At 51.3% G+C, this 57,671-nt stretch carries 35 protein-coding genes and 1 pseudogene; 34 read left to right on the top strand and 2 right to left on the bottom strand.

From position 1 onward, the window contains the following. The first annotated feature begins 805 nt into the window (after window positions 1–805). Window positions 806–2,809 (top strand): ATP-binding protein, encoded by a 2,004-nt coding sequence (locus ACCI49_RS07265; RefSeq protein WP_371838292.1) that lies wholly within the window; start codon window positions 806–808, stop codon window positions 2,807–2,809. A 73-nt stretch (window positions 2,810–2,882) separates the two neighbouring features. Here ACCI49_RS07265 and ACCI49_RS07260 read toward each other — a convergent pair whose 3' ends face one another. After that, on the bottom strand, window positions 2,883–3,686 hold the full coding sequence (locus tag ACCI49_RS07260; protein ID WP_371838291.1) for an inositol monophosphatase family protein: 804 nt from the start codon (window positions 3,684–3,686) through the stop codon (window positions 2,883–2,885). Between the two features lie 135 nt (window positions 3,687–3,821). On the opposite strand from ACCI49_RS07260, the gene trmJ reads away from it, so the two are divergent. The 33 genes from trmJ to ACCI49_RS07095 all read left to right on the top strand — a co-directional run bounded on the left by trmJ (window position 3,822) and on the right by ACCI49_RS07095 (window position 56,807). Further along, the gene (trmJ, locus tag ACCI49_RS07255; protein ID WP_371838290.1) at window positions 3,822–4,613 is read left to right on the top strand and encodes a tRNA (cytosine(32)/uridine(32)-2'-O)-methyltransferase TrmJ; all 792 of its coding nucleotides are present in this window, start codon (window positions 3,822–3,824) and stop codon (window positions 4,611–4,613) included. A gap of 106 nt (window positions 4,614–4,719) precedes the next feature. Next, window positions 4,720–5,196, top strand: coding sequence for a Fe-S cluster assembly transcriptional regulator IscR (iscR, locus tag ACCI49_RS07250; protein WP_371838289.1), 477 nt, complete (start codon window positions 4,720–4,722; stop codon window positions 5,194–5,196). 64 nt (window positions 5,197–5,260) lie between these two features. Continuing rightward, window positions 5,261–6,475 (top strand): IscS subfamily cysteine desulfurase, encoded by a 1,215-nt coding sequence (locus ACCI49_RS07245; RefSeq protein ID WP_371838336.1) that lies wholly within the window; start codon window positions 5,261–5,263, stop codon window positions 6,473–6,475. A 27-nt stretch (window positions 6,476–6,502) separates the two neighbouring features. Next, window positions 6,503–6,925: a Fe-S cluster assembly scaffold IscU gene (gene iscU / locus ACCI49_RS07240; protein WP_371838288.1), complete on the top strand. Its 423-nt coding sequence runs from the start codon at window positions 6,503–6,505 to the stop codon at window positions 6,923–6,925. Between the two features lie 41 nt (window positions 6,926–6,966). Then, window positions 6,967–7,290 carry an iron-sulfur cluster assembly protein IscA gene (gene iscA, locus ACCI49_RS07235; RefSeq protein WP_371838287.1) on the top strand — a complete coding sequence of 108 codons (324 nt, stop codon included), beginning with the start codon at window positions 6,967–6,969 and terminating at the stop codon, window positions 7,288–7,290. A 125-nt stretch (window positions 7,291–7,415) separates the two neighbouring features. After that, window positions 7,416–7,946, top strand: coding sequence for a Fe-S protein assembly co-chaperone HscB (hscB, locus tag ACCI49_RS07230; protein ID WP_371838286.1), 531 nt, complete (start codon window positions 7,416–7,418; stop codon window positions 7,944–7,946). A gap of 78 nt (window positions 7,947–8,024) precedes the next feature. Further along, window positions 8,025–9,896 (top strand): Fe-S protein assembly chaperone HscA, encoded by a 1,872-nt coding sequence (hscA, locus tag ACCI49_RS07225; RefSeq protein ID WP_371838285.1) that lies wholly within the window; start codon window positions 8,025–8,027, stop codon window positions 9,894–9,896. A 50-nt stretch (window positions 9,897–9,946) separates the two neighbouring features. Next, window positions 9,947–10,285, top strand: coding sequence for an ISC system 2Fe-2S type ferredoxin (gene fdx / locus ACCI49_RS07220; protein ID WP_371838284.1), 339 nt, complete (start codon window positions 9,947–9,949; stop codon window positions 10,283–10,285). Between the two features lie 28 nt (window positions 10,286–10,313). After that, window positions 10,314–10,508 carry a Fe-S cluster assembly protein IscX gene (gene iscX / locus ACCI49_RS07215; RefSeq protein ID WP_371838283.1) on the top strand — a complete coding sequence of 65 codons (195 nt, stop codon included), beginning with the start codon at window positions 10,314–10,316 and terminating at the stop codon, window positions 10,506–10,508. 201 nt (window positions 10,509–10,709) lie between these two features. Further along, window positions 10,710–11,138, top strand: a complete 429-nt coding sequence (gene ndk / locus ACCI49_RS07210) for a nucleoside-diphosphate kinase (protein WP_371838282.1) — start codon at window positions 10,710–10,712, stop codon at window positions 11,136–11,138. Window positions 11,139–11,201: 63 nt separating this feature from the next. After that, on the top strand, window positions 11,202–12,320 hold the full coding sequence (rlmN, locus tag ACCI49_RS07205; RefSeq protein WP_371838281.1) for a dual-specificity RNA methyltransferase RlmN: 1,119 nt from the start codon (window positions 11,202–11,204) through the stop codon (window positions 12,318–12,320). Window positions 12,321–12,605: 285 nt separating this feature from the next. Beyond that, the gene (locus ACCI49_RS07200; protein WP_371838280.1) at window positions 12,606–14,519 is read left to right on the top strand and encodes a cytochrome-c peroxidase; all 1,914 of its coding nucleotides are present in this window, start codon (window positions 12,606–12,608) and stop codon (window positions 14,517–14,519) included. A 533-nt stretch (window positions 14,520–15,052) separates the two neighbouring features. Then, window positions 15,053–16,963 (top strand): cytochrome-c peroxidase, encoded by a 1,911-nt coding sequence (locus ACCI49_RS07195; protein WP_371838279.1) that lies wholly within the window; start codon window positions 15,053–15,055, stop codon window positions 16,961–16,963. Window positions 16,964–17,324: 361 nt separating this feature from the next. Then, window positions 17,325–18,104, top strand: coding sequence for a type IV pilus biogenesis/stability protein PilW (pilW, locus tag ACCI49_RS07190; protein ID WP_371838278.1), 780 nt, complete (start codon window positions 17,325–17,327; stop codon window positions 18,102–18,104). Next, entirely contained in the window at window positions 18,094–19,059 is a 966-nt protein-coding gene (locus ACCI49_RS07185; protein WP_371838277.1) for a RodZ domain-containing protein, read from the top strand. Before pilW ends, ACCI49_RS07185 begins: the two co-directional genes overlap by 11 nt. A 101-nt stretch (window positions 19,060–19,160) precedes the next feature. Next, window positions 19,161–20,273 (top strand): flavodoxin-dependent (E)-4-hydroxy-3-methylbut-2-enyl-diphosphate synthase, encoded by a 1,113-nt coding sequence (gene ispG, locus ACCI49_RS07180; RefSeq protein WP_371838276.1) that lies wholly within the window; start codon window positions 19,161–19,163, stop codon window positions 20,271–20,273. Between the two features lie 58 nt (window positions 20,274–20,331). Next, window positions 20,332–21,594 (top strand): histidine--tRNA ligase, encoded by a 1,263-nt coding sequence (gene hisS, locus ACCI49_RS07175; protein ID WP_371838275.1) that lies wholly within the window; start codon window positions 20,332–20,334, stop codon window positions 21,592–21,594. 70 nt (window positions 21,595–21,664) lie between these two features. After that, a complete protein-coding gene (locus ACCI49_RS07170) occupies window positions 21,665–22,378 on the top strand; it encodes a YfgM family protein (RefSeq protein ID WP_371838274.1) in 714 nt (237 codons plus the stop codon). After that, complete coding sequence (gene bamB, locus ACCI49_RS07165; RefSeq protein ID WP_371838273.1) at window positions 22,378–23,541, top strand: outer membrane protein assembly factor BamB; 1,164 nt, start codon at window positions 22,378–22,380, stop codon at window positions 23,539–23,541. Before ACCI49_RS07170 ends, bamB begins: the two co-directional genes overlap by 1 nt. A 143-nt stretch (window positions 23,542–23,684) precedes the next feature. Beyond that, window positions 23,685–25,079 (top strand): ribosome biogenesis GTPase Der, encoded by a 1,395-nt coding sequence (der, locus tag ACCI49_RS07160; protein WP_371838272.1) that lies wholly within the window; start codon window positions 23,685–23,687, stop codon window positions 25,077–25,079. A 140-nt stretch (window positions 25,080–25,219) separates the two neighbouring features. After that, window positions 25,220–26,683 (top strand): NAD-dependent succinate-semialdehyde dehydrogenase, encoded by a 1,464-nt coding sequence (locus ACCI49_RS07155; protein WP_371838271.1) that lies wholly within the window; start codon window positions 25,220–25,222, stop codon window positions 26,681–26,683. Window positions 26,684–26,867: 184 nt separating this feature from the next. Further along, a complete protein-coding gene (tsaA, locus tag ACCI49_RS07150) occupies window positions 26,868–27,557 on the top strand; it encodes a tRNA (N6-threonylcarbamoyladenosine(37)-N6)-methyltransferase TrmO (RefSeq protein WP_371838270.1) in 690 nt (229 codons plus the stop codon). Between the two features lie 366 nt (window positions 27,558–27,923). Continuing rightward, a complete protein-coding gene (locus ACCI49_RS07145) occupies window positions 27,924–28,745 on the top strand; it encodes an MBL fold metallo-hydrolase (protein WP_371838269.1) in 822 nt (273 codons plus the stop codon). A 307-nt stretch (window positions 28,746–29,052) separates the two neighbouring features. Then, on the top strand, window positions 29,053–29,907 hold the full coding sequence (locus tag ACCI49_RS07140; protein ID WP_371838268.1) for a hypothetical protein: 855 nt from the start codon (window positions 29,053–29,055) through the stop codon (window positions 29,905–29,907). Then, entirely contained in the window at window positions 29,897–30,769 is an 873-nt protein-coding gene (locus tag ACCI49_RS07135; RefSeq protein WP_371838267.1) for a transglutaminase-like domain-containing protein, read from the top strand. Before ACCI49_RS07140 ends, ACCI49_RS07135 begins: the two co-directional genes overlap by 11 nt. A gap of 439 nt (window positions 30,770–31,208) precedes the next feature. Then, window positions 31,209–31,988, top strand: a complete 780-nt coding sequence (locus tag ACCI49_RS07130; protein WP_371838266.1) for a hypothetical protein — start codon at window positions 31,209–31,211, stop codon at window positions 31,986–31,988. A 13-nt stretch (window positions 31,989–32,001) separates the two neighbouring features. Beyond that, window positions 32,002–32,658 carry a transglutaminase domain-containing protein gene (locus ACCI49_RS07125; protein ID WP_371838265.1) on the top strand — a complete coding sequence of 219 codons (657 nt, stop codon included), beginning with the start codon at window positions 32,002–32,004 and terminating at the stop codon, window positions 32,656–32,658. A gap of 143 nt (window positions 32,659–32,801) precedes the next feature. Next, a complete protein-coding gene (locus tag ACCI49_RS07120) occupies window positions 32,802–42,680 on the top strand; it encodes a fibronectin type III domain-containing protein (RefSeq protein WP_371838264.1) in 9,879 nt (3,292 codons plus the stop codon). Between the two features lie 113 nt (window positions 42,681–42,793). Further along, entirely contained in the window at window positions 42,794–47,209 is a 4,416-nt protein-coding gene (locus ACCI49_RS07115; RefSeq protein WP_371838263.1) for an RHS repeat-associated core domain-containing protein, read from the top strand. A gap of 470 nt (window positions 47,210–47,679) precedes the next feature. Continuing rightward, a complete protein-coding gene (locus tag ACCI49_RS07110) occupies window positions 47,680–47,790 on the top strand; it encodes a DUF2768 family protein (RefSeq protein ID WP_371838262.1) in 111 nt (36 codons plus the stop codon). Window positions 47,791–47,990: 200 nt separating this feature from the next. Beyond that, the gene (locus ACCI49_RS07105; protein ID WP_371838261.1) at window positions 47,991–48,248 is read left to right on the top strand and encodes a hypothetical protein; all 258 of its coding nucleotides are present in this window, start codon (window positions 47,991–47,993) and stop codon (window positions 48,246–48,248) included. Between the two features lie 97 nt (window positions 48,249–48,345). Then, on the top strand, window positions 48,346–55,983 hold the full coding sequence (locus tag ACCI49_RS07100) for a hypothetical protein (RefSeq protein ID WP_371838260.1): 7,638 nt from the start codon (window positions 48,346–48,348) through the stop codon (window positions 55,981–55,983). 341 nt (window positions 55,984–56,324) lie between these two features. Continuing rightward, the gene (locus ACCI49_RS07095) at window positions 56,325–56,807 is read left to right on the top strand and encodes a GFA family protein (protein WP_371838259.1); all 483 of its coding nucleotides are present in this window, start codon (window positions 56,325–56,327) and stop codon (window positions 56,805–56,807) included. Window positions 56,808–57,508: 701 nt separating this feature from the next. Here the strand turns inward: ACCI49_RS07095 and ACCI49_RS07090 are convergent. Next, window positions 57,509–57,671, bottom strand: a pseudogene (locus tag ACCI49_RS07090) (IS5/IS1182 family transposase); the annotation flags it as partial.

Genomic DNA, 57,671 nt, shown 5'->3' with positions numbered 1-57,671 from the left:
AATGGCCTGTGATCGGCATATCCCTGTTACCTAAATTGAACACCGGTTTTTTTTGAATCTGAACCGCTGCAGTTTTTTGTAGGTGGCGTGCAGGACTTATTTATCTCAGTGTTGTTGTTGAGCACTTTCACATTAGGGAACCCTGCTAATACAAGTGGGCCCCAAAATTACGATACCCCCTCGGTTATGTTGCAGCCATCAGGACTGTGCGCATTTAAGATAGGTGGCTTCAAACGTATTACCTAGCCCACTCATATAGTGTTCGTCAGTTAATCTACAGGGGCTTCCCGGGTAGAAGCTACCTACTTAAGAAAGCTGTGGTTAAAAACTGTCCGCCTGAAATAGTCATTCCATGCTTATCGAATTTATTAAGGCTCCACTACTTATGCATTATGTTGGTGCGAAAGTTGAGATTGGGGACACTTGTTGGTTCATGTTTGTCAGGATAGTAATTCAGGGATAGTGTGAGGGGGCAGTGATATCGCTGGAAAAAAAGTTGGCATAACAGTTGCTTTACTGAATAGTGCGGGACGCATGACCCGCGCTTCGGGAAGGATGCATGGGGTTATGGCAAACCGTTTCCACTAAGAACTTCCCGTTTTCTCTCATCATCGCTGATTATGGCCCCGCTTTGCGGGGCCTTTTTTATTCTTCAATTTTGTTTTCCTTGCAGCAATTTTTTATCTGTGTGCGCTCCTGTAGAATTCCGAAGGATATTCATACCTGGTGGATAGATGCCATTTTCACTAGTCGGTATAAATAACCCAGTTCTTCCGCAAGCGAATTCCAATAGATCGAGTGCAGTGTGTCCGAGCCACAAGTTCCAGACCAACCCCTTTCCCCTTTCCAGCTGGCGACTTCTGATGAGTTGCACACCCTGAGTGCGGCCCAGCTGGTGCGACAGGTCGTTCACTTACAGGGCCTGTTACAGGATGTCGATTACGGGCTGTGGGAGTGGCACCTGAAGACTGATATGCAACGTGCCCGTGGAGACATATGGAACCTGTTTGCCAATAGTGCCCTGCAGGCACTGAAATCTCTTTGGACCGGTACTGAACTGAGCCAGGTACACACCGATGAACGCGATCGTATTTTTGCCCTGCGCCAGAGGATGAGTAACGTCGGTGGTTTTTTTGATACCACCTTTCGTGCTTACGATATGGCCGGTCAGTTACGGTGGTTACGAGTGTGGGGACGTACGGTAACAACTGGTGACACTAGAGAAGTGATAGCGATTGGTAGCTGTGCCGATTATAGCGAGGCCATGTCCCAACGTTACCTGTCGAACCTGCCGGGTGAGCGCCCGCTGCAGGCGCTTTCAGGCATTGGCGACGGCCTGTGGGAATGGGATTTACGTGCAGATGAGATGGTTCTCGACGATGCCTGCTGGGGCATCCTGGGTTATGAGGTAAGTCCGATTCGGAGTATCGGCCGTTCAGCCGCAGCCCAATGGAAAGCCCGGATTCTCTCTGAGGATTTTCCTCGGGTGGAACAGGCCATGCTGGATCAAATATGGGATCGCCTGCCCCTGGACGTGGAATTTCGCTTGTGGCGCTCCGATGGTAGCGTGGTCTGGGTGCGCTGCCGGGGTAAATCCCAGCTCAATAGCCGCGGCCAGCCAGTTCGGGTGTTAGGGACTTTGCAGGACGTGAGCGGCAGCCGGGAAAATTTGTCGAGGGTTGAGCGGGAGCTGCAGCAACAGCGTGAGGAAAATGCGCACCGCGCCGATCTTCTCTTCAGCCTTAGCCATGAACTGCGCACTCCCCTCAATGCGATATTGGGTTATAGCCAGATGGTGGAGTTGGATCAAAGCCTCAGCTCCGGCCAGCGTCAGAGACTGGGAGAAATCCGCCGCGCTGGTCAGCACCTGTTACATCTGGTTGGGGATGTACTCGAACTGGCCCGTATTGACAGTCGGCGTCTCGGCCCCTCAATGGAATCGATTCGTCCGGCAGAGCTAGTGGCCGAGTGTAAGCGCTTGCTAGAGCCCCTGGCCGAGACCCGCCGGGTGAGTCTTATCTTCGAGCCTCTCGGCTGGGAATCCGCCTATATCTGCGCGGACCCGGTGAGATACAAGCAAGTGGTGCTGAACCTCGCTGGAAATGCGGTGAAATACAATCGAGAAAATGGTCGGGTCATTATCAATTTTGCGCCTCAAGCTGAAGGCTGGCTGCGGTTGAGTATTCTTGATACCGGCAAGGGAATTCCACCGGGGCGACGTAATGAAGTATTCGAGCCCTTCAACAGGCTGGGAGAAGAGAAAGGACATATTGAGGGTACGGGGGTGGGCCTCGCGATCGCCCGGCGACTAACCGAAGCCATGGGTGGGCGCATCGATTTTGACAGTCATGAGGGGCAGGGGTCGGTCTTCTGGATCGAGTTCCCCATGATCGATGCCCCCGATGCGCTGATGTCCTTTTCGGCCCAGCCAGAGACACCGACAAGGTTGCCGGCAGGTCGTCTGCTACTCGTGGATAACCGTCCTGCAGCTGTGAGCAGATTGAAGGAAATGTTGCGGGATACCAAGCAAATCCAGTGCCTGGTAGCTTCAGATGTGGTAGAGGCAATTTTTATCGCGCGCACCATGAAACCCGATGTTTTGCTGTTTTATAGTGAAGTGCCGGGCATGTCGGCTGAAGATCTGGTGCGAATTTTGGAGGAGGATATTTCCACCAGGGCAACGCGCTTTGTTCTGGTCGGTGAGAACCTCACAGGGGAGAGTCATCCGACGCTGCCGGATCAATTCGACTTTATACAACTGTCGAGAGTACTGGCGGAAAGCCTTGCGCGAACCGGGCGATCTGTTTGAAGGATGTTGTAGTAGTGCAGAGGAAAAAGTTGCGAACTACCCTGCTAATTACCGGGTAATTCGCACTGGGGGATCAGCGAATGTCGCCCATATGTTTGCCCACAATTTGCACCAAAGGCTTGAAGACCTTGGGGGTCGCGCAAACCAAGTGACCTGAATCGAGGTAGTCTTCTCCCCCGCGGAAATCGCTGATCAGGCCGCCGGCTTCTTTCACCAGCAGTGACCCCGCAGCGATATCCCAAGTGTTCAGGTACATCTCCCAGAAGCCGTCGAAGCGGCCGGCTGCGACATAGGCCAAGTCCAGGGCGGCAGCGCCTGGGCGGCGGATGCCGGCTGTTTGCCCGGCAATTTCTTTCAGTGCAGATAGATAAGGGTCGATATTTTCCAGGGCTGGGCCATTAAAGGGCACGCCTGTGCCGATCAGTGCGCCGCGCATGCCCTGGCGAGGTGATACGCGGATGCGTCGCCCGTTCAGGGCCGCACCGCGACCGCGGCTCGCAGTGAATTCCTCGCGTTTGATTGGGTCCAGTACCACCGCGTGTTCAATGCGACCGCGATAGCGGCAAGCGATGGACACTGCGAATTGGGGGACACCGTGAATAAAATTGGTAGTGCCGTCGAGGGGATCAATGATCCATTCGTAGTCGGGCTCGGCGCCTTCCAGCAGGCCGCTCTCTTCGGCGCGGATGCTGTGCTTGGGGTAGGCCTTGCGCAGGTGGTAGATAATTTCCTGCTCACTGGCTTTGTCCACTTCGGTGACGAAATCATTGCGCGCTTTTTCCTCGAATTTCATCAGGTCGCCGCGCTCCCAGGCCCGTTCGATCATTTCTCCGGCCTTGCGCGCCGCGCGCAGGGCAATATTTAGCATGGGTTCCATAACTATTCCGCACTAAGTGGTTAAGGGGGTTAAAAAGCAGCCCGCAGGTTAACTGCGACGGACGCGATTGTAGGGATTCCCATCCATTTTTGCTACACTCGCGCGCCCCCATGACACCGAATTATTACTTTCAGTATGGCCAAGTCCCCATTAGATACGACTCCGCTCAGTGCACTCGATAATGTGCGCGTAGTTTTGGTTAACAGCGCCCACCCCGGCAATATTGGTGGTGCAGCGCGCGCGCTAAAGAATATGGGCTTGAGCCAATTGTACCTGGTGGCGCCACGTGAGTTCCCAGCGGCCAACGCAGTGTGGCGGGCGGCCGGGGCGGCGGAGTTGCTCGATAGCGCAGTTGTGGTGGACACCTTGGAGGAAGCAGTGGCAGATTGCGGCTTGGTGGTGGCCACCAGCGCCCGTGAGCGCCGAATCCCCTGGCCGTTGCTGACTCCGCGTCAGTGTGGTGAGCGTGCCGTTGCCGAAGCTTCGAGCCATCCGGTGGCGTTGGTGTTCGGCCGTGAGGATCGCGGCCTCACCAATGAAGAGCTCCAGGCCTGTAATTTCCATGTGCATATCCCGGCGAACCCGGAATACAGTTCTCTGAATCTGGCAACAGCCGTGCAGGTACTGGCCTATGAAGTGCGTATGGCGGCCCTGGAAGCGGAAAAGGGTGAGCCGCTAAGCTTTGCCGATTGGGATCGCCCACCAGCTAAAGCCAGTGATATGGAGCTGTATTTTGAACATTTACAGCAATCCCTCGGAGAGCTGGGTTTTATTGATCCCGATAACCCCCGCCAGACCATGACCCGACTGCGCCGACTGTTTAGTCGTGTACGCCCGGATGATATGGAGCTGGGTATCCTGCGCGGCATGTTGACTTCCATTCAGAACTATATCCACCGTACCGGTGGCAAGGGGCGGCCGGATTAAGTAAATACCCGAGTTGGACGGGGGGTTATATACTTGACTGTAAAGCTGGGTTATTCCATACTCGCGTCCCGATCGGAAAAGGGCTGTACATCAGTTGGGAGCTGATATGCGTTTGACTACTAAAGGCCGCTATGCGGTCACCGCCATGCTGGATTTGGCGTTGCACGCAGAGCGTGGCCCGATCAGTCTGGCGGATATCTCCAAGCGCCAGGGCATTTCCCTGTCTTATCTGGAACAGTTGTTTTCCCGCCTGCGCCAATCCGGACTAGTTTCCAGTGTGCGCGGCCCGGGCGGCGGCTACCGCTTGGCCCGTAACGGCGAAGAAATTTTTGTAGCGCAGATTATTGATGCGGTAAATGAATCAGTGGATGCCACCAGCTGTGGTGGCAATGCGGACTGCGCCAACGGCGAGCAGTGTCTGACCCACTATCTCTGGTCGGATTTGAGCGACCAGATTCACGGCTTCCTGAGCGGCATCAGCTTAGCCAACCTGGTATCTCGCGCAGAGGTACAGGAAGTGGCGCGTCGTCAGGATATGCGCGATACACCGGAAGAGCGCGTCGCTTTACTCGGCGGACTGTAAGCGCCGGCCCGCTTCGGGTCGAGGCGAGACATTTAGAGATTTATTGAGCGGAAACGGTATGACTATGAAGCTTCCCATCTATCTGGATTATTCGGCTACCTGTCCGGTGGACCCCCGTGTCGCCGCGAAAATGGCGGAGCAGCTGACGATGGAAGGCAATTTCGGGAACCCGGCATCCCGGTCTCACTTGTTCGGCTGGAAGGCGGAAGAAGCAGTGGAAAATGCTCGTCGCCAAGTGGCTGAATTGATAAATGCCGATCCGCGTGAGATTGTCTGGACTAGTGGCGCCACGGAATCGGACAATCTGGCTATCAAAGGCGCGGCCCACTTCTACCAGGGCCGTGGCAAGCACATTATTACCTCCAAGATCGAGCACAAGGCGGTACTGGATACCTGTCGCCAACTGGAGCGCGAAGGCTTTGAAGTGACCTACCTGAACCCCCGTGAAGACGGCATCGTCTACCCGGAGCAGGTGGAGGAAGCGCTGCGCGATGACACTATCCTGGTGAGTTTGATGCACGTCAATAACGAGATCGGTGTGATCAACGATATTGCTGCAATCGGTGAACTGTGCCGTTCGCGCAAAGTGATTTTCCATGTGGACGCAGCGCAGAGCGCCGGTAAGCTGCCGATCGATTTGCAGGAAATGAAAGTTGACCTGATGTCTTTCTCCGCCCACAAAATTTACGGCCCCAAAGGTATCGGTGCCCTGTATGTGCGGCGCAAGCCCCGAGTGCGTCTGGAGGCCCAGATCCATGGCGGTGGTCACGAGCGCGGTATGCGCTCTGGCACCTTGCCTACCCACCAGATTGTGGGTATGGGGGAAGCCTTCCGTATTGCCAAAGAGGAAATGGTGGAAGAGGGCGAACGTCTGCTGGCCCTGCGCAACCGTTTCTGGGATCAGGTCCAGGATATGGAAGAGGTGCATATCAACGGCTCCGCCGAGCAACGCATACCGGGTAATCTGAACGTCAGCTTTGCTTTTGTAGAGGGCGAAAGCCTGATTATGTCCCTGCGCGATCTGGCGATTTCCTCTGGTTCCGCCTGTACTTCCGCCAGCCTGGAGCCCAGCTATGTACTGCGGGCCCTGGGTGTTAATGACGAATTGGCACACAGCTCCCTGCGGTTCAGCTTTGGTCGCTTTACCAGTGAGCAGGATGTGGACACCGCCGCTGCAGAAGTGCGCAAAGCGGTGGAGAAGCTGCGCGAACTGTCGCCCCTTTGGGATATGTACAAAGACGGTGTAGACCTGAACAAGATTGAATGGGCCGCTCACTAAGCGCGCATAAGAGTTAGGAGAATAGTCATGGCCTATAGCGATAAAGTAATTGACCACTATGAGCACCCCCGCAATGTTGGCCGCCTGGATGACAAGGCGGATAACGTAGGCACCGGCATGGTGGGCGCGCCCGCCTGTGGTGACGTGATGCGCTTGCAGATTCAAGTGAGCGACGAGGGTGTTATCGAAGATGCCAAGTTCAAAACCTACGGCTGTGGTTCGGCCATCGCTTCCAGCTCACTTCTCACTGAGTGGGTTAAGGGCAAGACGATCGACGAAGCTGAGCAAATCAAAAATACTGCCATTGCCGAAGAGCTGGCTCTGCCGCCAGTGAAAATTCACTGTTCGGTGCTGGCGGAGGACGCGATCAAGGCCGCTGTGCGCGATATCCGGGAAAAGCGCGGCGAGTCCGATGAGGGCGGCGAAGTAAAAGAGTCCGCCGCCGGTTAATCCTACCGGGCCGCGAGCCCAATAGCAGTGAAGGTATTGTTTTGGCTATTACCATGACAGAGGCCGCCCAGGCTCACATCAGGAGTCAGCTGGCCAAGCGGGGCAAAGGTATCGGCATTCGAGTTGGTGTTAAGACTGCCGGATGCTCGGGCCTGGCCTATGTACTGGAGTTTGTGGATGCGGCAGACGCTGAGGATACAGTGTTCGAACAGGGCGACATCAAACTGATTGTTGACCCAAAGAGCCTGGTGTACCTCGACGGCACCCAGCTGGATTTCGTTAAAGAGGGGCTGAACGAGGGCTTTACCTTCTCCAACCCCAACGTCAAAAACGAGTGTGGCTGCGGCGAGAGTTTCCACGTCTGATTGGGACTCACCCCAGCGAGGCCGGGTGCGTTGCGCACGCCGGCCTTTTTATTGGCCCGACAGTGACTGCCGGGCAGGGCGCTGTCGCCCGGTTTTTAAGGCCCAGTGCCGGCAGGTGAACTGAGATGGCTACCAACCTGACCCATTTCGAAATTTTCGGGCTGGCGCCCGCCTATGAACTCGATCGCGGTGCTCTCGCCGCGCGCTATCGGGAATTGCAACGGGAATTCCACCCGGACAAATACGCCTCCAAATCCGAGCGCGAACAGCTGCTGGCTATACAGATGGCGGCGCAGATTAATGAAGCTCACACCGTTCTGCGCGATCCGGTGCAGCGCGCCGCCTACCTGCTCAAGCTGGCCGGTGTGGAAGTGCCGCCGGAGCAGACTACCGCCGATACAGAATTCCTGATGCAGCAGATGCTGCTGCGCGAACGTCTCGAAGAAGTGCGCGAACAGCCGGACCCGGCCACTGCCCTGGAGGAACTCGCCGCTGAGGTTCAAAGCTTGTTTCGGGGCGAGCAAAAGCAATTTGCCGAGGCTTATAGCGCTGGCAAGTTGGTTGAGGCCGAGGAGTCCCTACGCAAGCAGCAATTCCTGATAAAACTGCAACGGCAGGTGGAAGAGCTGGAAGCTGACCTGTTCGGCGATTACTGAACGGCAACTGAGAATAACTTGGGAGATGGCGCTGGCTGTGCCATGGCAAAGCCACCCTGATGACAAAAGAGAATAGCAATGGCATTACTGCAGATTTCCGAACCGGGACAAAGCCCTGAGCCCCATCAGCGCAAGCACGCCGTGGGGATCGACCTGGGCACCACCAACTCGCTGGTGGCGACCGTGCGCAGTGGTTCGGCAGAGGCCATCGCCGATGAAAAGGGTGAGGTGATACTGCCATCGGCGGTACATTACGACAGTAACGCTATTACCGTTGGCGCCGACGCCCGCGCCCGCGCCGCGCAAGACCCCTACAACACAATGATCTCCATCAAGCGCCTGATGGGTCGTGGGATTGCGGATATCAAAAGCTTCGGGGAGCAGTTGCCCTATCACTTTGCCGATAACGACGGCGGTATGCCCTCTATAGAGACGGTTGCCGGCCCGGTAAACCCGGTGCAGGTTTCCGCGGAAATCCTGAAGAAATTGGCGCAGCGCGGCCGCGAGGCGCTCTATGGCAGGGACGGTGGCGAGCTCGATGGCGCGGTGATTACCGTACCGGCGTATTTTGACGATGCCCAGCGCCAGGCCACCAAGGACGCAGCCAAGCTGGCTGGTCTGAAGGTATTGCGCCTGCTAAACGAGCCTACAGCTGCGGCTGTCGCTTATGGCCTCGACAAGGGCGAGGAAGGAGTGATTGCTGTCTATGACCTTGGCGGCGGCACTTTTGATATCTCTCTTCTGCGCCTGTCCCGTGGTGTCTTTGAGGTGATGTCCACCGGTGGTGATACCGCGCTCGGTGGCGATGATTTCGACCGTACCATCGCCGCATGGATTGCCGAGCAAGCGGGCCTGGGTACAGATCTGGACGCGGGTACCCAGCGCCAACTGCTCGATAGTGCCTGCGCCGCCAAGGAGTCCCTGGCCAGTGCCGAGCGTGTAGAGGTGGGCTATGCGGATTGGCTGGGCGTGCTCGATCGGAAAATCATGGCCTCACTGTTGGACCCTCTTATCGATAAAACCTTGCGCGCCTGTAAGCGCGCCTTGCGTGACGCCGCAATTGGCGTTGAGGAAGTACAGGAGGTGGTGCTGGTCGGTGGTTCTACCCGCACCCTGCGCGTGCGCGAGCGGGTTGAAACCTATTTCGGCCGTGCCCCCCATGCGGACATTGATCCGGATCAAGTGGTCGCCATTGGCGCTGCCCTGCAGGCGGATGTGCTGGTCGGCAACAAATCCGGCGACGACCTGCTGTTGCTGGATGTGATTCCCCTTTCCCTGGGTATTGAGACCATGGGTGGTCTCACTGAAAAACTGATTGCGCGCAATACCACTATCCCAGTGTCCAAAGCCCAGGAGTTCACCACCTTTAAGGACGGCCAGACTGCTATGGCGATCCATGTGGTACAGGGCGAGCGCGAACTGGTGAGTGATTGCCGCTCCCTGGCTCGCTTCGAGCTGCGTGGCATTCCACCGATGGTGGCGGGAGCGGCCCATATCCGCGTGACTTTCCAGGTGGATGCAGACGGCCTGCTGGCAGTCAGCGCCATGGAAAAGAGCAGTGGTGTCAGTGCGGATATTACCGTCAAACCCTCCTACGGCCTGGAGGACAGGGATATCGCACAGATGTTGCAGGACTCCTATGCCCACGCGGCTGAAGATATTGCCCTGCGCGCCCTGCGCGAGGCCCAGGTAGAAGCGGAGCGCACACTGGAAAGCCTGCTTGTGGCTCTGCGCGAAAATGGTGCCCAGCTGCTTGAGGAGGGTGAGCTGAATGAATTGGAGCACGCTATGGAAGCCCTGCGCCTGGCCCACAATGGCGGCGATGCGGAGGAGATCCGCAGGCGTATGGAGGCGCTGAACAAGCTGTCTGAACCCTTTGCAGCACGGCGGATGGATGCCTCGATCAAGCGCGCTATGCAGGGCCATAGCCTGGATGAATTTGATAAATAAGCGGCCGGGGCCCAGCCCCGTCGGATTGAGACCATAGAGAGTCAGTACCCATGCCGAAGATTGTATTTTTACCCCACCCTGAGATCTGCCCTGAGGGCAAGGTCGTGGAAGCGGAGAGTGGCGTCAGCGTAATCGATGCGGCGCTGGCCAACGATATTGAGATTGAGCACGCGTGTGAAAAGGCCTGTGCCTGTACCACCTGTCATGTGGTTGTGCGTGAGGGCTTCGATTCCCTGGAAGAGCCTGACGAGCTGGAAGAGGATTTGCTGGACAAAGCCTGGGGCCTGGAGCCTGAGTCACGCCTGTCCTGTCAGGCGATTGTTGAAGATGAGGACCTGGTGGTGGAGATTCCCAAATACACCATCAATCAAGTGTCGGAAAAACACTGATCGGCGCGGGTATTGAGGGAGCCTAATCATGAAGTGGACTGATATTCACGATATCGCTATTGAACTCTGCGACACGCACGAAGACGTAGACCCACTCACCGTTAACTTTGTTGACCTGCGTAATTGGGTGATGGCGCTGCCAGGGTTTGATGATGACCCCAACCGTTGCGGCGAGAAAATCCTGGAGGCCATTCAGGCCGCCTGGATTGAGGAGCGCGACTAGTCGTTCTTGTGGCTGGAGGGGAGTTGGTAATGGAGTGCAAAAGTCGATCAATACCCCGTATAATCCGCCGGCCGCGAAATGCGGTGATCAAACATTGAATACCCCCTGGCGGGTATGAAAGGAATATCACGGAAGAGCAACTGGGCAGGTTGCTCTTTCTGTATGTAAGTTCAGTGACAAAAAATCAATTTGGAGATAACCATGGCCCTGGAGCGTACCCTTTCCATCATCAAACCGGACGCAGTAGCCAAGAATGTAATCGGCGAAATCGAGAGCCGTTTTGAGAAGGCTGGTTTGAGCATTGTTGCCATGAAAATGCTGCACCTGTCCCGTGAAAAAGCTGAAGGCTTCTACGCTGAGCACAAAGAGCGCCCTTTCTTCAAAGACCTGGTTGATTTCATGACTTCCGGCCCGGTTGTTGTACAGGTTCTGGAAGGCGAGAACGCTATCCTGGCAAACCGCGAGCTGATGGGCGCTACCAACCCGAAAGAAGCTGCTGCTGGCACCATCCGCGCAGACTTCGCAGACAGCATCGATGCCAATGCAGTACACGGTTCCGACTCTGCAGAATCTGCTGTCCGTGAAGTAAGCTACTTTTTCGCCGACGACGAAATCTGCCCGCGCGTTTAATTCGCGTGTCGAAATCGCACCGGTCCGTCCGGACCGGTGCAACTCTTCCCCGAGGTGAAATGAATGACCACTGAGAAAACCAACCTGCTCGGCCTTTCTGTGGAAAAGCTGGCCGCCTTCTTTGAATCATTGGGCGAGAAGCGCTTCCGCGCTGTTCAGGTTTTGAAGTGGATTCACCAAAATGGGGTGGATGACTTTGCTGAGATGACCAATGTCAGCAAAACTCTGCGCCAGAAATTGGCAGAGGTGGCTGAAATCCGTGCGCCGAAAGTGCTGGGCCAGTGGGATTCCGCCGATGGTACGCGCAAGTGGCTGATCGAGGTCTCCGGTGGCAATGCGATTGAAACTGTTTATATTCCCGATGGCGATCGCGGCACCCTGTGTGTGTCCTCCCAGGTGGGTTGCTCTCTGGATTGCAGTTTTTGCGCAACGGGTAAGCAAGGGTTCAATCGCGATTTAACCGCAGCGGAAATCATCGGCCAGGTTTGGATCGCCTGTAAATCCTTTGGCCAGCTTGAACCTAAAGGTCCGCGTAAAGTGACTAATGTAGTGATGATGGGCATGGGGGAGCCGCTGCTCAACTTCGATAATGTTGTCGATGCCATGAATCTGATGATGGAAGACAATGCTTACGGCATTTCCAAGCGCCGGGTCACCCTTTCCACCTCAGGTGTGGTGCCGGCTCTGGACCGTCTTGCGGATGTGACAGATGTAAGTCTGGCAATTTCCCTGCACGCCCCTAACGATGAGCTGCGTAACGAGCTGGTACCGATCAATAAAAAGTACCCTATTGCGGTGCTGCTGGATTCAGCCAAACGCTATATTGATCGCATGCCGGATACTCATCGCAAAATGACTGTCGAATATACGCTGATGCGAGAAGTCAATGATCGCCCCGAGCACGCCGAGCAACTGGCAGAGCTGCTACGGGATGTGCCGGTAAAAATTAATCTGATTCCTTTCAATCCGTTTGAGCTTTCCGATTATCAGCGGGTAAGCAACAACGCTTTGAGACGTTTTCAACAGATTTTGCTCGATAAAGGTTATACAGTAACGGTAAGAACCACTCGCGGTGATGATATTGATGCAGCTTGTGGCCAGTTGGCAGGTAGTGTGAATGACCGCACCCGCCGCTCCGAGCGCTATCGTAATGCCGAGCGCCCGGTCCGTATTGTGAATTGATTTTTTGAAAAAATCAGTGCTGGTCTGCCGTGCGTAAAAGAAAGTAGGGCAGACCGCTTAAGCATTATTTGTGAGTTTAATTATTTTTAACTCTCAGTCCTCTGCAATCCGAACAGTTCCTTTTTTTCCTTCTCTCTAGTTTTTGCCTTATTTAATAGATCACACTGCCATTGTCTTACCTGTCCCAAAAGACAAATTTATCATTTCTTGTCAACCAGATTGCTTGCTTCTGCGTTATGTGTTCGGTACGTTTTCGAAGATTATCGATGGGACTGGTCAGGGTTTATGAAGATTCAGGAACTGAAATTGGGAGTATCTCTCTCCTCTTTATCACGGCTTGTTATTCTGCCGTTTTTTTTATTGGCTGTGGGGTGTGGTTCGGGCTCCTCTGATGGCGATGATGACGCACCTCCGCCGATAATAGATGATGGAAGTGATCCTGGCACTGATCCAGATCCAGATCCAGATCCAGATCCAGATCCAGGTGCAGGAGCAAACGCACCGGCGGAGCTGATTGGTAATGCTTTCTCCGGGACCAGTATCGGACTTTCCTGGGAGCGCTCCGGTGAGACCTACGCGATTTATCGGGGCAATGAAAAAATCGCTGAGACCACTAACGGGTATTATGTGGATCAGGGGCTTTCCGTGAATACTGCGTACACCTACTTCGTCACTACAGGCGACGTGGATAGCTCGGAATACACCTCAAGTGTCACAGCTAAAACATTGGTGAATAGCACGAATGCCGGTCTCGATAACGGTGCGGAGACGGTGATCGTTAATAAACGCCTTTCCGAGTTTAGTGAGTGTAAAAATGTTCGTGATTCGACCGATCTGTTAGAGGAAGACCTGGATACCTGCCTGGAGGCCATGTTGGAATTTAACAGCATGGCTTCACACCTGGAGGATATGCGTGCTTTTGCTGCCCGTGTGCGCAGTGAGCAGGACCCAGTCATGGTGGAGTTGGGTATGCGTCTTTTCCACAGCAAAAGCCTGAGCGCAAACGGTGATGCATCCTGCTCCACCTGCCATCACCCGGCAATTGGTTGCGGAGGTGATGACCTGTCAATGCCTGTTGGAGTAAATCCATTAGATCCGGAACTATTGGGGCCTGGGCGTTCAGATGGCGTCAATGAGGTGCCCATTGTGCCGAGGAATTCCCAGGCAACCTGCAATACAGCGCTTTGGAGCCGGGGGCTCTTTTGGGATAACAGAGTTGCAATTGCTGGACGGGGTTTGAGTACTGACTCTGAAGACGTTAGCGATAATACAGAAGCGGCGGTGGGAACGGGAACTCTGGCTCTGCTGATGGCACAGGCACACTTCCCGGTCACGGCTGCTCCAGAGATGGGAGATATTACCCAGTTCGGCTACGATGATAGCGTGGATAGCCAATTCACCGCCTATCGCGAGGAGATACTGGCGGCCAACCTAAATAAGGATGCCTGGGAAGACTTGTTTCTAGCAGCCTATGGGGATTCTGAAATTAATTACAGTCGTATTGCGCAAGCCATAGCGGCTTATGAAGCAATGCAGATCTTTATCGATAATCCATTTTTTGATTATGTGGATGGCGATAGGAATGCAATAAACAGTAATGAGAAGCGTGGCGCTATCACTTTTATGTCCAGTGATGCAGGCTGTACATTTTGCCATGCGGGTGCATTCTTCACTACCGAGGCCCAGCTCCCGGGTAATTATCCGCAAATTGGTGTGGGTAAAGATGAAAATGGCAGTGGAGCCGATTTGGGTGCTGAGGGGCTTACTGGATTTGGTGCCTTCCGTGCGCCAACACTGTTAAATGTGGCGATCACAGGGCCCTGGGGTCATAACGGTCAGTTTGGCACACTGAAAAGGAATGTCGAGCACTACCGGGATCACGGACAATCCATTGCCCAGTATTTTGCCAATAGCGAAATGTGTGATCTTGAGCAGTTTCGCAGTTTAAGTGAGTGTGCCGTGAAAGTGGCTCCCAATGGCTTGGCCCTGTCAGAGGAGATACTCAATGGTAATCAGGAGTTTTCCAATAATCTCAGTGATGAGGAAGTTGAGTTTGTTGTGGAATTTTTGGGAACTCTCACCGACCCGGATGCTGCCAATAGCAACTCTAATGCGATTCAGGCCCTGATACCTCGGCGTGATGGTGGCCCCGATGGTAAGCAACTGGATGCGAAAGATCAGCATGGAAATGCTTTATAAGCTGATGAGTTGTCACAAAGAGAAGCTCTGAATATATCGTTGGTAGTGGGTTGCGAATACTTGACCGCAGTGGATACCATTTTCCATTGTGGCAGTGGTAGCTCACTCCATGGATACGTCTGAATATTTGTAAATACCGCTTAACCAAAAGCGGTGAATACTTGCGGATATGTGTGGCGGTTGACAGTACCGCTGTGCAGTGGGTCGCGCCACAACCTCGGATAATTCTCACTTCACCATGCCTGCCTAACAACGAGAATGCTTTGCGACACTCTCAACAGAATTTACAGAGTAAAGACACTATTGTCATTAAACGTATGACCGACTGGAGCCTCGAAAAATTGCTCTGTGCCCGCTGATAGGGCAGGACTCCCCGATCTGTAAGATAGCAATTATTTAAAGTAAAGCACTGTTGGCTAAACGCCAGGATGCTCTGGAAGTATTAGCTTTTGGTGCCGCTTGGGGCACTAGCTTGACCTTTAACTGTCCAGAGTTTTTCGCAATGATTTTAATTCGCGGGGTCGGTCAGGTTTATGAATATTCAGAGAATAAATTTGGAAGTTTCTTGCACTACACCGCTACGGCTGCTGATCCTGTCACTCCTTCTGTTGGTGGTGGGCTGCAGCTCGGGCTCTTCCAATGGAGATGATAACTCGCCGCTGGATTCCGCTACAGATAACACTGGTGGCGATGGCAACTCTGATCCTGATACGGATGACAACACCGGTGGTGAAACGGGTAACGCCACGGCCCCTGCGAAGCTAATTGGTAATGCCTTTTCCGGTAGTAGCATAGGCCTCTCCTGGGGGCGCGACGGCGTAACCTATTCTATCTATCGTGGCAGTGAAAAAATTGGTGAAACCAGTAATCACTATTTCGTTGATCAGGGGCTTGCGGTAAATACTGAGTATACCTACTCCGTAACTGCTGGAAACATTGAAAGCGATACTGAGACGGCGCGTGTCAGCGCAAAAACTCTGCTGAATAACACCAATAATGGCCTTAGCAATGGGGCGGATATTGTGGTAGAGAACGACCGTATTTCCAGTTTTGCCGAGTGTAATAATGCGCGGAGTGCGTTGGAACTACTTGAAGGAGATCTGGATTCCTGCCTGCAAGCCATGCTTGCGTTGAATAATATGGCTGCACACCTGGAGGACATACGGGCCTTTGCTGCTCGCGTCCGCAGTGAGCAGCACCCGGCAAAGGTGGAATTAGGTATGCGTCTGTTTCACAGTAAGAGCCTCAGCGGCGATAGCGATACGGCTTGCTCATCCTGTCATCAACCGGCGGTGGGCTGTGGTGGCGATGGTCTCTCCATGCCCGTTGGGGTCAATGCAGTCGACCCAGATTTAGTGGGGCCGGGGCGATCGGATGGCTTAAATGAAGTGCCCATTGTAGCGAGAAATGCCCAGCCAATCTGTAACGTAGCGCTCTGGACCCGAGGTCTTTTCTGGGACAATCGCGTAGCTATGACTGATCGTGGGCTTAGAACAGATTCCCGTGATGTGAGCAATAATACCGAGTCTGCCGTGGGCACCGGGACTCTGGCTCTGATGATGGCCCAGGCACACTTTCCGGTTACCGATGCTGCAGAGATGGGGGATATTACCCAGTTCGGTTACGACAACACTTCCGATAGCGGGTTTACTGCTTACCGTGAGGAGATACTGGCGGAAAAACTTGATAGCGCCAGCTGGGGGTCTCTATTTACCGCTGCATTTGGTGATCCTGCGATTGACTTCAGCCGTATCGCCGAGGCTATAGCGGCCTATGAAGCGGTGCAGCTATTTATCGATAACCCCTTCTTCGACTATGTGGATGGCGACCAGGATGCTCTGAACAGCGATGAGAAGCGCGGTGCCATCACTTTTATGGCAGGTAACTCAGGTTGTACCAACTGTCATGCAGGTGCGTTTTTCACCAATCAGGGATTGAGGGCTGTGAGTTATCCACAGATAGGTGTCGGCAAAGATGGGAGTGGCAATGGGGCGGACCTGGGGGGAAATGGTGTGGGAAGTTTTCGTATACCAACCCTGCTCAATGTAGCCATCACTGGCCCTTGGGGTCACAACGGTCAGTTCGCCACCTTAAAAAGAAATGTCGAGCACTACCGCGATCGCGCCAGTTCAATTGCGCAGTATTTTGCCGGCAGTGAAATGTGCAATCTCGCGCAATTTGCCGGTCTGCAGGACTGTGCTATCAAAGTGGCCCCCAACGGTCTGGCCCTCACGCAAAATATTTTCAACGCAAATGGAGGTGGTGGTGCTAACAACTTAAGCGATGCGGAGATCGAGCTGGTGGTGAAATTTCTGGGAACACTTACCGACCCAGGTGCGGCAAACTCCGATTCCAATGCGACTCAAGCCCTGATCCCGCCACGCGATGGCGGCCCCGATGGCAGGCAGCTAGATGCGAAAGATGTAGCTGGCAATGCACTTTAACGTGAATAGCAGAGCGGCCTTTAATACCGATGATTATTTAGCAGTTTTGTGATGGCTTTCTTTGCCTTTGCCAAGAGGCGAGGACTGAATTCAGATTAAATGGAATTCATTGGGGTTATAGGGCTGCAACTGGCACGGCTTTGGGGCAGTATAGGGCCCGGAGCGCTGGCAGGATGGCCTATCCAGTGGTCGCATCTTGAGGGCTACTGCTCAAGTGACAGCTTCAAGGTCGGTAGCCAGCTTCCCGGGATCAAAGTTAACTAATAGTTCATTCGCGTGTTTGGACTCCGTGCTCATTGATATCCGCGATTACTGTGATTCCACCTTGGGGACAGATAAAGAATAAATAACAGGTGATGTTGTGTCTGCGAAAACTTTTGGCCTGCGGTTGCTGGGGTTGTTTTTCATTGTGCTGCTGGGAGGCTGTGTAACAACGGGGGCACCGGATCGCAAGGAAGTCAATTTCGAGAAAGCGCTGGAGACCCATGTCCAGCTGGGGCTGCGCTATTTACAGAGTGGTAATAACCGCGAACTCGCCCGCCGCCATTTCAATAAGGCCCTGGAGCTGGGCAGGAAGAACCCACTGGCCCACCATGGCTTGGCATTGCTCTACCAGGCGGATGGTGAATTGAAGGTGGCCGAGTCCCACTTCAAGAAAGCTCTGCGTTACGGGGACAATTTCCCTATGGCGCGCACCAACTATGGGGTATTTCTCTTCAAGCAGGAGCGCTATAAGGAAGCGCTGGAGCAGTTCCGTCACGCTTCCACTGACCTAACTTACAACCGCCGTTTTTTTGCATTGGTGAATTACGGCCGTACCGCGGTTCAATTGGGAAGGCTGGAAGATGCTGAGAGAGCCTACACACGAGCCCTCGCCCTGAATGCCAATTTGCCTGTGGCCATGCTGGAGCTGGCTGAGCTGAAATTTAAGGCCGGTGATTATGCCGTGGCCAAGCAATACCTGGACAAGTACAGCGAGAACAATCGTCAGACACCGCAGTCCCTATGGTTGGGTATTCGAATTGAAAAGGTGTTTGGGAATCGTGACAAGGAGCGCAGTTACGCGCTTGCTTTGAAGAATTTGTACCCGTACTCTGCGGAAACACTGAAATATCAGGAGTTGAGTGGTAATGACGGATAGCAGTTCCGCGCACCGCGATAGCGGCGACGCCATATCCAGCACACAGGAGTCCCCCGCTTCTCCGGGCAATATGCTGCGCGCAGCGCGTGAGAAGGCTGGCCTTTCCCGCGGGGAGTTATCTCAGCGTCTGTGCATTATCGATAATACGGTGGAATGGCTGGAAGGCGATATTTATGAGCGCCAGCCTGATATGGTCTATGCACGGGGCTATATCCGCAATATCTGTCGCGAGCTGGGGGTGCCCTCGGAGCCGGTGATTGCCGCTTATGAAGTCGCGCGTCCACAGCCACAAGCGCGTAGCGAAACCCGACGCCTCGAGGTCAAGGCCGATGCCCTGCGCCCGACGCGCAGGCGCGGACATGGGCTGCTGGCAATCGTGCCCCTACTGGCCGCTGGCGGTGTCTTCTGGTGGCTTTATGGTGGCCCGGTGAATATTCCCAGTGTGCAGTTGCCACCGGCACTCAGTGAAGATGCACCCCCCGCACAGGAGGAAACTTCCACTGCGGAAGTGAGCCTCCCAGGACCGGAAAGTGGGACTGGTGAATCGGCTGTCGCGGTAAAATCTAAAGAAGGCGCTCCTGCATCCGATACGCAGCAGACAGCTGAGGAAGTTTCTGCGGACTCCACACAGGCCCTTGCTGAGCAGTCTGAGGAACCCGAAACTGAGCTTGCAACCGAGGTGCCCGCAGAGGTAGAGCAGTTGGATCAGCAGCTTCAGGGTGCGTTGCGCCTCAGCTTTGATCAGGATTCCTGGATTGAGGTCAAGGATGCTGGTGGTGTGGTGCTGCTGGCCGGGGTTCAAGAGGCCGGCACCTCCAAAGCGCTGGAGGGGCGCGCGCCTTTCGAGCTGATGCTTGGCAATGCCCGCGCGACAAAAGTCGTTTACCGAGAGCAAACTATTGACAGCGATCCCATCGGCAATCGCCGCACCCGACGCCTGATTGTTGGCGACTGAGGTGATCTTCGCGGTTTGGTCGTGAACCCTGTAGGTTTGCGTCCAATCTCTCTATAATCTCCCCCTCGATTTTTCAGCAGCAATACCGTCAGGTCAGCCCTATGCAATTTGAATCTCCCATTGTCCGCCGCAGGTCGCGCCAGATCATGGTAGGAGACGTACCTGTTGGAGGCGACGCCCCGATATCGGTACAGAGCATGACCAATACGGAAACTTGCGATGTGACGGCCACTGTGGGCCAGATCCAGCAGTTAGAGAAGGCCGGTGCCGATATCGTGCGGGTATCCGTGCCCAGCATGGAGGCCGCTGAGGCTTTTGGGGAAATCAAGAAACAGGTGAATGTTCCCCTGGTAGCGGATATCCACTTTGACTACCGTATTGCCCTGCGTGTAGCCGATCTGGGGGTAGACTGCTTGCGCATCAACCCTGGCAATATTGGCCGTGAGAAACGTATTCGCGCGGTGGTGGACAAGGCCCGCGACCTGAATATTCCGATTCGTATTGGCGTCAATGCGGGCTCCCTGGAAAAGGACCTGCAGAAAAAGTATGGCGAGCCTACTCCCGACGCCCTGGTTGAGTCCGCCCTGCGTCATGTATCGATCCTCGACAGCCTGGATTTTCAGGACTTTAAGGTCAGCGTGAAGGCCTCGGATATCTTTATGGCCACCGCTGCTTACCGCAAACTGGCCCAGCAGATTGAGCAGCCCCTGCACCTTGGTATTACCGAAGCAGGCGGGTTGCGCGGGGGTACCGTGAAGTCTGCGATCGGTCTTGGTGCCCTGCTACTCGACGGTATCGGCGATACATTGCGCGTATCCCTGGCTGCGGATCCGGTAGAAGAGGTCAAGGTGGGATGGGATCTACTCAAGAGTCTTCGCCTGCGCAGCAAAGGCATAAACTTTATTGCCTGCCCCAGTTGCTCGCGCCAGAACTTCGATGTGGTGAAAACCATGAACGAACTGGAGACGCGCCTGGAGGATGTCACCACACCCCTGGACGTGGCGGTGATCGGTTGTATTGTCAATGGGCCCGGTGAAGCGAAGGAGGCGGATATCGGCCTTACCGGTGGTACCCCGAGCCATGCTATTTATGTAGATGGGCAGCCGGATCGCAAATTCAAGAATGAAAACCTGGTGGATGATTTGGAACGCCTGATCCGCGACAAGGCTGCAGCCAAGGCCGAACGCGAGGCGGATATCATTGCCAAAGCGTAATGGCATCAAACCCTGTACGCATCATCCGAATAGTTGAGTAAAGAATTAAGGAACAGCGTTGAAACAGCTTCGCGCAATTCGCGGCATGAATGACCTGCTGCCGGAACAGTCCCCGGTCTGGCAGTATGTGGAAGCCACCCTGAGTGAACTCTGTGGCCGCTATGGTTACAGTGAAATTCGCACGCCCACCCTGGAGGCGACCCAGTTGTTCAGTCGCGCCGTGGGCGAGGCCACGGATATCGTTGAAAAGGAGATGTATACCTTCGACGATAAAAGCGGCGATAGCGTGACCCTGCGGCCCGAGGGAACTGCCGGTACTGTACGCGCGGCGATCCAGAATAACCTGCTGAATCAGCCCCAGCGCCTCTGGTACTTTGGTCCTATGTTCCGCTATGAGCGCCCGCAGAAGGGCCGTCTGCGACAGTTTCACCAGTTCGGGGTAGAGGTGTTTGGCATTGAAGGGCCAGATATCGATGCGGAAATTCTGATCATGACTGCGCGCCTGTGGCGCCAACTGGGTATCAGTGACCATGTCACTTTACAGCTCAATTCTTTGGGTAACTCTGAGAGCCGTGCGGCATACCGCGATGCTCTGGTTGCCTACCTGAGTGAGCACCGCGATCAGCTTGACGAGGACAGTCAACGCCGCTTGGAGCGGAATCCGTTGCGCATCCTCGATAGTAAAAATGTGCAAACCCAGGAACTGCTCACCGGCGCACCCTGTCTACTGGACTTCCTCGACGAGGAGTCCGCCGCCCACTTCACCAAATTGCGGGAGCTGCTCGACGGAGCGGGTGTGAAGTACGAGATCAATCCGAAGCTGGTGCGCGGACTCGATTATTACGGCAAAACGGTTTTCGAATGGGTGACCGATAGTCTCGGTGCTCAGGGCACTGTCTGTGCCGGTGGCCGCTACGATGGCCTGGTGGAGCTGATGGGCGGCAAGTCCACCCCAGCAGTTGGTTTCGGCCTCGGTGTAGAGCGTTTGGTGCTAATGCTGGAAACTCTGGAAGTATTGCCGGAAATGCTGGCACAGCAGGTGGATGCCTACCTGGTTGCAGTGGGTGATGTACAATCAGCCGCCCTGGCCGCGGCTGAGCAATTGCGCGACGAGCTGCCCTGGCTGCGCCTGCAGGCGCACTGCGGCGGTGGAAGTTTTAAGAGCCAAATGAAGAAAGCGGATAAAAGCGGCGCCGATTATGCGCTGATTATCGGCGAGGATGAGGCTGCAAATGGTCAGATAAGCGTGAAATATCTGCGTTCCGACCAGCAGCAACAGACCCTTGCACTGAAAGAACTGGCAGCCTTGCTACAGGGCTGATTCATATACAGAGGGTGGCGGAGGCCCCCGCCGGGAAACTTAGAAAACCACAGGAAAGGCGATTTACCCAATGTCTGAGCATCTTACAGAACAAGAACAAATAGAAACGCTGAAGCGCTGGTGGGCGGAAAACGGCAAGGGCATAGTTACCGGCGTGGCTCTAGCGCTGATCGGTTACTTTGGCTACCAGTATTGGCAGGGTGATCAGCGTGCCAAGGCGGAGGCAGCCTCAGACCTGTATCAGGGTTTTATCGAAGCGGTTTCGGCTAATAATAACCAGCCGGACAACAAACAACTGACTACTGCGAAAACACTCGCCGAGCAGTTGAAGGATGAATTTGGCAATCGTATCTACGCCAGCCAGGCTTCCCTGCGGTTGGCCGCTATCGCCGCCGACAGCAATGATCTGGAAACCGCGCAACAGCAGCTTCAGTGGGTGCTCGACAACACCAAGGAGAGCGCTCTGGAACTCCTGGCCAAGCGCCGCCTGGCTACGGTAATGGCTGCGCGTGGCAAACCTGATGAGGCCTTGAAGCTGATAGAAGGCACTGTGCCGCCAGCGTTTGCTGCGCTCTACTCCGAGACCCGCGGTGATATCCTCAAGCAGAAAGGGGATAATGCCGGTGCCCATGCGGCCTACGAGCAGGCACTTTCCGAATTGTTGCCAGAACAGTCCGGCAGCACTCAGCTCCTGCGTCTCAAGGCCGATAGCCTCGCTGTCGCTGGTAGTGAGGGTGAGCAGGAACAGGATAAAGGCGAGCCGGCACCAAAGGGGGATGAGTGATGGGACTTCTCAATCGCGCTGCGGGGCGTACAGTTGCTGTGGCCTTGGCAATCGCCCTGGCCGCCTGTGCCTCCAACGATGAAAAGGAAGATATCGAACCCGTAGAGCTGGTGGAAATCACCTCCAGCGTAGAGCTGCGCGAAGTTTGGTCCGCGGATATTGGCGGCATCGACCGGAAGCGCTATGCAATGCTCCAACCGGGCCTGGCCGATGGCAAATTGATTGCCGCCAGCAGTGACGGTGACGTCGCTGCATTTGAGCGCAGTACGGGTCGCTCCCTGTGGGAAACCGACCTTGATATCGAGCTCAGTGGGGGGGTAGGCGTCGGCCTCGGTATTGCCGTCGTGGTGGATTATCGCGGTCGTGCAATAGCGTTGGACTTGAACAGTGGTGACCAGTTGTGGGATTACCAGGTGTCAGGGGAAGTGGTCTCCGCTCCTGCGGTGGGTTCTGGAGTTGTGGTACTGCAAACCGTGGACGGCAAGCTAGTGGGGCTGGATGCGAGCAGTGGCGAAGAATTATGGAGTCATAGTACCACCCTGCCGGTACTGACTCTGCGCGGCACCGCAGCGCCTGTTATCAGTGGTGGCCTGGTGATTGCCGGCCTCGACAACGGCAAATTGATTGCGTTGGATGCCCGTGATGGTACCCCCCGCTGGGAACAGCGGGTAGCGATTCCACAGGGTTCTGCCGAGTTGGAGCGAGTTGTGGATATCGACGGCTCCCCGGTTGTTCGCGGTGATTTAGTCTTTGCTGCGAGTTATCAAGGGCGCGTTGTGGCCCTATCCAAAGATGGCGGGCGGGGCCTATGGGCGCGAGACGCCTCTACTCATCATGCTGTGGCAGTGGGCGGTGGTCATGTCTACCTGAGCGGTGCCTCTGGTACTGTCTATGCCTACAATGTGGGCAATGGCCAGATTGTTTGGACAAACAGTGAGTTGCTGCGCCGCGAGTTGAGCGGCCCCGCCTACTTCCAGGATGTTGTTGTAGTAGGTGATCTGGAAGGCTACCTGCATGTCCTTGACCCCAACTCCGGCCAGTTTATCGGTCGTGAACAGGTCGATGGCGACGCGATCCGTATACCGATGCTGGTGGATGGCGACCTGCTGTTTGTCCTCTCGGACGATGGTGAGCTGGTTGCCCTGCGCCTTGCCCGGAGTTAAAACGCGCAACATTGATGCGGCGGGCAAATTGCCTGCTTCTGGGCCCTGAGCCCACAAAAGGAGCCTGCTTCGCAGGCGAATTGAAATCGCCCGCCTCGTGCGGGCGTTTGTATTTATTTATTAGGCTAAAAGCCAGAATTTGTATGCTGCCAGTAATCGCCCTGGTCGGGCGCCCCAACGTGGGCAAATCCACACTGTTCAATCGTCTTACCAAGAGCCGTGACGCCTTGGTGGCCAACTACGCCGGTCTTACCCGTGACCGTAAATACGGCGAGGCAGAGATAGACGGGCGCAAGGTGCTCCTTGTTGATACTGGAGGTATCAGCGGCGGGGAAGAAGGTATTGACGCTGCCATGGCGCAGCAATCTATGCAGGCTATTGAAGAGTCGGATATTGTCCTGTTCCTGGTGGACAGCCGTGCCGGCCTCACCCCTGCCGATCAAATGATCGCCGAGCGGCTGCGCACCCGCTCCAAGCCCACTTTCCTAGTTGCCAACAAGGTTGATGGGGTCAACCCGGATATTGCCTTGGCTCCGTTCTATGAGCTGGGTATTGGTGAGCTGTTTCCAACCACTGCTACACAAGGTCGCGGTGTTCGCTCATTGATGCAGAGAGTGGTGGAAGACCTGCCCGAGGTGGTAGAGCCCGAAGAATCTGAAGAAGCTACCGGGATCAAAATTGCCATCGTCGGGCGTCCCAATGTGGGTAAGTCCACCTTGGTAAATCGCCTCTTGGGCGAGGATCGGGTAGTTGTTTATGACCAACCCGGCACGACACGCGACAGTGTCTATATCAATTACCAGCGCGATGAAAAGCCCTACACCCTGATCGACACCGCCGGTATCCGCCGCCGTAAGAATATCAAGGAGTCAGTGGAGAAATTCTCCATCGTCAAAACCCTGCAGGCGGTGGAAGACGCCAATGTTGTGGTACTGGTGATCGATGCCCGTGAGGGCCTGGTGGACCAGGATATGCACCTGATGGGTAGCGTGATTCAGGCGGGGCGTGCTCTGGTAGTAGCCCTGAACAAATGGGATGGCCTGGAGGCCGATCACCGCGACTATGTAAAGGCAGAGCTGGAGCGACGCCTGCGCTTCGTGGAATTTGCCGATGTGCACTTTATTTCCGCACTGCATGGCACCGGCGTTGGCCATCTTTACGAATCTATCGAGGCCGCTTACCAGAGTGCTACGGATAAGCTTTCCACCAATCACCTGACGCGCATTCTGCAGTGGGCGGTAAGTGAGCACCAACCACCGCTGGTGCATGGTCACCGTATCAAGCTGCGCTACGCCCACGCCGGCGGCCAGAACCCTCCGGTAATTGTGATCCACGGCAACCAGACTGAACAGGTGCCGGCCCACTATGTACGCTACCTGGAGAAGACTTTCCGCAAAGCGTTGGACTTGCATGGTACTCCGGTGAAAGTGGAGTTTCGCACTGGCGCCAACCCCTATGCGGACAAGAAAAATAAACTGACCGACCGACAGAAGGCCAAGAAACGGCGACTGATGAAGTTTGTGAAAAAGAAAAAATAGAGCTTTCAGGCGTCAGTCGGTTTATGTGTCGCAAATCCCCTCGCAGTGATGCACTGTGAGGGGAGAATTACGGGTTAATATCCTAAGCAGTTAATTTCCGCTGCAGTGGAAATCGGGCAAGACACCATAAGGAGATGGCGATGCTGGAGCTGAAAAACCCCGCGTTACTGCGCACCCAGTCCTATATCAATGGCCAGTGGATTGATGCCGATTCCGGCGTCACCTTCGATGTTACTGATCCGGCCACCGGCAAGGTAGTTGCCAGTATTGCCGATCTGGGAGCAGATGAAACCCGCCGCGCTATTGAAGCGGCGAGTGCAGCCTGGCCGGCCTGGGCGCAGACCCCGGTAAAGGAGCGGGCCAGATTGCTGCGTCGCTGGTATGAATTGATTATTGCCAACACCGAAGACCTGGCTAAAATCCTCACGGCCGAGCAGGGCAAACCTCTTTCTGAAGCGAAAACCGAATTAGTTTACGGTGCCAGCTATCTGGAGTGGTTTGCCGAGGAGGCCAAGCGCGCCTACGGCGATGTAATAGCCCCGCCGGCCAACGATCGACGAATTGTCGTCATCAAACAGCCGGTGGGTGTTACCTGCTCGATAACCCCCTGGAATTTTCCCAGCGCCATGATCGCCCGCAAAGTGGCTCCGGCACTGGCCGCTGGCTGTCCATTTATTGCCAAACCCGCGCCGGAAACGCCGCTGTCCGCCCTGGCCCTGGCAGTATTGGCGGAGAAGGCCGGTTTTCCGGCCGGTATTTTCAATATTGTGGCAGGGCAGAACGCCCCGGCCATTGGCGCCGAAATGACTTCCAATCCTTTGGTGCGCAAGTTTACTTTTACCGGTTCCACCGCAGTGGGCAAGTTGCTTCAGGCCCAGTGTGCACAGACCATGAAGAAAACCTCCATGGAGCTGGGGGGAAATGCACCGTTTATCGTGTTCGATGACGCGGATCTGGATGAGGCAGTGAAGGGTGCCATCATCTGCAAATACCGTAATGCCGGTCAGACCTGCGTGTGCGCCAACCGCATTTTTGTGCAGGAGGGGGTTTACGAAGCGTTTTCCCAGAAGTTTATTCAGGCGGTAAACAATCTTACCGTGGGCAATGGCTTCGATAATGCAACTGATATTGGCCCGATGATTACCTCCAAAGCCGTGAATAAAGTAGAGGCTCTGGTAGAGGATGCGCTACAGAAGGGAGCGCGGACTTTGGTAGCAGGGGGCCCCAGTAGTATGGGAGACCGCTTTTATCAGCCGATGGTTTTGGGCAATGCCAACGACCAAATGAACCTATTTAAGGAAGAGATATTTGGTCCCGTCGCTCCCCTGTTTAAATTCTCCAGCGAGGAAGAGGCCATTCGCATGGCCAACGATACCGAATTTGGCCTTGCCTCATACTTTTACTCCCGTGACATTGGCCGGATTTGTCGTGTATCCGAAGGGTTGGAGTATGGGACGGTCGGGGTGAATGAGGGGATTATTTCTAATGAAATGGCCCCATTTGGAGGCGTGAAAGCATCGGGGCAGGGGCGTGAAGGTTCCAAATACGGTATTGATGATTACCTGGAGATAAAATATCTCTGTATTGGTGGCATCGATAAATAATCAAAGAGCGGAAGAGTTGAGTACTCCCCTCCAGGAGCCTATGCGACTCAATGACGATTATACGTATATGGGTACCTATCCACGGCGTGCTCCGGAAGAGGGCTATTCTTTGCTTTCAGCTCAGTGGTCTGTGGGGATAAGTGGTTTAAAATAGCCGGCTCGAAGTCATTTACTTGGAATCCCAATGGTTGTTGAGCCTATTGCGCGCGTACACTCCTGCTTTGGTGAGAAATTCGGTGTTCCTCGGCAACCAATGCTCGCCGATGCCAGTCGCGCAAGTATAGAGCTATTGCCACCACTGGATGTTGCGGATGCGGTGACGGGTCTCGAAGAGAACAGTCATATCTGGGTGGTTTTTCAATTTCACCAAGTCGCTGGCCAATGGTCTGCCAAGGTGCGCCCCCCACGCCTTGGCGGCAATAAAAAACTCGGTGTACTCGCCACCCGCTCTCCCTTTCGCCCGAATAATATTGGCCTCTCTGTGGTGCGCCTGTTGGAAGTACGCACTTCCCCCAGGGTGGAGCTGATTGTCGGCGGAGCTGATCTCGTAGATGGCACTCCTATTTTGGATATCAAGCCATACATCCCCTATGCCGACGCCCTATCTACAGCAGAGAGCGCATTTGCAGCCTCAGCCCCAAATTTGATACCGGTGCATATCCCTGAAGACATTCTGTTCCGGGCCAAGGAGTATCAGGATGACTGGGGAACCGATTTACCGCGCCTGATTCATCAGGTGCTGGCCCAGGACCCAAGGCCGGCCTACCAAGAGCCAGATCCCGAGCGGGTTTACGGAATGACCTTGTGTAACTTCAACTTGTGCTGGCGTTACACGGAGAAAGGAATACTGGTCGTATCACTGCAGCGCCTGTGAACGCAGGGTTATTAATCTGGCAATGAAATGGATGAATCCTCCCTTATTTCATTGTCGTCGGCGAAATACTGATGCAGATACGCGGATCTGGTGATATTTCACGAGCTAGTACCGATCAATGGTCGAGGACGGCGTATCCTTGTGTCGCATTAACCCGTTAGTTTGTTGGGTTATTAATAATCGAGTGAAAAATCCCGGCACACATACAAAAAAGTGGTAGTCAATCAGGGCCCCTTGCGTTAATAGATCCCTTCAGCTGCCTGCTGCCTCAAGTAGTGATATGTCATCTATCTTCGTGGAAATTGCAATTTCAACACAGCTAGCTCTTACCTGAAAATAGCCTCCCAGCTTGTTAGAGAATAGCTAATGTCAATACGTGAAACCTTTCGTTATCAGGGTCTCGACGCAGTGAGAGTTGGCCGCTTTAACACAGGGGTTAACACTACCTTTGTTGTTTACAGGCTTAATGGCACCGTTATAGATACCGGCCCCAGTAATCAGTGGCGCTACGTAAAGCCATTTATCCAAAGTGTTCCCCTGAATCAATTACTCCTCACACATCACCATGAAGATCACAGCGGCAATGCCGGGGCAATTCAGAAATTGACCGGCGTGCAGGCTCTGGCTCCAGAATTGACTATCGGTATTCTCAAAAAAGGATTTCGAATTCCACCTATACAAAAACTTTTTTGGGGAACTGCGGGAAAGGCAGAAGTGGCCCCTCTACCTGAGGAGCTCAGCATAGATGGAGAAAAGGTTGTTCCCCTGTTTAGCCCTGGCCATGCCAAAGATATGACCTGCTATTTACTACCGGAAAGGGGATGGCTTTTCAGTGCCGATCTTTATATCGCCAATTACTTAAAATTATTGCGGATAGATGAAGATGTCCCCACCTTACTGAACAGTATCAAAGGGGTGCTTTATCATTCTTTTGATGTAATTCTCTGCCCACACCGTGGTGTTGTAGAAAAGGGTTGGCAACAGCTCAATACCAAATATGAATTTTTATTAAATTTGAGCGGTGAAGCCCAAGAGCTACAAAAGAGTGGGCTTTCACTGAATGAGATTACCTTGCAGTTATTGGGTGAAGAGGGCCTGATAAGTAAACTGACTGGCTATAACCTTTGCAAGAGGAACCTCATTGCATCCAGCCTGAAAGTGGATCTGTCTCAGATGCCGAGCCTTTAGTAATTCGGATTTCTATTTGTGTAACTAGGGGTCTCTGAAAACCCTGCAGAGATATTTCGAAGTTATCCAGAAGCTCCCTAGTCTGACACAAAGCCCGGTTTCCTTCGTAAAGTGTATACTTACAAACCAAGCAGGCCTGACTTTTAGTTAATTGCTATATTTCAGGTTTCTAGTCGATTTAGGCTATTTTCTAAAAAAATTTTATTAATGTTGACGATCGTTTCACTGAATCATTATCATGCCAAATAATTACTGGAGCCTGCCCGGATTTTGTGGCAGATCAATCAGAAACTAAGAGTGATTGGCTTTGACAGGGAGTTTTACATCGATAATCCGCATGGTCGGATTATTGGTGGTTTTCTGCGTTAGTAAGCATGCACTAAGTACCGAAGTCTTGGCAGTAGAAGGTGAGCGCTGTATCGCAGCTCCAAGTGCCGATGCCTTTACTAGAAAGCATGAAGTATCCCCTCACACGTCTGAGCTGTGCTTTACACGACTTGAAGAATTAACTGGTACGCTCGAACAGCTTGTATTGATCGATGTCGCTTCGGGAGCAAATCGTGGCCAGATAGGGGGCCAGAGTGGAGGAGAGAAAAGCCCTCTTGCTATTACCCCCAGACAACTCAAAACCAAACACTTTCTCAAGCGTAAATCACTGCTGCTACTTTCCGAGCCATATAAAAGGCACTCCATGGCACAGCTCTGCCAGGAGCTGGTGCAGTCTGGCTTTGAAAACCCGAAGATCCTGATTGGTAAAAGACCACAGGGACTATTTCAAGAAGCACATCTTTCAGTTTCCGCCAACGATTACCTCGTTGAGCTTAGCCACTTTGGCGTGGTCACCGTTGCAGCCAATTCCTCAATCACCCAAGAGCTTACCCAGCTGGGAATTCCTGTTATTTCCAATCAGACAGACCAAGACCTGGAGACTACTGTACGCAATGCGTTCATCTCCTACTCGCTCAATGGCTACCTCCCGATTTTTATTGTTGGTGAGACGGAGCAAGAAAAGCGGCTAGAGAAACAACTAAGGAGAAAGTTTACGGAAGACGTTTTTGTGGTAACGGGTGGAGTAGAGGCGATAAAGAGAGCCCTGAGGAACGGCGCCCTGGGAGCAGTCAAGCGCGCAGGACTGGATGGAGTGCCGGGCTGTGCTGGTTAAAGGAAAACTTATTAATAAACTTGGCTTTGTTTGCCTGCTGGCAGCGCTAGTGGTTGTGGCGATTTGGAACTTTAAGCGGGCTAAACCCGCAGAGCCTGTCTATGATATTGCCAAAACCATACGCTACAGCTTTCAGGTCACCAATCAATCCAACCGCTTTATAGAAAACCCAAGCTTCAGTGTTTTCGCTCCAGTAAAGCAGAATGCCTTCCAGAAAACTGCAAATATCAACGCGAATCTACCCTTCAAACTGAAACTCGACCAGTCCGGCAACCAGACGCTGGAATTCGAATTGCCGGGTCTAGCCCCCTACGCAAGCCACGTAGTGAGTATCACCGCCGAAGTTAGTTTGGCCAGCACACCACAAAGCTACAACCTCAATAGCACACTGTTTCTCGACGAAGAACCGGGCATTGAAACCAAGACCCCTGAAGTAATTGCACTCGCAGACGCGCTAGGTGGCCAGCCCATGGAGATCAGTGGCTGGCTGTACCGCAATATCAAAGATATCGGCTATGTAGCGGAGGATAGGGGCGCACAATATGCAGTAACTGAAAAGAAAGGGGACTGCACAGAGTTCGCCTCCGCTTTTGTTGCCCTGGCTCGCGCTTCCGACGTTCCTGCACGAATGATCGGCGGCTTTATGACGAATAATTCAGGTCGTTTATTGGCTGAAAATTACCATAACTGGGCTGAGTTTAAACAGGATGACAGCTGGGCAATTGCCGATCCACAGAATAATGTCCTTGATACGAGTTATGGGGCATATATTGCTTTTTATAACTTCGATAAGTACTCACGTTTGGAGAATAGTCAGCGATTCTTGACTTATGACAATCGATTAAATGTACAGATGAAGTAAAAATGAATAGTTCAGGGGAAAGTGCGAGCTTCATGAAGACGGTATTTGAGTCAAAAATCGTGAACAATTCGACAATTTATTATATGTGATAGTCGCTTCTTAATGCGTTTGTCCTGTTTGATTTATTTCTGCAAGCTCGAGGAGCTTCACTTTTTCTTTGGAGGCGTCGCGATCATATTTTTTTGGTTCCCCTATTCCGTACCACTTTTAAGAAGAGAAAGCCCTAGTGAGAAAATGATTGTAGACTTATGTCACTTTTTTTAAGAAGAATAGCGTTTTAAATTGACCTGAATTTAATTTTTTGATTAGTATTCGGGATGTTAAATGGCTGCAGCTAGTGATAAGGCTGTACTAAAGCTAAAGAAGCAATGAGTAGTTAGCTGTGAAAGGGAGTTTTTCACCTTTAATCCGAATAGTTGGATTCTTGGTGGTATTTTTTTTGAGTAAAAGCATATTTGCTGCTGATATGACCTGTGTTGAATCCGACCGATGTGTGGCCGGCTTTACTGAAAGGTATTTTTCTTCAGCGCATCGAGACTCATCGCAAGAATCTGAGTTGTATTTCGTTCGTTCGGATGAATTAACTGGTACGCTTGATCAAGTTGCGTTGAACTGTGTGCCAATAAATACTACTTCATCAAATTTGTCACAAAATAGTACCCAGTTATCCGCACGACAGTTTAAAAAAAAGCTGTACTTAAAAGACAAATCACTTCTTCTTTTTTCTGAACCCCATAAGCGTCATAGCCTGGCAAAGCTCTGTTATAAGCTAGTTCAGTCCAGCCTTCGGAGTCCGAAAATATTAATCGGAGAATTTCCGCAAAAAAATAGCAGTCCTCATCGCTTCTTTATTTCTGCAGATGATTTCCTGGTAGATCTCAACCATTTTGGTGTTATCACTGTTGCCGTGAGCCAGAGAATCGCTGATGAACTTGCTGTTTTGAGTATTCCCGTTATCGCCAGTGAAAGTGATATCAACCTAAAAACGACAAATCACAATACTGAAATCGATTATTCCTTAAACAGTTATTTGTCGAAATTTATCGGTGGTCCGTCGGATGCAGAGCGTAACCTTCAGGCATTTGTTAACCAGCAGCCTAAAAATCAAGCCTCTGTGATTTCAAGTGGTATCAGTGCGAGAAAATGTGTGCTCAATAACAGCGTGCTTGGCGCCGCAAATAGAGCTGGATTCAACAGGGTGCCCAACTGTGCCGGTTAATCAAGGAAGTGTATTGAGCGCTATTGCCAAGAGATCCCTGCTTCAATATGTAATCGTAAGCACAGGCTTCTTTATATTAATTACCCCAGTGGCTCTTTTGTTGACTAAAATGACAGGGTCGCAAAGTGCAATATACGATCTACAAATGACGGTTCGCTATAGCTTCCTGGTGACCAACACCACATACAAATGGGTTGAGGGAGCTTCGTTCAGTGTTTTCGCGCTCATTAAACAGAATGCATATCAGATTGATGGATTTCTTGAAGCCGATCCTCTTATCAAAGTAGATGCCCCCAAATTCGTTTTACTGTCTGAGAAGTTAGGTCGCAATCCAAAAAAGATAGGTCGTTGGCTTTATCAGAATGTCAACAATATTGGCTTCATAACCAAAGATCGCGGTGCACGTTATAGTGTGTGCGAAAAGCAAGGTGACTGTACCGAGTTTGCCTCCGCATGTGTCGCTCTTGCAAGAACAGTAGATATTCCTCCAAGATGGTCGGCGGATTTATTTTTCAAAGTTATGGAAGGCTTCAAGCAAACAATTATCATAACTGGGCAGAGTTTAAGCAAGATGAGCGGTGGAGTATCGCCGACCCGCAGAATAATGTTCTTGACTCTGGCTATGGGTTTTACATCGCATTCTACAATTTTGACAAAAAATCTCGATTAGAAGGTAGTCAGTATTTATGAATTATGATCAAAGGTTAAGTGTGTAGATGAAGTAGCTCAGAAGAAATATGTAAATATCGATGGATTGTTTTTGCTTTTAATTTTAATGCGGCTCGGTTTGGGCCAGATTTTTTGGGGGAACAAGTGAAGGTTTGTTTATCTGGTCTACTCATCGCGGTTTTGATATCACTGGTAGAATATGTTCAAGCTGAAACGGATCAATATCATGATCTTGTGATTAATGATTCTCCGGTGGCATATTTCCCTATGGATGATAATCCAGACGGAACAATTACTGATGTTATGGATCTCTCTCTTGATTTAGTATCTAGAGATTCTCCCAACTTTATTGAGTTGCCTAGGGCTATAGGAGGGGCTGTTCGCTTTGATGGAGAGAGGCAAGTTCTTTCACTTGATTTAGAGGATCTGGATTTAACTCAACATTTCTCCTTTGAGTTGTGGGTCAAATTTGAGAGTCTGCCTTCTAGCCCCTGGGGTGATAACGCAGTTGTATTTGGACCAGGTGAATCTCGAGGATTGATGATTCCTAGCTATAGCAGACAACATTATTTAGGTAAGACAAAGGCGGGCCATGTTGCCTTTATTGCAGGTAATAGTGATGTTTCATGTGCTTTGTCTGACTCTGAGCCGGTATTGATAGGAGAGCTATATCACTATGCAGTGAGTTACGACGAAGAGAATGATCGGTTATCGCTGTATAAAAATGGACAGATTGTAGATAGTTTAGATGAATGTGGCCCGGAATTTGATGACGATGACTATTATAGCCTGGGAGGGGTAGACAGGGGCGATGGTTTCTTTGGAAATTTAGTCGATGGATTTATAGCGGATCTGGCAATATATGACCGTATAATTTCTCCGAATGAAATACTAAAGCATTACGAATCAGGCTCGCAATACCGATTAACGGATTCCGATACCGTCACTATAATGAGCACAACAAGAATTCCGATAGAGAATCAATTATATGATGGAAAATCGATAGTCGTTGATGGCGTTACTTTGGTTGTCGATGGAACTCACGAGTTTTCTAATTTGAGTTTGGAGAATGGGGCCAACCTAACTCACTCGGTTTATGCCACTCAACCACTAGACTTGACTGTTAGTGGCTCGATAAAGATTGATTATGATTCCAGTATTGATGTAAGCGGAAAGGGCTTGTTTTCGATTGGAGACGGCTCCCCTAATTCTGGGGGTAGTTATGGTGGGGTTGGCGGGAAGTATTGCGAAAATCCAGAAAAATGCGATATTTCAGGTACCGATCATACCAATAGCCCATTTGGCGACTATAAGCAGCCTTTTGAATTTGGCGTTGGCGGATTTGGAGATCCTGAATTTGGTGGTCAAGGTAGTAGGGGGGGTGGTGCGATTAAACTCACTGTTGGTGAGCGCCTTGAAGTATTTGGTGAGATTATTGCTTATGGTTCTGAAGGGTCGGATTTTGGCGGCGGTAGTGGTGGCTCAATATGGATTGACGCGTCGGAGATTATCGCTGATGGCTCTACATTAATTGATGCTTCGGGTGGGGGAAGTTGGTATGGAGGCAGTGGTAGCGGTGGGCGAGTAGCGGTCTACTATGACTCTTTCGTTTATCGTGAAGATGAAATGGAAATCCCTGAAACCGAAATATTAAATATAGTAGAAGATTTAATATTTTCAGAGACAGGCCCTGATAGCCGAACATACGGCGGTGCAGGAACGGTATACCTCTATGATCGTTCTTTGCCCTCAAATAATGCAGTATTACGAATAGCAAGCCCTTATTACTTTGAATGCAATCAACCTCCTATCCCTCAAAGTGGAGACGGTTCAGATCTGCAGCTAATGGCAGTCAATGATAATACTTTGCAGGAAGTTAATCTCTGGGAAGAGTGTGAGGAAAGTTTAGGCAGAACTTATTTAGAAGGTCAAATAGATGGCAGATTATCTGTGGAAAAAGCAAAGGTGGTTTTGAAAGATGGCGTATCACTGGCTTCTTCAATCACAGGTGCTTCGAATGAATTTTCCCAAGTTGTTGCCGAGGGAGATCTCCGGGTCGCTAATGACAATCTGGTGGTAGATGGAGTCATACTGGAGTTGGCAAGAAGTCATGAATTCAATTCAATAGCGATTCAAAACCGTGGAAAGATCACAACTCCTAGCGCATCCGAGAGCTTTTCTTCTGGTATTACCTTGCGCACCAATAATTTCTTTATAGGATACGATTCATCTATTGATGTTGTTGGGAAAGGCTACCTTCCAAATGATGAGGTCAGTAATGGAGCTGGCGGCAGTTATGGTGGGGCGGGGGGCTTCGATCCCGATGGCGAGGGTTCCGATGATAGTAATCCTACGGGTTCTACTAACGGGGTGTATGGAAATTTCTATTCGCCCATAGATTTTGGTGTAGGCGGCCGTAACGAAGATGATGACGCAGGAGTACGTGGTGGCGGTGCGATACATATAATTGCTGACAAATTGCAGTTATATGGAAGTATCTCTGCAGATGGCAGAGACGCGAATGGTAATTATGACGGTAGTGGTAGTGGCGGTTCTGTTTTCCTGGATATTGGTGAACTGGTAACTAATGAGGACAGCTTAATATCTGCTAATGGGGGCTATTCAAGATATGGTGGTTCAGGCGGTGGCGGCCGTATCGCTATTTATTACGAGTCTTTAGGCGAGTTAGATGTTGAGCAGGTTGTTGCTGATGGGGGCGGGGTATCCGAAGGCTATGCTGGGCAAGGCGGTTCTGTCCACATTTCTGAGCAAGTTGTCAGGGTAAAATCTGTAAAGCCTAGTGGTTATATTGGAGAATCAATAGCTAACATTACGATAGAATTTGGCCGCGCATTAGATCCCGATCAACTCGAGGTTAATGATTTTGAGCTGATTAACTCTGAAGGCAGTCCGGTTACTATCAATTCTATAACCGCTATCGATACCAAGCTGTATCAAGTCAATTTTGAGCAACCCTTAGCTGAGGGTAGCTACACACTGAAAGTTGGCCCTAATATTTTCGGTCTGAATGGGCGGGGCATGGATCAGGACCTTGATGGTATTGAGCTTGAACCGGGAGATGATCAGTTTTCAACTTCGCTCACAATCGATGTTACCCCACCGCAAGCGCCAATATTGGATCTTCCACAGGCTCCATTTGTGAATCTTTTCCAAAGTGGCAGAGTCACGCTTTCTGGCGATCGAGAAAATGATACGGCTATTTGGCTAGATGGAAAACTCCTCGTTACATCGGGATCAGGTAAATGGTCTGTTGATCAATTTTTACCGGAAGGAGAGTCTACGGTCACACTGACTGCTAGAGACTTAAGTGGTAATTTATCCAGCTCGGTATCATTGAAGTTTTTGGTTGACAGTAAAGTTCCATCTGTTTCAGGGGTTTATCCATCTGGGCTTGTTAATATATCTCCAGCGCAGGTAACTATAGTTGTTGCAGAGGAGGGAAGTGGCATTGACTTACAAAACACTTCTATTAGCATCAAACGAAATAATATTGTGCTGGCCGGCACCACAAAGCTTTATGATGGTCAGCTCCAATATACCCCTGATGCACCATTTTTTGATGGTGATTATGAAATCTCTGCTCAAATCGTAGACAAGGTAGGTAACTCATCTGGCTTACAAAAATACTTCTTTACGCTGGATACTACACCGCCGTTGCCATCTGTTCTTGATCAATATCAGAGCTTAACCAAGTTCGACACTCAGACCATTGGCGGTAGCAAAGAGGTCGACAGTGAAATTCTGATAAACGGTACTCTGATTCATACTGATGCAGGTGAAGCTGACTGGACGACACAAGTCACTCTGATAGAAGGTAATAATAATTTTTCGATTGTTGTGCGTGACGAGGCTGGTAATGAAAGTGCGCCGGTACAGGTTAATATTCGTTATGATAAGACCCCACCGGGCCCAGTAGCCGTGACGATTGATCCAGAGGGCACAGGCACCGATCTGTTACTGGATTGGAGTGCTTACGACGAATTTATTAACGGTAACGATATTAGCGAATATCGTGTTTATCAGAGCGCTGGCAGCTTTACCGATATAGCCGGTAAAACACCGGTAGCGGTTTTGCCTCAAGGTAGCCAGCAAGTTCGTATTGAAGGATTACCTCGCGACACTCAGGCACATTTTGCCGTGGTGGCTTATGATTTATTGGAGCAATTTAATTCAATCGTGACATCAATAGGGACAACGCCACTGGATACGCAGGCGCCCGATGAAATCTCCAATTTAACGGTCGATCCCGGTGTGGACAATCTGACGTTACGCTGGAGTCCTTCGCCGAATTCAGCGGGTGATTTATCTGGTTACCAGGTGGAGTTTGTACAGGACCCTGATGGGAGAGTGGATGATATACCGCTAGCATCCATCATTGATCCGCTGGCGACAGTGCAGTATCAAGTAACCGGGCTTTCAGCCGCTACTTCATACCCATTACGCATATCTGCTTACGATGGCGATGGCAATGTGTCTGCTGGTATCAGCGATTCAGGAACAACGCTATTGCCCAACCCGGCCGTGGTGAGTACCGAAGCACAGAGCAACCGTATTGAAGTGAACTGGTCCAGTGTGGGGCCATATGAGTTGCTTAAACACTATTCGGTATATGTAGAAGAAAATGATTTCACAACAATATCCGGTTTACAGCCAAAAGTAGTACATGAAAAGGGTATAGCCAGTGATACTGAGCACACTTGGGCTGTGGCGGGTTTGAAGAATGGCACAACTTATTTTGTTGCAGTGGCTTCGGTCAACATTTCCAACGGTTCCAATCCTGTTGTTAATTCAGTAGCTGTAACTCCTGTAGCAGAAACGGATGGTCCATCGATCGGATCAGCACAATACAGGCAAGGGACAGAATTACTGGATCTTACGCTGTCGCCTCTGATGACAAAAGACGGAAATTTTGAGATAGCGGTATCCGATTTGTCTGGCGTTGCACGGGTCGAATTTTATCTGAACGGTAATTTACTCGGCACTGAGTACACGGCAAACGACAATATCTTTGCTCGCAGTATTGCACTATTGAGTTTGGCTGATAGTGAACACGCCTTAACAGTGAAGGCCTACGACGTTTGGGAAAATGTCACTGTTTTGGAATATCCGTTTAGCGTAGCCCTGGCCTCACCGGCTGCGCCACAAATTAGCAGCCCAGCGGAAGGCTGGTTGACCAATAATGTCCTGGTCACCATTGCCGGCACTGCAGAAAAACAAACCCAGGTTCAGGTTTATCGCAATGGCACTCCTGTGGGAGATATCGATGGGGTGGATAGCTATGGCAAATTCCAGATAGAAATTTCCCTGGAAGAGGGGGAAAACCAGATTACCGCCGCAGCGGAATACCCCGGCCGCAGTGGCTTTGGTGCCCAGAGTGCAGTGCGCAAAATCAACCTGGATACCACCATTCCCAATGCGCCGGGTAATGTCAGTGTTATCGAGCGGGAGCTGGGACAGATATCCCTGTCCTGGGACGCGGTAACGAGCGATGACAACAGCAATCAGATTGCGGGCTATAACGTCTATCGTTCCAGCGCGGCGTTTACTTCCGTACTGGAAGCAGAACGCATTAATGCGCAACTGCTGACAGAACTTAAATACAACGACCTGCCCGCAGAAGACGGCCACTATTTCTATGCCATCACCGCGGTGAATGAAGCAGCCACCGAAGGCAGCCTGTCCAGCCGGGTGGAAGCCACAGCGGATAGCGAAGGCCCCCATGCACTGCAAGTGAGCTACCAGTCCAACGGCTTGGTGGATAGCACCACCGGTCGCCACGGGCCGGGCACGATAGAAGTCTCAGTGCAGTTTGATGAGCCTCTACGCAACAAGCCGTACTTTGCCCTCGCGCCCGATGGCGGAGTGCCGATCGCGGTAGAACTCAGCAAAGATTACAGCGATGACACCCTCTACACCGGCAGCTTTGTGATTGAGCCGGGTATGTTGTCAGGCACCGCCTACGCGGTAATGTCCGCCCACGACAATGTCGGCAACCGCGGCACCATTGTGGAGCAGGGCACCAGTCTGTTGATTGATGCCCAGGGACCCGAGGTCATTGCCCTCGCCCTAAATCCCGGCGAACCACTGCAAGTGCACGAGCAGGATGGCCTGCAAGTGGAAGTGGTGCTGCAACTGAGTGACGAAGTACAGCCCGGTGCAATGCCCACGCTGGTGCCGCTGGTGGATCACATCGCAGTGCCCGGTTTGGAAGAGGGGATTGCACTTAACCGCGATGCCCAATCCACCCAGGGTCAGCCCCTGTGGGTGGGCAGCTTCACCCTGCCCACTTCCGCCGGCCGGGATGAAGACGGCAATCCCAGCGTGGAAAGCCTGCGCTTTAGTTTCCAAGCCCTGGACGACCTGGATAACCTGAGCGATAAAATCCGTGTGGCCAATAACTTCCAGGTTTATCAGGGGGATCTGCCCCCCTTGTCCATTCCACAAAATCTGTACGCCACCGCACTGCCCGGCGGTGAAGTGGCACTGCAGTGGGATGCGGTGGAAGATGCCCGCTACGTGCTGTATCGCAAAGGAGAAAGCGATGCGGACTTTATAGAAATTCAGCGCCTGTCTGACACCAGCGCCAGCGATAGTCTGCCCAGTGATGGCGATTACTATTACGGTATTGCCAGCGAACGCCGCAGCAATGATCAGATCGCAGTCAGCGCCATGAGCGCACCGGTCAAAGTGGGCGCCGACAGCATCGCACCGGCAATACCCACCGAACTGGCCTTGGAATTAAACGGAGCCGGTATCGTCGCCACCTGGCAGGCGCCCAGCGCCGATGCCCAGGGCAACTCCGAAGGTGCGGACACGCTCATCTATAACCTCTATCGCTTGAATCTCGCAGAAGGGGAAAATGCCACAGCGGAAACCCTGCAGGGTATTGCACCTCTGCAAACGGGGATACCAGATACCATTGCCCTGGACGCCAAGCCCAGTGAAAGCGAGCACGCCTATGTGATTACCGCGCTGGATGAAGCCGGCAATGAATCCGCACCCAGTAATACCGCCTATCTCAATTTTGGCCTGTTGCCGGTGTCCGACTTGAGTATCCGGGTGGATGCCAATGGCAATCCACAGCTGCAATGGAACCACAGCGGCACAGCCATCGCCGGCTACCGGATTTATGTAGGGGAAGATGATGGCCTACAGGAAATTACCAGCGCCCTGATTCCCCACAATGGCAATCCCACCAGCTTTGTCGATGGTGACTACAGTGCAGCCGAGCAGGGTATCAATAGCGAGCGTCGCTACACCGTGGTTGCCGAAGACAGCCAGGGTGCCACCAGTATCGGCCACAGCCTGCTGCTGCCCGCCCTCTCGGTAGAAGTGGTGGAAGCGCAAGAGGGTGAGTCTGCGATTAAACGCGGAGTGATGAACGAAGTGCGTTTCCGTGTACAAAATCGTGGCAGTGGCGACATCAGCGGAGTCAAACTGTTTGCCAGCGTAAGTGACAACGGCATAGACCGTCAGCATCAATCCGTAGCCTTCAGTGTTGCCGCCGGCGGCCTGGTGGAAGTACCGATCGTTATCGGCGGTTACGACAAACTGGATACCCTCAGCGATATCCAACTGCGCCTGGAACAATCCCCGTTGCCGGGAGAAACGGTATTGATCAATGCCGCAGACCAGGTACTGGTGGGCGATGCCGCACTGCGCCTGGGCCTGGAAACAGACACCCTGTATCGCGGTGGTATTGGCAAGGTGCGCTTCACCCTGGAAAACACCTCTGCGGTGGAAAGCGAAGTGCTGGTGGCACGCAACAATGGCAACGCCGCCTCCGACGAAGTGCGCGTGCGCATTGAAGATGTCGACGGCAACCTGCTTTCACTGCAATCGGTGCAGCAATTTACCGGCGATGTGATTACTGTCGCCAGTGGTGAAACCGTGGCCCGCATGCAGCCTGGTGAGACTTTTGTGTCTGACTGGATCGAAGTCCCCATACCCGCCGCCGCTCCAGATGATGTCACTATCGCACTGGAGATTGACCACTTCCGTTACCACACCGGCAAAGCCACCCAAGTGGTTATCGAAGGCAACGGCACACGCACCCAGGCCTCCCTGCAGGAAACTGCCTACTACGGCGAGCTGGACAGCGTAACCCCGGCACAGGTTTACGGTGTAGAGGAAAAAGTCACCATTACCGGACGTGCGCTAGACCGCAACAGTGACGCACCCATGGGCAATGTACCTTTATCCCTGGTGATGGAACTGCGCGGCTTCGAACGCAATGCCTCGGTCATTACCGATACCTCCGGCAACTTCGCCTATGAGTTTGACCCGCAAGGGCAGAGCGGCAACTGGCGCGTTTCCGTGATTCACCCGGACAGCCTGGGTCGCCCGGCTCAGGGTGCATTTGCCGTGCTCACCTCCTCGGTCACCCCAGGGCAGTTAAGCGCAAATATTCCGCGCAACTATACCCAGGAAATGCCGATCACCATTACCGCAGGCCACGGCACCACACTGAGTGATGTGCGCCTGGTATCAGTAGCCGCACCGGATGAAGAGCAAGTGCAAATCCCCAGCGGCTTGCATCTGGATCTGGGCGCGGTGATCGAACTGGCCGCGCAGGAAAAGGGCGTAATTAATCTCTCCCTCTCTGGCGACAATCTGGCACCGGAGCAGGGCTATCTGTACTTCCAGGTACTGGCCTCGGTGAATGGTATTGAGCAGGTACTGGAAACACTCTCACTAGAATACAACCTCTCAGAAAGTCGCCCGGTGATTAAATCCACCCCGTCTTTTGTCGATAGCGGTGCAGCTCTAAATGGCACCACGACAGAGACCATCCAGGTGAAAAACACCGGCTTCGATGCCCTGCGCAATACCACCCTCACCCTGGTGGATAGCGAACAAAACCCAGCACCAGCCTGGGTGCGTATCGATGGCACCAAAGCGCTGGGGGATATGGCCATCGGCGATAGCCGCGATATTACTATCGCCTTCAGCCCGGATAATGCCGTGGAGCAGGGCAACTACGAGTTCCACCTGCTGGTGGAAGGGGACGGCGGCTACAGCTTTACCGTGCAGCTGTTTGTGGCCGTAGTGACCTCGGAAATCGGCAACGCCTTCTTCCATATCAGTGATATCTACACCGCCACCCTCGGTGAAGACAATACCCTGATTCCAGGGCTGTCCGATGCCAAGATCGAACTGCAAAACGAACAGGTGCTCTCCGAAACCCGCACCATCAACAGTGACGCCAACGGCGAAGCCTTCCTGCAGGATCTGCCCGCAGGCCGCTACGCCTACCGCGTCACCGCCTTCGATCACGAAAGCGTATCCGGCCGCCTCTGGGTAAAACCCGGAGCCACGGTTGCAGAAGATGTTTTTCTGATGAACCAGATCGTCAGCGTCGAATGGCAGGTGAATGAAATTAACCTGGAAGACCGCTACGAAATCAAACTGGAAGCCACCTTCGAAACCCAGGTACCGGTTGCCGTGGTCATGCTCGACCCCATCAGTGTCACCCTACCGGATATGCAAAAAGGCGATGTATTTACCGGCGAGCTCAGCCTCACCAACTACGGCCTGATCCGCGCAGAGTCCATGAGTGGCAGCCTGCCCACAGGCAATGATGCGGTGTCCTTCGAGTTCCTCGCCGAAGTACCGGAAACCCTGGAAGCCGGGGAAGTGGTGTATATCCCCTACCGCATCACCGCCCTGCGGGACTTCAACCCCAATGAAGAGGGCGAAGCCAGTGGCGCCGGTTGTGGTACCTACAGCTACCAGTATCAAGTGAGCTACCAGAGTCGGTGTGCCAATGGGCAAGTGGTTCCCGGCGGAACCTCCACCCACTGGGGCACAGCTTCTTACGGCTCCTGTGGCGGTGGTGGTAGCGGCGGCGGTGGTGGCTACTACTACAGCGGCGGCAGTGGTAGCGGTGGCAGCTACGGCGGTGGCTACTCCCCAATCAGCAGTGATGACACCCTGCGCTGTGCACCCGATCCCGCCTGTGACAGCCCAGAGTGCAACAAGGACAACAGCAGTCCTCAATAATTACCGCTCGGCTCTCCCAACATCAACCAGGGAGAGCCGCGCTTAAGAAACACAAGAACAGAATATTTTGGCGGATATCCGTATCCGCCCTTAGAAAAGACCAGGAAATGATCATGCAGTTTTTTACCGGGGACTCCGCACAGGGATTAGCGGCAAAATTATGGGAAAAAAATGGGAGGTTGCTTACCTCCCTGTGCTTGGGCATCACAGTCTCCCTCTGTACTTTGTTTGCGGCCCCCGACGCACTGGCCAAACCCGGAATCAGTAGCGACGGTGCCGCGCCCCGCGCAGTGAGTTCCGCCAACCGGGAAGACCTGGAAGATATGCGGGTAAAGGTCCTCGGTGGCGATGTACGCATGACCCGTCGCTGGACCCACAACGGCTGGGAATGGAATAGCCGCTGGAACCCAATCATTGACTACAGCCAATTCAAACCCACGATCAGTCTAGGGGATCGGGGTGCACTCAATGCCTTTGAAACCGAAGCGAAAATGGGAGCCCTGCAAAACTTCGGCAAGGGCACTTTCCGAGCGGGCAGTGGCGGCGGTGCTGGTCGCTTTGGACTCGCAGCCAGGCAGGGAAAAGTAACACTGGGCTGCAAGCAGCCCTATGAATATTATATTTTCCGCAACGGTCAAGCTTACCGCCCGGAAAAGTTCCGTTCCGATGTCCTCAACTGTATTAGTCCCGATGGAGACAATTATCACACACAGCTCAGCCAAACCATCAGCAAAGACGGAGATGATTACACCTGGCGGGATAGAAAAGGCAACCTGATTTTTTACAAAGAAGGCAAGCTCAAATATTACGAAGATAAAAACAATGTACGGGTTACTCTGGAATACAATGACGACCGTGTAAAAGCGGTCAAAGACCACCACGGCAACACCGTAATTAGCTACCACTGGCAGGAATATACCGAGTGGGTCAACGGGCTGAAGGTCAGCAAATACCTACTGAAAAAGCTGGAAGACTACACCGGCCGCACGGTTACCTATCACTATGGCGAAGACAGTGGGGATGCTCTCAACTACCGCCAGCTAATCGCCGTTACCGATATGCGCGGCCACAACTGGAGCTACCAGTACCGCACACTCTCCAGTGGTGAGCGCACTTTACAGAGCATGACCGACCCCAACGGCCGTGTTACCACTTACTCCACCAATGCCGATGGCCATATCAACGGCTATGATAATGCCGATGGGGCCGGTATCAGCTATAGCCATAGCTATGACAACCAAAGTAAAACCTACAAATTTACCCAACGGGATAACTCCGGTGTAGTGACCGAAACCTGGAACAACGCCGCGGGGATGCCGGTAAAGAAACTGATTAGTGGAGAGCTGCAATACCAGATTGAGTATCAGTACTCTAATAACAAAACCGCAGACGACTTTGCCGAACAATATCGCTACGCTGGTGGCACCCAATTAATAGCCGATGTGAATGCAGCGCCGATTAGAATTATCAGCAGTACCACCACTGACGCCCGCGGCCTGGAAACCAAACGCTATTACGATACCTTCCGCAATATCACCCGCACTGAATATGCTGATGGCAGCTACACCACTACCGAATGGAACACCGAACTCACCCTACCGCTGAAAAAGCGCGACGAGCGCGGCGTAATTACCGAATACGGATATGATGACAAGGGGAATCGCCTCTCTCTTACCGAAGCCCTGGGAACACCTGATCAGCGTACTACGCGCTATACTTATGACCAATACGGCCAACTGAAAAGTGAGACCACCGGCGAATCTACAGCGGACAATACCGTTCTGGCCACTACAAGCTGGGAGTACGATAACTACGGTAACATTACCAAGGTTACCGGTCCCGACGAGCAAGTGACCGCGTATAAAGACTATGATGCAAACGGCCATGCCCATACTGTACTAGATGCGCGCCTAAAAACCTGGAGTAGAGACTTCGATGCGGTCGGCAACCTGTTGTCAGGCCTTAACCCTTATGGCCAAGGTAAATTATACGAATACGACGATGCTGGAGACTTGGTCAAAGTGACCGATGCCAGTGGCACTAGTCTGAATATTACCAATAATGCCTCTGGATTACCCCTGACTGCCACTGACAATACCGGCAACCAACTTAAACTGGACTATGATAAGGGCGATCGTCTCGCTATCATTACCGATGCCGAAGGGGCATCCACTGGTTTGGAGTATGATAGCCAGAATCGCTTAAGGGCTATCACCGATGGCGAGCAGAACCGTACCACATTTACCTACCAGCAAAACCTGCTTTCAAAAATTGAGTACCCTACTTATGCGGAAGAATTGGGTTATGACAAGCGCGATCGAATCGGGCATAGCAAGCAAAAAGCCAATAATCAGGAATACTTGCGCAGCTATGGGTACGATCTCGGCAGCAATCTCAGAAGTGATATCGATGCGCTAAAAAACACAGATAAATATGACTACGACCACCTGAGCCGCTTAGTTGCCATTATCGATCCAGTTAATGGTGGGGATAAGAAAACAGAATTTACGTACGACGCTCGAGATAACCTATTAGAGGTTAAAGATCCGGAAGGGCGTTTAACAGTTTACACCTATGATAAAAATGATCGCCTAAAAACAGAGACCAGACATGACTTTATTGGCACTAATAAGCAGCTATTCTACAGTTATGATGGTAACGGAAACTTAACTGAGGTCACCAATCCCCAGCAGGAAAAGCGTGTTTTTGGCTATGATAATGCCAACCGGTTAGCTAGGCTGGAGGTTTTTGCTAGTAAGGCTAATGCGCACCCTGTCAAGGTGGTGGATTATTATTACAATAACAAGGCCCAGTATACGGGCTATCTACAATACCCAGGTACCGATAATGCTAATGTTACTGCCGATATTGTTCGCCATGGTGAGACTTATAGATACGATAGTTTAAATCGCCTGGAGTCCGTCAAGGTGGACTACTATGACGAGGGAGAACAGTCCGAGTCAGTGGCTTTCTCCAAATCCTATAGTTACAGCTATTATGGTAATGGCCAGAAAAAAACCTATACCAGTCCAGAAGGTATTACCTACACTTATTTCTACAATAAAAATAATCAGCTGGCCGCCGTACATATTCCCGGCGAGGGCCAACTAGCCTGGACGGATTTTCACTGGCTGGCTCCTCAGACTTTACTCCTACCAGGCGGCAATAGAATCACCTTGAGTTATGACGACTTTTTACGTGTTAAAGATAGAGTGCTTATAGATAGTGCAGGTAATGATAAAGCGCGAGCTGTTTATGAGTACGATCTAGAAAATAATATCCGCAGAATTACTTCTGAACATGGTGAATATACCTTTGACTATGACAATCTATATCGCTTGACAGAGGCAGATTATCCATTAGAAAACTCAGCCAATGATGAGAGATTTACCTACGATGGCGTTGGTAATCGTACAAGCCATGGGCACAGAGCGGATGGCAATACCGGAAATGACTTTGATGCCTCCAAGTCTCAAAGCAGCTATAACAACCATAATCAATTGGAAGCTATCTCGGGCGATAATAGTGCCAGCTTTAAGTACAATGATAATGGCCATACCATTCAGAAAGTACAGGGCGGTGTTACCTGGGACTATCACTATAATCATGAAGAACGCCTGATTGCTGTCGACAAAGACCAACTTACCGTTGGTAAATATCAATATAATCCCTATGGACAGAGGATATATAAGGAAGCTGAAAGTGCCACTTACTTCCTTTATAACGAAGAAGGTATGGTTGCCGAGTATGATTCTGTTGGAGACTTGATTAAGGAATATCACTTTAAACCGGGCAAGCCATGGATGACAGAGCCCTTATTCCAAAGACTAACCACTGGTGAAGTATTTTATTATCAAAATGATCATCTGGGTACGCCCCAGAGAATGCTTGATAAAACAGGGGTCGTGGTTTGGGAGGGTCATTATACTGTTTTTGGTGAAGTGAAAATACTTTCCGCAATTACTGAGAATAATTTTCGATTCCCAGGGCAGTACTACGATGTTGAATCTGAGCTTTATTATAATTTATTTCGTTACTTCGATTATAAGGTTGCTCGATATCTGTCTAGAGATAGGATTGGGTTAAGGGGGGGGCTTAACCCTTATGGCTATTCGCTTCAGAATCCGTTTAGGTTTTATGATCCGGAGGGTAAACTTGCTTTGGCAGTTCCCGCTGCTTTTATTGCTTTGGCCGCGGCGGTTGTTTGTGTGGCAGTAAATTGTGGAGAGGGATTAGCTGATTTTTTAAATGAGGCGATAGGTGATAGTTCTGATGATTATGATTTTCCGTACAGCGACGAGGATGACTTTGAAATTCCAGATTTTGATAAGGATCTAGATAAATATTGGGAAGATAATGACCTTCCAAACCCAGATAAAGTATACGATAAAGATGAAGATGAGGAGAAGGTTGAGGAGGGAGAAATTCTCAATAAGTGTATTATGGAGTGTCTTGATGAGCTAGATGATGGCAATTTCGATAGGTGTGTTCGAGAATGTAGGGATAGAGAAAATGCAAAAAGGTGTTAAGGTGTTACTGGTGATTAATGACGAAAAAGCTGCAAGAGATATATGCAATATTCAAGCTTAATGCAGTAGAAAGCTTCGTTCAACTTTAGATATTGTGAAAGATAATTTGCAGTGAAGATGAAGTGAAGATTTATGAAAGCAGGTTGAGTGTAGTGTTAGGCCTTCTCATGCTTGATTTGAGGGGCCTCATTTATAAACAGCATCCGGAATTACTGCCGCTAAATTCGCGCAGTGATCCCTATAAGAAAGGTTTTTGATTGAGGATGTTAGGGGTTGAAATTATGAGTAATAAATATTTTATAAGATAGCTAGTTGTTTTGTAATCGTTATTCATGTCTACATACCATAGAAGTTTTCTTGAATGAGGCTAATTTGGTGCTGAATCCACTTGTCTGGGGGTAGTGCCTGGATGATTTTCGATCGTTTTGGGTGCAGTGTTTTACTTCATTGTTCTTATGTGGTGATGATTTTTGGGTTTCCAGGGGCAGAGAAAGAAAATTATTTCTTTAGTTTGTTTTATTGTCTCTGGAGTGATTCTTTTTGTGGTGGTCTTTTCGTGGAGTGGGTCTATAGCTCTATGAATCTCGTCCCGGAGTGGGTAAAGATGGGGGCCTTTTTGATTTCTGTGTTGCCTCTACTACTCTCAATCAAGCTTATTCACCAGGCATTTCCTTCTAAGAGTAGAAGTTAGTTTGAAGGTTTTTAGTTGTGAAGAAAGGCTTGAAAAAAGCTATTGTGCTGAACGTTAAGTGGGAAATTATAACTTCTTTGGGTGGTAAAAATGATAAAACTTTTTATGGATAAAGATAATTTATATTTCGCCTTTACACTTCTGCTGGCTGTTATGGGTGGTTTCATGTTTTTCTGCTTCTTGTGGTTATTGGAAGCGGTGAGTGAAAAATTTGGCATTTTTCTTCCTCATTGGGTGTTTGTGATCTCCTTGGGGAGTGTGGTGGGCCTGATTATTGGTGGGGTTGATATGGCAACTCGATGCTACTCCAGATCGCTTCAGGATGATATGTCAGGTTCCTGTAAATAGATATTGCTATGTTTGTGGCGAATCGGCTTAAAGTGACTTGTGCCGTTGATTAGGGTAAGAGCCCTCAAAGTTTGAAAAATATTTGGAAATAAAGAATATGTTGCAAGATTGGGGAAAGTGGACTGCGGTTTGGTGTTGTGCATTGGGCACACCAGTAGTTGCAGTGGCACAAGATGAGGCGCTCTGTGCTGAGGTGCGCATAGAGATACTGCAGGAGCTCACACTGGAGCGCCAGGGCTTTGAGGCCATTATGCGCATTACCAATAGCCTGGATACCTTCGCAATTGAAGATATCAGTATTACGGTTGATTTTGCCGATGATGAGGGTAATCGAGTAACCGCTACTTCAGACAGCGCGGATAGCGATGCAGAATTCTTTATTCGAATAGATGATACCCAAAATGTCGGTGCTCTGGTGAGCGGTGAGGATGGCGCTGTCACCGATGGGGAGATTAGTGCAGGTAAGGTGGGGGAGTTCCGCTGGCTGATTGTGCCTACTGCCAATGCTGCCGGGCAGACGGATAACGGCGAGCTATTTTTTGTCGGGGCCACGCTGTCATACTCTTATGGGGGTAAGGAAGAGGTGGTGCAGGTAGCACCGGATTCCATTGTGGTAAAACCGCAGCCACTGCTCACGCTGGATTACTTTCTTACCGAGCAGGTGGTGGGGGACGATGCCTTCACCCCTGAAATAGAAGCCCCGGAGCCTTATACCCTGGGTGTGCGTATTGATAATAACGGTTATGGCACTGCGCGCTCAGTCAATATCGAATCCGCCCAACCGAAAATTGTGGATAACGAGCAGGGTTTGGCGATTGATTTTGCCATTACCAATAGCTTTGTGGAAAACCAACCGGTAAGCCCCAGCTTGTTAATTAATTTCGGCGATATTGCTTCTCAGGAAATGAAGGCGGGTCGCTGGGTGATGGAGTCTTCCCTGTCTGGGAAGTTTACCGGCTTTGAGGCCAGTTTTACCCACGCCGATGAGCTGGGAGGTGAGCTGACTTCTCTGATTGATGCTACTAATGCGCACCTGTTAATTAAAGACGTGCAGGTGGATCTACCGGGACGAGATAATGTTTTGGATTATCTTGCTTACGGTAGTGATAACGGCTTGGCGGTATACGAAAGCGAAAATACCGGTGCGGACCTCACTCTGTGTCGCAGCTGCGCCGAGGTAACCACACTTTCCTATTCCCTGGGCTCTGAAAGCGGCGGTACCCGCAGCTTGAGCGGCAATGCTGTTGGTGGTTTTGGTTATATCGAAGTCAGTGATCCCTATGCGGGGGAAAAAGTGTTACAGCGGGTAGTAGGCGATGATGGTCGCGAGCTGAACAAAAATAATTATTGGCTATCGAAAAAACGCGCGTCTAATAAAGTGGACTTCGATTATTTTATTAATGTCTTCGATTACGATGGCACCGATAGTTATACACTACACTTTGTCGATTCCGTCGCATTGCCCCAGGCGCCGGTGATTCAGGCGATTCTGGATCGCACAGGCCATGAAGGCGGGCAGATCGGTTTCCTGGTGCAATCCTCCGACCCCAACGGCACGGTGCCAAAACTTTCCTCAAGTAGTTTGCCTTCCGGGGCTATTTTTACCGATGGCGGGGATGGTACTGGCATTTTCCGCTGGGAGCCGGCGATCGGCCAGGCGGGTAACTATATCGTTTCTTTTACCGCAAGCGATGGTGCCCTCTCAAGTGCCCGCACTGTTAACATGAAAATTAATCCTTCTTCAGACACCGATGGCGATGGCCTCGATGATGCCTGGGAAATGGAGCATTTCGGTAATCTGGATCGCGATGGCACTGGCGATTACGATGAAGATGGCCGCACCGATGCGGAAGAAGAAGAGGCGGGTAGTGACCCCACAGTGCCAGAAGTGGCCCCTGGCGCGCCCCAACTGACTAGCCCGATGTTTGATGGAGAAATCCTTGATGGTGCCGTTGCGTTGCTGCCGGTACTAACCATCACCAACGGTGAACATGCTGCGGATTTGAGCGTTGCCTACGAATTTGAAGTCTATGCCGATGAGGCAATGCTGACCAAAGTCGCCAGCGCCACTTTAGATGAGGGCACTGATACTACAGTTTGGTCGGTGGCTGTTGAAGATTTGGTATCCGGTCAGGTATTTGTGGATAACAGCCTCTACTATTGGCGCGCACGGGCGATTACCCAGGTGGAAGCCGATGGCGGTGATGTGCCAGTTGCCTCTAACTGGGAGGCCAGCCGTTTCTTTATCAATACTACCAATGATGCGCCGACTGCGCCGGCAATCAATGCCCCACAACTGGACGCGATTGTGGCAGAGACACGCCCAACGTTGAGTGTGGCTCACGCCTTTGATGCGGATCGGGATACGCTCAGTTATGGATTCGACCTATTCCATGAATCCGATCTGGATAACCCCAGTGCTCAGGTTTCCGGCCTCCTACCGGGTGGTAATTTCCAAACCAGCTGGCAGGTGCCAAACCCCCTCGTCGAAGACAACGCTTACTTGTGGAAGGCCTGGGTAGAAGATGAGCATGGTTTACGTACAGAAAGTGAACTGGGGTCCTTCCTGGTCAGTACCCTAAATAATGCGCCTACAGAGCCGGTAGTAGCGTCTCCCAATGATACTGTGTCCAAATGGCTTGCCAATAATGGTGTGGAACTGCGTTTGATCAATGGTGCCGACCCGGAACAGCAACCGCTCACTTATTACTTTGAACTGGATACCCTGGCCAGTTTTGATAGCGGCGAGACACTGGTTTCCGGTGCTGTTAGTGAGGGGGAGAACGAAACCTCCTGGATTGCAGAGGGCTTGCAGGAAGACATTACTTACTACTGGCGCGCAAAAGTCAGCGACGGTGAGGTGGAGAGCAATTGGGTAACTGCCAGCTTTAGCGTGGATACCGATAACACTGTGCCGCCAATACCCAGCCTGCAAAACCCTGGCTCCGGTGCTGTAGTGGAAAGCTTGCGACCGCTGTTTGAAGTGAATCCGGTGACCGATGCCGATGGGGATGCGGTGCAATACCGTTTTGAAGTGTATTCCGATCAGGATTTAACCCTGTTAGTGGCGAGCCAGGTGCAGGCGGAAACCCAGTGGACTCCGGCTTTTGATTTCAATGACAACAGCCACTATTACTGGCGCGCTCGCGCTGAGGATGCCAAGGGGGATGCCAGCGATTGGAGTGCTGTTAATGCATTTTTTATTAATGAAAATGGTATTAATGATGCACCTCAGATTGTCCTGGTTCTGCCCGATAGTGCGGTGACTGTTAGTGAAGCGGAGTTGTTAATTCAGTGGCAGGACAGTGATCCTGACAGTAGCGCCACTATCGCTATTTATTATTTATATGAAGGGAGTGGAAGAACACTGATTGCAGATGGTATTGCTGAGGATGAGGATGGCACCTCCGATCAATACCGCTGGGATGTGTCTAAACTGCTCCCGGGTACCTATACCTTGGAGTTGGAAATCACCGATGGTGAAAACACTGTAACAGCCAGTGGCTGCTGCACTATCGAGGTGCCCGAGCGGGATAATCCTATCAAGGTACAGGCGCTGACCGACCTGGAAACCGATGAGGCGGGAACCACTGTTGCTGAGTTACAGGTAAGTCTGGAGAAGGCCCTTCAGGCAGATACCAGTCTGACTTTGAATATCGCAGTGTCTGATAACTCGGAAGCGAAAATCCTCGGTGACAACTATCTGCAGTTCACTGATGACAACTGGCAGACTCCGCAGACAATCCAGCTAATGGGTATAGATGACTGCACAGTGGATGGCGATACAGGTTATAGCCTGGTATTCCAACCGGCCCAGAGCGATGATCCGGCCTACAGCGGTCAGCTGTTGGATAGCGTTAGCCTGATCAACCGGGATAACGAGACGATCGGACAGGTGCTGTTTATTTGTAACTACTCCCTGGTGAGTCAAGTGACGGTGAATGGCGGTGCGGAAATGGAATCCAGCTACCGTGTACGCTTGGATAACCATGGCGCGGGTTTGGTGGATGCCAGTGCAAGCCTCAGCCTGTTGCCCTCACCAGACCCCGATTACTCGGTATCTATTGTTAGTGGTGGCAGCCTGACGTTTACGGATATCTCATCGGAAGGCAGTGCTTTCAGTAATGAGTTACTGGTGATTCGTCACCCCGCTGGGCAGCCAGTGGATTTTGCCAAGTTTGCCTGGGAAATTGTTGCCGGTGAATCTCAGACCACCCTGGAAGGGTCCGATAGCAATAATATCTTGCAGGGGAGTGACTCAGCTGATCGCATTGATGGAAAGGGCGGTCACGATACTATTTACGCGGGTGAGGGTGATGATGTCATTATCGGCGGTAGTGGTGCCGATACCCTATACGGTGAAGGTGGCAATGACACCTTTATTGTGGAAGGCAATGATGGCAGTGCGGACCGTTTCGATGGTGGTGAGGGCTTTGACCAGGTATTGGGTGGTAGCGGAGACGATAGCATTCGTATCAGTGTGTTCAGTGGTAGCTCCACGGTTGAACGTATTGATGGCGCTGGCGGTTACAATGCAATTTACGGTACCAGTGCGAATAACACCCTGGATTTCTCCAATACCGAGCTGCTAAATATTGCCTTTATAGATGGCTTGGGCGGGCATGATACCATTTACGGTAGTTCTGCCAGCGATAAGATTATCGGCAACGGTGGCAACGATAACCTTTATGGCAATGCCGGTGATGATATTTTCTATATCAACGGTTTGAATTCCGGTAACGACCGCGTTAATGGCGGTACTGGTTTCGATCAGGTTATCGGCGGAGATGGTGATGATTGGTTCCGCTTCAGTGTGTTTAGTGGTGACTCACGGGTGGAGGCTATTGATGGTGGTAAAGGCATTAACTGGATTTTGGGTACCTCAGCCAATAACACCCTGGACTTCCGCGATGTCAGCCTGCTGAATATTGGCCGCCTGGATGGTGCAGAAGGTCACGATATTCTCTATGGTTCCAATATCGCCGATGAAATTGTCGGTGGTGTTGGTAATGATAAATTATATGGCGAGGGTGGCGATGACCGCTTCCTGTTGACCAGCGGCGATACTGGCTTCGACATTTACAGTGGTGGTGAAGGCGATGACTGGTTACTGGGTACACCTGGTGACGATGAATTTCGTTTAAGTGCGTTTTCAGGTACTGCTACGGTAGAGGTCATTGATGGAGATGGTGGCAATAACCAAATTATCGGTAGCTCCGCGAATAATACCTTGAATTTCTCTGATACCCAGTTGCTTTCTATCGATCGCATCAATGCCGCGGGGGGCCATGACGTTGTCTATGGCTCTGCCGCAGCGGATGTGATTGAGGGGGGAACTGGTTCCGATGTGCTTTACGGGAATGGCGGTGCCGATATTTTTGTGTTAACCACCGGGGACACTGGTTTTGATCAGTTCCGTGGCGGTGAGGGAGCTGACCGGATACTGGGCTCTGGTAACGATGATGAAATTCGTCTGAGTGTTTTTAGTGGCGATGCACGTGTAGAGATTATAGACGGTGCCGCTGGCAATAACCGAATTCTCGGCTCCAGTGCCAATAACACTTTGGACTTCTCCGAGACACAACTCACTAATATTAATGAGATTGATGCTGGTGCCGGCAATGATACCGTCTACGGTAGTCAGGAGGCGGACCGAATTCTGGTTAGTGCCGGTTCGGATAATCTCTATGGCAATGCTGGTGACGATATTTTTGTATTGAGTGGTGAAGATACGGGTTCCAATCGAATTGATGGGGGCGAAGGATTTGACACGCTGTTGGCAGGTTCCTCCGACGATACCATCACGCTTTTAATATTTAGTGGTTCAGCCACTGTGGAGCGTATTGATGGAGGCGCAGGGGTAAATCAGCTACAGGGTACCAGTGCAAACAATACCCTGGATTTCCGTGGTATTGAGCTTATCAATATTGCCCTGATTAATGGCGCCGCGGGTCATGATGTGATTTACGGCTCCGATAATGCGGATCTCATTGAAGGCGGCCTTGGTAGCGATACCCTTTACGGTGAAGCCGGCGATGATGTTTTCCGTATCACTGAAGGGGATACAGGCTCGGACTCCTACCGTGGTGGCGAGGGTCGCGATACCCTGCTGGGGACTGAGTCCGATGATACATTCATCTTCAGTGTTTTCGCCGGTGATGCTTCTGTGGAAGTTATTGATGGCCAGGGCGGCACTGACAAGATATTGGGAACCAATGCTAATAACACCTTGGACTTCTCTGCCACTGAATTGGTGGGCATTGCTCAAATAGATGGTGCAGCCGGTAATGATTCCATCTATGGCACTACTCAGGCGGATACCATAATTGGTGGCCAGGGTAGTGATTACCTGTCCGGTGGTGATGGAGACGATACTTTTATATTCACAACTGGGGATACTGGTTCAGATACCTATAGTGGTGGCGAGGGTTATGACCGTCTGCTGGGAACTACTGAAGATGACGATTTTATTTTCAGTAGTTTTACTGGCGCTAATATTTTGGAAGAGATTGATGGTGGAGCCGGTAAAAATAGAATTCTCGGCACTGCTGTCAGTAACTCTCTAGACTTTAGCGCTACAAAATTGATAGGTATTACCTTAGTTGACGCCGGTGAAGGAAGTGACACGCTGATTGGTACTGATGAGGGTGACTTTTTGGCTGGCGGTAGCGGCAGCGACACTCTCTACGGGAATGGCGGCGATGATACTTTTGTAGCCACCCCTGGCGATAGCGGTTATGAGCGCTACGAGGGCGGAGAGGGTAGTGATTCCCTGCTAGGGAGTGATGTGGATGATGATTTCCGCTTTAGCATCTTCTCCGGTAGTGCCACTCTTGAAATCATTGATGGAAAAGAGGGCTCGAATAAAATTTCTGGCAGTACTGCTAACAATACCCTGGACTTCCGCAATACCAGCCTGATCAATATTGCTTTGATTCATGGGGATGCCGGTAACGACACTATCTATGGATCGGCTCTGGCAGATATTATAGAAGGTGGCACCGGTAGCGATAATCTCTATGGTGAGGGGGGGGATGATATATTCCTGCTCAGCCCTGGGGATACTGGCTATGATCGCTATTCTGGTGGTGAAGGCAGTGATGAATTAAGGGGGACTGCTGGAGATGATCTGATTCGACTGTCTGCTTACTCCGGCACCACTACTGTGGAACTTATCAATGGCCTTGGAGGGGTGGATAAAATTCAGGGTACTACTGGTAATAATACCTTGGATTTCTCTACCACAGTTCTCGATTCTATTGAGGAAATTAGTGCAGAGAAAGGGAACGATACAGTGATAGGCTCCAGCGCTGCAGATATCATCCGCGGTAATGAGGGCAATGATATCCTTCAAGGGGGACCGGGTAATGACAGTTACCTCTTCGCTCGCGGAGATGGAATCGATACCATCACTGATATTGGTAGTAGCTCTTCAGATATGTTGGTTCTAGAGGGCGCTATTGCTCCAGAAGATTTGTGGCTGGTTATTAATGGCAGTCATCTGGATATTTATCTGCTTGCGGGGACCGAAAAAATTCAAGTGCGCGATTGGCAGTCCAATGAAAGCGCGATTGAAATCATCACTACCGAGTCTGGCAGTCAGTTGCCACTGGTTAATATACTATCCTTGGCAGAGCTGATGACTTCGTTTGGTGTACCGCAAAATGGTATTATTAATCTCACAGCGGAGCAGCAGGCCGAATTGAATGCGGCTCGAAGTGAGGCTTGGCAGTAGGTATTCCAAAGAGTTAAGTGGCCCGTATTACCGGGCCACTTAGTTTTACATATTTTGAACCTTCCACTTATTCCTGCCTAACAGGTTTCCCTTCCATTATCTTGGCGTCATAAACTTTGGGTGTTGTGTCGCCAGTCTGTCCAGCCCAGATACACTTACCACACGGATCTAATCTGGAAAGTACATTGTCAATAGCCTTTGGTGTAAGTGCTAGAGGGTTGGAGGCAAAGTAGAAACCACTCTCCGGATAGGTTGTGAAGGCATCCCTGTATGCCTGCTTCATAGGCTTCCGGAAGAAGAGCATTATTTCTCAATGAACTAGCTGAAATGGAGGATTTATAGTGGAACTCCAGGGCTCTTGCCACTGCCGATCGGTGCGATTCAGCTTGAACTCGGGCCAACCTTACCCCTTTAATTACTGCTATTGCTCAATTTGCCGAAAGACTGCTGGTGGAGGAGGGTATTCCATCAATTTAGGTGGAGATTTTAACTCATTACGGGTTGAAGGCAGGGAGTATTTATCCGTTTACCAGGCCAAAGTGGAGAATCCGGATACTGGACGTAAGTGTAAGAGTCCAGCACAACGCCATTTCTGTTCAAAATGTGGCAGTGCCCTTTGGTTGTGGGACTCCCGTTGGCCTGAACTGGTGCATCCCTTTGCGTCAGCTATTGATACTGAATTACCGGTACCACCTCAACGTACCCATATGATGTTGCAGTTTGCTAGCTCTTGGGTTGAGGCGGATATTCGTGAAGGAGATAAAAAGTTTGACTTTTACCCCGATGAATCCTTAGCAGAGTGGCACAAGCGACATAACCTGTAACCTGCTATCTGCTGAGCAGCATGGCTAGTGCTCCGCGTAAAGATATCATTACAGAATTAACTGCATGACCCACTGGCCAGTTGAAGGGACCTATTCTGACCAAAGTGAAAAGCAAATTATTCCAGGTCACAGGATAGTTTTCCATAGGATTAACACTATTTAATGCGAGTGGTGAACACTGCTGTTGCTCGAAAATTTAAGCGCTAAACTTCGGTAGGTTAATGCTGAGTATGCTTGGATGTCTGTGCTGCTACTAAAAAGGGGGAAGGAAAGAATACACTGCGCTCGGGATCGTATGAAGCATGGATGCCGATTAGGAGCTTACAGGGATGTATTCACAGCGCGTCGCGAGTGCAGTGTATTCTTTCCTTTTGACCCAGTAGTAACTTGATTTTTTAACTTCCGCTTTAGAGTGCGACCTAAATTATCTATTTTCCCCATTACCTACTGTGAAATTTAGCAGAAATTTTGAAGGTTTTTGGTATGTTCGAATTGATACAGTCAGTATCGGTTTTTTTAGCTTGGTATGTAATTTTATCAGTAGGGCATCTCTATAAATTCGGAGATAAATTTACGAATTATTGGAGTGCTATTTTATGGTTGAGTTTTAGTTGTAAAACTGAGCTTATTCGATAAATATTGATAGTTAGTGTGTTTTATAGTAATTCCAAGTAAAACTCATATCCATTTTATCCCACTCTTCATGCTGCGGGCGCAATTCGACTGTATAAACTGACAAATCGACGCATGTTGTAAACCAAATTCATCATGCCAACCTTAACATTGGCGCGCGCAAGTCCTATAGTTCGAACGAACATTCCTCCCTGTTCATTTTCCATAGAACCAAATACATGCTCAACTCTG

The sequence above is a fragment of the Microbulbifer epialgicus genome (genome assembly GCF_041447265.1).
Lineage (GTDB): Bacteria > Pseudomonadota > Gammaproteobacteria > Pseudomonadales > Cellvibrionaceae > Microbulbifer > Microbulbifer epialgicus.
This window is presented reverse-complemented; position numbering and strand designations above follow the sequence as displayed.

Excerpts from the sequence above, each read along its gene's own strand:
- bamB (WP_371838273.1), top strand. The coding sequence starts at position 22,378 with ATGGGACTTCTCAATCGCGCTGCGGGGCGTACAGTTGCTGTGGCCTTG.
- trmJ (WP_371838290.1), top strand. The coding sequence starts at position 3,822 with ATGGCCAAGTCCCCATTAGATACGACTCCGCTCAGTGCACTCGATAAT.
- ACCI49_RS07115 (WP_371838263.1), top strand. The coding sequence starts at position 42,794 with ATGCAGTTTTTTACCGGGGACTCCGCACAGGGATTAGCGGCAAAATTA.
- hscA (WP_371838285.1), top strand. The coding sequence starts at position 8,025 with ATGGCATTACTGCAGATTTCCGAACCGGGACAAAGCCCTGAGCCCCAT.
- tsaA (WP_371838270.1), top strand. The coding sequence starts at position 26,868 with ATGGTTGTTGAGCCTATTGCGCGCGTACACTCCTGCTTTGGTGAGAAA.
- iscR (WP_371838289.1), top strand. The coding sequence starts at position 4,720 with ATGCGTTTGACTACTAAAGGCCGCTATGCGGTCACCGCCATGCTGGAT.
- iscX (WP_371838283.1), top strand. The coding sequence starts at position 10,314 with ATGAAGTGGACTGATATTCACGATATCGCTATTGAACTCTGCGACACG.
- ACCI49_RS07170 (WP_371838274.1), top strand. The coding sequence starts at position 21,665 with ATGTCTGAGCATCTTACAGAACAAGAACAAATAGAAACGCTGAAGCGC.
- ACCI49_RS07260 (WP_371838291.1), bottom strand. The coding sequence starts at position 3,686 with ATGGAACCCATGCTAAATATTGCCCTGCGCGCGGCGCGCAAGGCCGGA.
- ACCI49_RS07145 (WP_371838269.1), top strand. The coding sequence starts at position 27,924 with ATGTCAATACGTGAAACCTTTCGTTATCAGGGTCTCGACGCAGTGAGA.
- der (WP_371838272.1), top strand. The coding sequence starts at position 23,685 with ATGCTGCCAGTAATCGCCCTGGTCGGGCGCCCCAACGTGGGCAAATCC.
- ndk (WP_371838282.1), top strand. The coding sequence starts at position 10,710 with ATGGCCCTGGAGCGTACCCTTTCCATCATCAAACCGGACGCAGTAGCC.
- ACCI49_RS07100 (WP_371838260.1), top strand. The coding sequence starts at position 48,346 with ATGTTGCAAGATTGGGGAAAGTGGACTGCGGTTTGGTGTTGTGCATTG.
- ispG (WP_371838276.1), top strand. The coding sequence starts at position 19,161 with ATGCAATTTGAATCTCCCATTGTCCGCCGCAGGTCGCGCCAGATCATG.
- ACCI49_RS07155 (WP_371838271.1), top strand. The coding sequence starts at position 25,220 with ATGCTGGAGCTGAAAAACCCCGCGTTACTGCGCACCCAGTCCTATATC.
- ACCI49_RS07185 (WP_371838277.1), top strand. The coding sequence starts at position 18,094 with ATGACGGATAGCAGTTCCGCGCACCGCGATAGCGGCGACGCCATATCC.
- fdx (WP_371838284.1), top strand. The coding sequence starts at position 9,947 with ATGCCGAAGATTGTATTTTTACCCCACCCTGAGATCTGCCCTGAGGGC.
- ACCI49_RS07245 (WP_371838336.1), top strand. The coding sequence starts at position 5,261 with ATGAAGCTTCCCATCTATCTGGATTATTCGGCTACCTGTCCGGTGGAC.
- ACCI49_RS07105 (WP_371838261.1), top strand. The coding sequence starts at position 47,991 with ATGATAAAACTTTTTATGGATAAAGATAATTTATATTTCGCCTTTACA.
- rlmN (WP_371838281.1), top strand. The coding sequence starts at position 11,202 with ATGACCACTGAGAAAACCAACCTGCTCGGCCTTTCTGTGGAAAAGCTG.
- iscU (WP_371838288.1), top strand. The coding sequence starts at position 6,503 with ATGGCCTATAGCGATAAAGTAATTGACCACTATGAGCACCCCCGCAAT.
- ACCI49_RS07200 (WP_371838280.1), top strand. The coding sequence starts at position 12,606 with ATGAAGATTCAGGAACTGAAATTGGGAGTATCTCTCTCCTCTTTATCA.
- hscB (WP_371838286.1), top strand. The coding sequence starts at position 7,416 with ATGGCTACCAACCTGACCCATTTCGAAATTTTCGGGCTGGCGCCCGCC.
- ACCI49_RS07195 (WP_371838279.1), top strand. The coding sequence starts at position 15,053 with ATGAATATTCAGAGAATAAATTTGGAAGTTTCTTGCACTACACCGCTA.